Here is a 57,671-nt window from a genome sequence, read left to right on the forward strand (position 1 = left end):
AAACAAGCAAAAATCAACCGCACCACCTACAAAGCCACCATCACCATCGACATCCTTGACACACCACCCTGACCACTAACTAACCGGCCTTGGGGCTAACCCCCGAGCTCGGGGGTTGCCCCCTGAGAATCTGAGCGGGCAACCCCCAGTTGAGGGGTTGACCCTTGAGTTGGGGGGTTGTGCGGCGGTGTCCGTACGGCGAAATTGGGGGAGCCGGGGGAGGGGCCGGGGTTAGGGTTCGGGGTATGCGAGTTGGAGTGTTTGGGGCTACTGGTCAGGTCGGCAGCGTGATGCGTCAGCTGCTGGTTGAGCGCTCGTTCCCGGTGGACGAGGTGCGGTATTTCGCCTCGGCGCGGTCGGCGGGGTCGAAGCTGCCGTTCGGCGACCGTGAGATCACGGTGGAGGATTCGGCGACGGGTGACTTCGGTGGGCTGGAGTTGGCGTTGTTCTCGAACGGGAAGACGGCGTCCAAGGAGTTCGCGCCGCGCGTGGCGGCGGCCGGGGCTGTGGTGGTCGACAACTCGTCGGCGTGGCGGATGGATCCCGACGTACCGCTGGTCGTCTCCGAGGTGAACCCGGAGGACCTGAACGACCTGCCGAAGGGCATTGTCGCCAACCCGAACTGCACCACGATGGCCGCGATGCCGGTCCTGAAGCCGCTGCACGCAGCCGCCACGCTGACCCGGCTGGTGGTCTCGACCTACCAGGCCGTTTCCGGATCAGGCGGTGTCGGGGTCAGCGAGCTCGAGGACCAGACTCGTGCGCTCGCCGAGGTCGGTGGCCGGCTGGCGTTGGGTACCGAAGGCATCGCGCTCCCCGAGCCAAAGGTGTACGCCGGTCCGATCGCGTTCAACGTGCTCCCGCTGGCCGGGTCGATCGTTGCCGACGGCACCGGTGAGACCGACGAAGAGCAGAAGCTGCGCAACGAGAGCCGCAAGATCCTGCACCTGCCGAACCTCCCGGTCGCCGGAACCTGCGTCCGGGTCCCGGTCTTCACCGGCCACTCGCTGAGCATCCACGCCGAGTTCGACCGCCCGATCACCCCGGCCGAGGCGATCGAGATCCTCGGTTCCGCGCCTGGCGTCGTACTGGCCGATCTGCCGACACCGCTGCTCGCGGCCGGTCAGGACCCGTCGTACGTCGGCCGGATCCGTCAGGACCAGTCGGTTCCCGACGGACGCGGCCTGGTGCTGTTCGTCTCCAACGACAACCTCCGCAAGGGCGCCGCGCTGAACGCGGTACAGATCGCGGAGCTACTCGCCAAGCGCTAGGCTCCTGCCTCCCAGGAGGTGAGCGAACTGGACCTGCGATTCCGGCTGTTGGGCACGGTCGAGGTGCGGACTGCTGCCGGCGACATCGTTCCGCTGCCCGCGCATCGGCCAGCGGTACTGCTGGCGGCGCTGCTGCTCCGGCTCAACCGGGTCGTCCTGATCGACGACCTGGTCGACACGCTCTGGGACAGCGACCTGCCCAGCGCGCCGCGCAACACCCTGCAGATCTACGTCTCGCGGCTCCGGACCGCGCTCGGCGACACCGATCGCACGCTGATCCGCACAGTTGACGGCGGCTACTCGCTGCATGTCGATCCGTCGTACGTCGATCTCGAGGTCTTCCGTTCGCTGGTACGGCGGGCTCAGTCGGCCACCGACCGCGTCGAATTGCTCGCCGAGGCGCTCGCACTGTGGCGCGCCGAACCGCTGACCGGCCTGGACACCGGCACCCTGACCCGGGAGGCCGTCCCGCGACTCGTCGAGGAACATCTGCAGGCACTCGAGTCCTCCTTCGAGGCGCGGTTGACGGACGGCGAGTCCGGCGCCCTCGTCCCCGCACTGACCGAGCTGGTCGAACGCCACCCGACCCGGGAACGCTTCTGCGCGCAACTCATGCGCGCCCAGCACGCGTCCGGCCGACCTGCCGACGCGCTGACGACGTACTCCGCGGTGTCGCGCCGCCTCCGGGACCTGCTCGGAGTCGGACCCGGGCCTGAGCTCCAGCGGCTGTACAGCGAATTGCTCACCGCAACCGACGCGGACAGCATGGTGATCCCGCGCCAGCTCCCGAGCGCCGTCCCCGGCTTCGCGGGCCGGACCGACCAACTGCACGCACTCGACAACCTCGTCGCCGCGAATCGTCTGGGTGTCGTGATCGGCCCGCCGGGCGTCGGCAAGACCGCCCTCGCGATCCACTGGGCCCGCCGCGTCGAGGACCGCTTCCCCGACGGCACCCTGTACGCCGATCTGCGTGGCTACGCACCGGATGCGGATCCGGCCGACCCGCGGGCGATCCTGCCGCGGTTCCTGGCCACGCTCGGCATCCCCTCCGATCGGTTGCCGACGACAACCGATGACCAGATCGCCTTGTACCGCAGCCTTTTGGCCGCCCGGTCGGTCCTCGTCGTCCTCGACAACGCCCGGTCGGCGGAGCAGGTCAGGCCGCTCACCGGTGCCCGCAGCTGCACCGTGGTGACGAGTCGCAACGAGCTGGGCGACCTGGTCGCGACCGAGCAGGCGGTGCCGATCCGGCTGGAGGCGCTCGACCCGGCCGAGTCCCGGAAGTTGCTCGCGGCAAGGGTTGGCGACGAACGGCTGCAGGCCGATGCCGAGAGCACCGAAATGCTGCTCGCGGCGTGTGCCGGCCTGCCGTTGGCGCTGTCGTTGCTCGCGGCCCAGATCGCCCTGCGGCCGCGATGGACCCTCAGCATGTTCGCGACCCGGCTGAACGAGGCGCTGCTGGATGCGCTGGCGGTGGCGGACGGGATCGACGTACGGACGATCTTTTCCTGGACGTACCGGCAGTTGCGGCCGGAGGAGGCCCGGTTGTTCCGGCTGCTCGGTCAGCACCCCGGGGCCGAGATCACGCTGCGGGCGGCGGCCGCCCTCGCCGGCACGTCGATCCGCTCCGCGCGCCAGCTGCTCGACGTACTGGTGGGCCAGCATCAGTTGGTCGAGATCGCGCCGGATCGGTACGCGATGCACGACCTGCTCCGGGAGTACGCGCGTGAACTCGCGGATCCGGAGGAGGCCGAGGCTGCGTTCATCCGATTGCTCGGGTATCTCGTGCACACCGGGGTGGCGGCGGCGCTGCAGATCGCGCGCGGGCGGCTTCCGGTCGACGTACCCGATCCCGATCCGTCCCTCGAGCTGGAGCTGCCGACGACGCGGGAAGAAGCGTATGCGTGGTTCGACTCGGAGCAGACGAACAGCCTCGCCGTACTGCGGGCTGCGGCCGGCCGGGCCGACGATCTGCTCTGGGTCTACGTCTGGGCGATCGCGGACTACCTCGACTTCGCGGGTCGCGCGGAGTACCTGGAGGCCGAGCACCTGGGGTTCGCGGCGGCGGTGCGGCTCGGGGATCTCCGCAAGCAGGCCAAGACCCGCCGGGACCTCGCCCGCGGCCACATGTCGTTGCGGCAGTGGGACGAGGCGATCCGGCAACACGAGCTCGCGCTCGACATCGCCGAGGAGCTTGCCGACGAGGAGGCGATCGCACACAGCTCGCTGAGCATCGGCCGCGTGCTGACCAGGATGGGCCGGCAGCGCGAAGCCATCGCCACCACCACTCGCGCGCTGCGGCTCTACGAGCGGCTCGAACTGCACGACTCGCAGGCCAACGCCCTGAACAACCTCGGCTGGTACCACGCGCTGCTCGGCGAGAACGAGCTCGCCGTCCGGTACGCCGAGGACGCGCTCAAACTCTACGAACAGGTGGAGTCCGAGTACGGCCGGGCGGTCGTCAGCGACACCTTGGCCTACGCCTTGGCCGCCGACGGCCGGCTCGATGAGGCGATCGCGGCGTACACGACTGCCATCGAGATCCATCACCGGCTCGGTCGACGGCTTGACTCGGTCGATTGTCTGACCTCGCGGGCCGGGGTTCAGGAACGGGCCGGGGATCGCGACGGTGCGATCGCATCCTGGTCCGCCGCGCTCGAGATCCTCGAGGCGGCGGACCATCCCGATGCCGACCAGGTTCGCCGCTCACTCGAAGCGGCTCAGCAGCGGTAGAAGTCCTTGGTGTAGATGCCGTTGACGGCTTGCAGGGTGTGGTCGTAGCAGCCGTTCGCTCCGAAGGACTGGAAGCGGACGGTCTGCGTTCCAGTGGCGTGCCGCTGGTCGCGCGGCACGTTGTAGATCCAGGACGCGCGGCCGTCGTACGTCTCATTGGTGAAGCCGCGGGTAGTGCGGATCTTGTCGTGGATCTTCAGGTCGGTGACCACGTCGTAGGCGTTCGGGATTGTTGCGTGCGGCAAGAAAGTGAGCAGGCCGGTCTTGCCGTAGTCGAGATCGGTGAGCTCGACCTTGCCGCCGCTGGTCACGATCGAGGTGTCGCGCCAGTTCGCGTCCAGGCTGTCGTGGGTCTCGCCGGCCGTCCAGGTGTGGTCGGACGTATTGCGTAGCGTGCGCTGGACTGTCGTCCGGACCCGGCCCGCCGATGTGTCGACATAACCGCTGATCTTGAGCGTCCTGCTAGCCGTGGTGTTCACCGACGTGGTGGTCACCTCGTCCGACTTGGTCAGCGGGGCGACGGCGTACGAGGTGAGTTTGCCGCTGGTCTGACTGCGGTGCGGGTCGGTCCAGACGTGCAGGTTCGGGACGGTGAACCAGCCGCTCTGACCAGCCGGTACGCCGTTCACGTGGACGCGGAACTCGTGCGGTTTGCCGTCGGTGAGCAGCCCGGCGAACGGCGTCAGGTCGTAGGTCAACGGCTTGATGTCGAACGCACGCGGTGCGGGGGATGGGCGCCAGGAGTACGGGTTCGACCAGCCGCCGGTGTAGATGTACGGGTAGGGGAGCGCGATCCCGGCCGGCTTGCCGTCGATCGACACGTCCACCTCCCGGTACGGCGATCCGTCCGGGCAGGAGTAGCCCGTCTCGGCGGGAGCCGACGTGTCCCAGAATTCTTCGCAGCCGCCACCCGATCCGGTCACGTACACCTCGCCGAGCAAACGGGTCGTGTTCCGCGGGAGCGTCGCCGTACCGATCAGGTCGGATTCTTCGCGGCGCTGATCCTGCAGGGGGAGTACGGCGTTCGCCGTCTTCGCGGCCGGGGTGCCGCGGCCAGTGCTGTAGAAGTCGAGGGTGACCGTGATGTCGAGGACGCCGGTGTAGGTCTCGTTGACGACGTTGCCGAGCTCCATCACGACCGGCTGCGGGGTGGTGAGCAGCGGGGCGTAGGAGGTGATGTCCTTCTCGACATCCCAGGCGATGCCGTCGGCGCTCGGCTCCGGGGTCGAGGTCCGGAAGACGCCGACACCGCCGATCGTGATGTGACCGAGGCGGTCGTACTGGACGCCCTTCACCTCGCCGTGCATCCGCAGCACGACCTTCGACCACGGACCCTGGCAGGCGACCGGGGGTGTGTAGGTCGACATGTACGGGTCGAAGTTGCGGAAGCCGTGCCGGACGATCTCCACCTCGCAGTGCTTGGTGTCCGGTACGGCGACGGCCGGGGCCGGCGTCCGCGGATCGTCGTAGTCGGTGCCGAACTCGGACGGGGGCGGGGCGGCTGCCGCGGGGATGATCTGGGCGAGCAGCAGAGCGGAGAGTGAGACAAAAGCCACAGGCCGTATGCGCATGTTGCGGAAACGTAATCGAGAAGGTGCGGGTGGGCAAGCGAGTGCCATGGCCAGGCGGCGGACCTTGCATTACTGTCCAGTTCACTTGACCCCCGATGGAGGCCAATTATGAAGCCTGTCGCCGAATCGGCCGCGCTCAGTAATCGCAAGTACACGATGGCCCAGATGTTCCTGGACCGGGTCGCGGCGACGCCGCAGCGCGAGGCGTTCCGGTACCCGGTCGCGGACGGCTGGAAGTCCGTCAGCTGGGCCGAGACCGACACCTTGGCGCGCCGTCGCGCGGCCGGTCTGATCGCGCTCGGCGTCGAACCGCAGCAGCGGGTCGCGATCGCCGCGAGCACGCGGATCGAGTGGGTCGAGTGTTTCCTCGCCGGGATCCTCGCCGCCGCCGCGACGACCACGATCTACCCGACCACGATGTCGGCCGATGTCGCCTACATCGTCGCGGATGCCGACGTACAGGTCGTGTTCGCCGAGGACGCCGGCCAGGTCGCCAAGCTGCGTGACCACAAGTCCGAGATGCCGTCGCTGCGCAAGGTCGTGCTGATCGACGGTACGCCGGAGGCCGACGACGGGGACTGGGTCATCACCCTGGCCGACCTCGACGCGCTCGGCGAAGCGAAGCTGGCCGAGGTGGACGACCGGATCGCGCAGGTCGTGCCCGAGGACCTGTGCACGCTGATCTACACGTCCGGCACGACCGGGCGGCCGAAGGGTGTCCGGCTCCCGCACTCCGTGTGGACGTACGAGGGTGCGGCGGTCGAGGCGACCGGCGTACTGAGTCCGGACGACCTGCAGTTCCTGTGGCTGCCGCTGTCGCACGTGTTCGGCCAGGTGCTGCTCGCCGTGCAGTTCCAGCTCGGGTTCGCGACCGCGATCGACGGGCGGATCGACAAGATCGTCGAGAACGCTGCGATCGTCCAGCCGACGTTCATGGCCGCCGCGCCGCGCATCTTCGAGAAGGCCCACGGCCGGATCAAGACGATGATCGCCGACGAGGGCGGGGTGAAGGCCAAGCTCTTCGATTGGGCCTTCGGTGTCGGCGCTAAGGCATCCGCGCTGCGGCAGAAGGGATCCGAGCCGTCGGGTCTGCTCGCCGCCCAGCTCGCGGTCGCCGACAAGCTCGTGCTGTCCAAGATCCGCGCCCGCTTCGGCGGCCGCATCCGCTTCTTCGTCTCCGGTTCCGCGGCTTTGGACAAGCAGCTCGCCGAGTGGTTCCACGCCGCCGGCCTGCTCATCCTCGAGGGCTACGGCCTGTCCGAAACCGCGGCCGGTTCCTCGCTGAACCGCCCCGATGGTTACCGCCTCGGCAGCGTCGGCCCGCCCTTCCCTGGCACCGAGATCAAGATCGCCGAGGACGGCGAGATCCTGATCAAGGGCGACGGCGTGATGAGCGGCTACCACAACCTCCCCGAGCAGACCGCCGAGGTGATGACCGCCGACGGCTGGTTCCACACCGGCGACATCGGTCACTTCGAGGACGGCTATCTGTTCATCACCGACCGCAAGAAGGACCTCTTCAAGACCTCCGGCGGCAAGTACGTCGCCCCCCAGGTCATCGAAGGCCGCTTCAAGACCCTCTGCCCCTACGCCAGCCAGTTCGTTGTCCACGGCAACAAGCGCAACTTCGTCTCGGCGCTGATCACCCTGGACCCCGACGCCATCACCGGCTGGGCCGCCGGCAACGGCCTGGCCGGCAAGTCCTACGCCGAGATCGTCACCTCACCCGCCGCCCAGGCCATGGTCCAGGGCTACGTCGACGAACTCAACGCCGGCCTGAACCGCTGGGAAACCATCAAGAAGTTCGCCATCCTCGACCGCGACCTCACCGTCGAGTCCGGCGAAATGACCCCCAGCCTCAAACTCAAACGCAAGTACGTAGAAACCCAGTACGCCGACGTCCTGGACGGCTTGTACAAGTAGTCCCCCCGCGCCGGCAACGCGCACTCCTTCGTCGCACGCTCCAGCCGGCGCCCCACCCACCCCTTCCACCTTTTGCAGGCTGCCGCCAGCACCCCCACGGCTACCGCCGCGACTTCGCGCTACCGCGCGCCAACGCAACGCCGCGTGCGGCGACACCGCACCGCGGCGGACGGTGGCGTGCGGGGGCGATGCGCTCGTCTAGCGGCGGTCACTCGTCGTAGGTGCGCCGCTCCGTGACGGATGTGCGGCCGGCGCGGGAGCGTTGGCTGGTGATCAAGACGGCCATGATGAGCCCCAACGCACCGGCACCCATCAGGATGTAGCCGACTACGGTCAGGTCGACGCCGCTGATGCGGTCGGAGACGGCGAACGACAGGATGCCGCCGACCGCGATCAGGAACACCGATACGCCGATACCCATGGCGTCCTCCTTGCAGAAAGCTTCGGGATGGACAGCCATGCGGTACCCCGTTGGCGCGCCTCGCTAAACCGGTCAGTCTTCCAGCGGGGGCAGGGCTGCTCGGATGACGACTAGGGCGAAGAGGATCAGGGTCAGGGCGTGGACGACTGTGCACCAGAGGCAGATGGCGTTGATGCGGAAGAGTTCGGCCCACACGAGGTAGAGCACGAAGACCACGCCGACTGCGACGCCGGCCAGCCGGGCTCGGGCCGGCCACGGGGACGCCGTGCGCCATAGGGCTGGTAGGGACAGGACGAGCATGCCTATGAAGAAGAGCAGGCCGAGCAGGGCTACTGGTACGCCGAATAGTTCGGAGTACTTCGACGACGTCACCTTCATGCAGTTGACGACACCGGTCTCGGGGCAGGCGAGCGTCGTACCGGCGGTGAAGTGTTCGTAGGTGAGGTATGCCGAGACGAGGACGCCGAGCGTGGACACGGCTAGCGTCAGCCAGGGGATCGTGCCCAGGGACGATCCCCGGGCGGTTGTCGTGCTCACTCAGCTCTTCCCGAGTTTGGTGGCGGCGGCCTTGACGGGGTCGGTGGTGCAGACGTTTGCCGGCTGGTTGTTGGTGAGCTGGCAGAGGGCTGCGGTGTAGACGTTGGCCGAGCCGTCGACTGCCTTGGCGATCGGGTTCGACGGGTCCTTCAGGGCCTCGGCGATCTCGGCCTGCGTCTTGCCGGCCAGGATCTCGGGGCTGTAGGTCGCGCCGGATCCGACGAACTTCCCGCCCAGGTCGACGAACGGGATCGACCCGCCGCTCTTCACGTACGGCGGGGCGTTGTAGGTCTCGAAGATCTTCTGGTCCTCCGCACTCGGAGTGTCCAGTGGCTTGTACTGCCCGTTCACCTTCTCGTTGGTGGTGGTCTCCAGACCGGTGAACGACAAGTACTGACTCGTGTACTTCGCGCCGTGGTACGACAGCGTGGGGGTATTCGGGAACACGTCGTCCGCGGCGGAGTGCGTCGTACCGAGGTTGGTGAACGTGCCGAACCGGGCCAGTGCGACCGACACCGGCCAGCGCTCGGCCGCGCAGTACGGGCAGAACTCGGCGCCGATGTAGAGCACCTTCGGCTTGCCGTCGGCGGTCAGCGCGGGGGCGGTGATCGCTGACGGAGCAGCCTGTACGTCGTCGCTGCCGACCTTGGCGAAGGTCTCGGCCGGGATCGAGCTGAGCGCGGTCACGATCTGCGCGTCGGCGGTCCCGGACGGTCCGGTCGCGGTCTTGTCGCTGCCACCGCCCGCGACCTTGATGAGCACGAGCCCGCCGATCACCACCACGACCGCGACCACCGCGCCGACTGCTATCAGCAGCCGCTTGCGCCGCTCGGCCCGCTGCTGCTGTGCCCGCAACGCCGCCACTCGCTCACGCGCCTGAGCCTTCTGCTCGACCCGCCTGCTCATCCCGTTTCTCCTGCCTGGTCACCAATTACAGAATCCCCCAAGAGCACAACTGCCGGTGACGCTCCGAAGTTCCGCGCGAGCCCTCAAATCCAGTCCGAAGGGAGGTTTCCACGAGGTTCGAATACTGCTCAAGAGCCCCTCGATGCCACCTACGGTCAGGCGTATGGCGGGTGCTGTGAGCTATCGAGATGTGTTCCGGGTACCGGAATTCCGCGCGATGTGGCTGGCTGAGTTGCAGTCGGTGGCAGGCGATCAACTGGCGCGCGTCGCCCTGTCGGTGCTCGTCTTCGCCGACACGGGATCGGCCGCGCTGACCGGACTGACCTACGCGCTGACGTTCGTCCCGTCCCTGCTCGGCGGCCTCTTCCTCACCGGCCTCGCCGACCGCTTCCCGCGCCGCGATCTGATCCTCTGGATCGACGGTCTACGTGGTTGCCTGATCCTCCTGGTCGCGATCCCGGCGATGCCGTTCTGGTCGCTGTGTGTCCTCGTCGGCATCGTTTCCCTGCTCCAACCGGTCTTCAAATCGGCGCAGCTCGCCCTCCTCCCCGACGTACTCGGCGAAGAACGCTTCAGCACCGGGATGGCGATCCGCAGCATCACCATCCAGTCCGCCCAGATGGCCGGCTTCGCCGGTGGCGGCCTGCTGATCGCCGTCTTCAACCCGTACGTCGTCCTGGTCATCGACGCGCTGACCTTCTTCGGCTCCGCGATCCTGATCCGCCTCCGCCTGCAACACCGCCCAGCCGCCAACCCGGCAGCGGCAGGGGCCGACCGTCGTACCGGCCGCTCATCAGCAAGCGAAACCTGGAGCCTGCTGTTCGCCGACCGCGGCATGCGCGCGCTCGTCCTGATGCTGTGGCTGATGGCCCTCGTCGCCGTCTACGAAGGCATGGCCGCCCCGTACGCCGCCCTGTTCGGCGGAAGCTCGATAACGGTCGGCATCATCCTCGCCGCGGACCCGCTCGGCAGCGTCATCGGCGCCTTCCTGTTCAGCAAGTTCGTCCCCGAAGACCGCCGCCCCGGACTGCTCGGCCCGCTCTCCATCGCCGCCGCAGCCCCGGTCGCGCTCTGCCTGTTCCAACCCAACATCGTCATCTCCGTCCTCCTCTTCGTCATCGCCGGCGCCTTCGGAACCATCGTCGTCATGCAAACCACCACCTCCATGACGCTTCGCCTCCCCGACGCCCGCCGCGGCCAAGCCATCGGCATGTCCAACTCCGGCCTCACCACCGCCACCGGCGTCAGCCCCCTCCTGGCCGGCATCCTCTCCGACAAGACCAACGCCGCCACCGCCATCGGCTGGTTCGGCCTGGCCGGCACCGCGGCCGCCGTACTGCTCGCCGTGTCCTGGCGCCGCGCGAGCCGCACCACCGCCGTCCATACGCCCTGAGTTCGTCGGCTGTTCGGGCGGAAGCCTTCGACGGCGAGCAGACTCGGCCGGGTTGCCGTCGTCGAGGGAGGACTGAGATGAGTCGGATGCGGGCTGCTCTGGTTGCGTTGGCTGTCGCGGGACTTGGGCTGGCGGGAACGTCGCCAGGGTGGGGTGCCCCGGTCGCCTGGCCGGGCGGGTCGGCGGTTGCTACGGCTGATGGCAGCAACGTGTTCGGGACGAATCTCAGCGGACTGTCGTTCCAGTCGGCAGGTGTGGTCTGGGCGGTGAAGAACGGGCCGGGCAAGGCGTATCGACTGGTTCCCGACGGGGCAGGGTGGAAGCCGGATCCGTCGGGCGCGAGGACGTTGCGCTACGCCAACGGCAAGGGCGATCCGGATGCCGAGGGCGTGGTCGCGACACCGGACGGCATCGTGGTCGCAACCGAGCGAGACAACAACGACGACAACACCAGCCTGCTGAAAGTCCTCCGGTACGACGGCTCCTCGTCGGCCTTGACGCTCAACGCAACCCGAGAGTGGAACCTCACGAGCGACCTCCCCGACGTCGACCCGAACAGCGGCCTCGAAGCGATCTCGTGGATCCCCGACACCTTCCTCACCGCCCACGGCTTCCGCGACGAGCGCACCGGTACGACGTACAACCCGGCCGCGTACGCGGATCACGGCGCTGGCCTCTACTTCGTCGGCCTGGAGGACAACGGCACGATCTACGCCTACGCGTTGAACCAGTCGACCAGCACCTACACCCGAGTCGCCACCATCCCAAGCGGCTTCGCCGAGCTGATGGACCTCGAGTTCGACCCCGCCACCGGCCGACTCTGGGCCGCCTGCGACAACGGCTGCCAAGGCCGCACAACAACCCTAGAACTCAACACCACCGGCAAATTCGCCCCCACCGCGACCTACAACCGCCCCGCCGGCATGACCAACCTCAACAACGAAGGCTTCGCCATCTCACCCACCTGCACCACCGGCACCAAAACCGTCCTCTGGTCCGACGACAACAACACCAACAACCACGCCCTCCGCCGAGGCACCCTGCCCTGCTAGTCGGAACTGCGGTTCGGGGTGCGGCGTCGTACGGTGATGAATGTGCTGCGACGGTTTTATCGGTATCTCGGGTCGGACGGCGGGAGCGTTCCGTGGGGTGTGCTGAACGGGACGCTGGCTGTCGTCGGGATTGTGGCTGCGGTGCTGGCGGACGGGCCGGTGAGTGTGCGGGCCGGGCTGGCTGTTGAGTTGGTTTGGGTGTTGGGGTTGTTGGCGGTGGCGCGGCGGGTTCGGCCTCGGCTGTTGGTGACGTCCGGGATCGGGTGGTTGGCGGCGATGCTGGTTTCCAGTACGGCGGTGCCGGTGGAGCGGGGTGTGCCGGTGGGGCTGGCGGTGGGAGCGGGGATCGCTGTGGTGGTGTCGCTGTCCACACGGTCGGGCGTGTCGTTGGAATGGGCGCCGAACAAGGTTTATGACCGGGATGACGGGCCCAAGCCGCGGATGGAGACGGCGGTGCTGGTGGTTACCGCGGTGTTCGGGGTGGTGGGGATTGTGTTGCTGGTGGTTTAGACCGGGGTGAGGGTTGCGGCGTGTTTGCCGGTGGTGAGGGATTGGCCTTGGTCGATCATCTGGGTGGCTATCCGGTCTACGGCGGCGGAGAAGGCTTCGGAGTTTTCGGGGTCCCATTCCGACAGGCGGGTGAGCATCCAGGTGCGGAAGGCGCCGACGAAGCGTTGGAACATTTCCAGGCCCGCGGGGGTGAAGCGGTACTGGCCGAGGGTTTCGGAGAGGTAGCCGGCGGCAACTAGTTGGGTGGCCAGTGGTTCCAGGACGCCGGGGGGCATCTTGAGGTCGGCGGTCATCGCGGCGAGGGTGGCGGCGCCGGTTTCGCGGCCGCCGCGGAAGACGCGCATGATCAGCCAGGCCTGGGCGGTGGTGAGGGGGAGGCCGGATTCGGCGAGGACCTCGGGGGCGGGGTTGCGTTGATGGTGCTGGACGACGAGGGCGGCGAGCTTCTGGAGTTCGTGCTCGGAGTCGAAGGAGGCGGGGGCGGCGAAGTTCTCGCCGACGTCGCGGGCGGACATCCGGGCGGTGTCGCGAAGGGGGACCTGCTTGAGCAGGAGGGCGGTGAGGAAGCCGAGGGCGGCGACCGGGACGGCCCAGAGGAAGACGACGTGCAGGGAGTCGGCGTACGCCGCGGTGATGAACGAGCGGGCGGCCGACGGCAAACCCCGGACGCCTTCGACCGTCTGGGCCAGGCGTGGGTCGATCTGCGCGCTCTGTACGGCGGGAGCGAGCTTCTCCGGAAGTTGGTGGGCGTAGATCGAGCCGAAGACGGCGACGCCGAAGGAACTGCCCATCGTGCGGAGGAAGCTGACGCCGGAGGTGGCGACGCCGAGGTCGGAGTAGTCGACGGTGCTTTGGACGACGACGGTTGGGACCGGCATACACAGACCGACGCCGACACCGAGAACCACCATGAAGCCGGCCGTCTCGACGTACGACGTGGTGTTGGTGAGCAGCGAGAGCAGGAAGAGGCCTACGCCGATCAGGATGGTGCCGATGATCGGGAAGATGCGGTAGCGACCGGTCTTGCTGATCACCTGGCCGACGAGGATCGAGGCGACCAGCAGGCCTCCGACCAGCGGCAGCATCTGTAGCCCGGACTCGGTCGCCGAGGCGCCGTGCACGAACTGCAGGTACGTCGGCAGATACGTGACACCACCGAGCATCGCGAACCCGATGATGAAGCTCATGATCGAGCAGACCGTGAACACGCCGGATCGGAACAATCGCAAGGGAAGCAAGGGTTCGGGAGCTCGGCGTTCGGCCCAGATGAACAAGGCGAGAGCGAGGACGGAGCCGGCGATCATCGCGAGGATGACGGTCGAACCCCAGGCGTACTCGTTGCCGCCCCAGGTGGTCACGAGGGTGAGTCCGGTCGCGGCCGCGCCGATGAACAGGATGCCGAGGTAGTCGATCTTCGGACTCGTTGGTGCCTTGACCGACGGAAGGGTGATCGAGGCAACGATCAGTACTACGATGCCGAGTGGGATGTTCACGTAGAACGCCCAGCGCCAGCTCAGGTGGTCGACGAACAGTCCGCCGAGCAGCGGCCCGGCCACGGTGGAGACGCCGAAGACCGAGCCCATCACGCCCTGGTACTTGCCGCGTTCGCTGAGCGGTACGACGTCCGCGATAACCGCCATCGCGGTCACCATCAGACCGCCGGCGCCGAGTCCCTGGATAGCGCGGGAGCCGACCAGCCACAGCATCGAGTCGGCCATCCCGCACAGTGCCGAACCGGCGAGGAACAGCACGACACTGAGCAGGAACATGCGTTTGCGGCCGTAGAGGTCGCCGAACTTGCCGATCAGCGCGGTCATGATCGTCTCGGCCAGCAGGTACGACGTGACCACCCAGGACAGGTGGTTCGCACCGCCCAGGTCGCTGACGATGGTCGGCAGCGCGGTGGCCACGATCGTCTGATCGAGTGCCGCGAGCAGCATCCCGAGCATGATCGCGACCACCACGGCGTTCCGGGTGCCACGTCCTACCGGCTGAGCCTCGGTCTCCATGAGCCGAATGTAACGGCCTCAGCACACTCCGCTACCACGGAATCCCGGCGATCCGATCAAGAAGCGGTCCGTAGACTGGGCGGGTGCCGTCAACGTTGCCCGAGGGGGAGGTTGCGCCCCAGGACGGGGCGCTGCCGGATGCCGCTGTCCGCGAGGCGGCCGACCGTCCGTTCGGGTTCTATCTGCACGTCCCGTTCTGCGCGTCCCGCTGCGGATACTGCGACTTCAACACCTACACCGCCAAGGAACTCGGCGGCGGTGGCTCCCAGGCGTCGTACGCCGAGACTGCGATCGGTGAGGTCCGGCTCGCGCGCAGGGTGTTGGCAGACCTCGACCGGCCGGTCGAGACGGTGTTCTTCGGTGGCGGTACGCCGACACTCCTGCCGGCCGCTGATCTCGGCGCGATGCTCAAGGCGGTTCGCGACGAGTTCGGTCTGGCGCCGAACGCGGAAGTCAGTACCGAGGCCAACCCCGAGTCGGTCGATCCGGCGTACCTCGAAGCGTTGTTGGAGGCGGGGTTCACGCGAGTCAGCTTTGGCATGCAGAGCGCTTCGTCGCATGTACTGAAGATCCTCGATCGCCACCACACCCCTGGTCGCGCGCTGCAGGCCGTCAAGGAAGCGACCGCGGCGGGCTTCGAGCATGTGAACCTCGACCTGATCTACGGCACGCCGGGGGAGTCGCTCGAGGACTGGCGTACGTCGCTGGAGTCGGCGCTGTCCGCGGACCCGGATCACGTTAGCGCCTACGCGTTGATCGTCGAGGACGGGACCCAGTTGGCCAGGCGGGTTCGGCGCGGCGAATTGCCGATGCCGGACGACGACGACCTGGCCGACAAGTACGTGCTGGCCGACAACCTGCTCAGCCGGGCCGGCCTCAACTGGTACGAGGTCTCGAACTGGGCCCGCACCGAAGACGCCCGCTGCCGCCACAACGAGCTCTACTGGCGCGGCGACACCTGGTGGGGCATCGGACCCGGCGCACACAGCCACGTCGGCGGTGTCCGCTGGTGGAACGTCAAGCACCCCACCGCGTACGCCGAACGCCTCGCCACCGGTCCCAGTCCAGCCCACGCGCGTGAGGTCCTGGACGACGAGACCCGCCGGATTGAGCGAGTCCTGCTCGAGGTTCGCCTGGCCGCAGGTTTGCCGCTCGACGTCCTCGACATCCCCGGCCGAGCCGCCGTCGACACCCTGGTCACCGACGGCCTGATCACCCTCATCGGCGACCGCTTGGTGCTCACCGATCGCGGCCGCCTGCTGGCCGACGCAGTGGTCCGGGATCTCCTGCCCTGACAAGCCGCCTTATCGCGAACCTGGTAACTGGCTGTGAATAACGTAAAGATTCAGCAGACGGTAATCGGCGTGGTTCGCAGTGTGACAACGATGCCTGGTATGTACTGACCTGCATCTTTCGGCACCGGAGAGTAATCGGCAAAGGCTTGACAGAGCCGGTGGGAACGCTCGAAACTCAGCTCACTTTCGCGATCCGAGAGCGCTCTCAACTCCGTCCAGTTCCAGGGAGCCATTTCATGCGGCGCAGATTCCGTGCCGGCCACCGCCCCATCGCCGTACTGCTCGGCTGCGCGCTGACGTTGCTGGCCGCCTCCTGCGGCGGCGACTCGACCAGCTCCGGCGACCAGCCGAAGATCGAACTGACCATCGCGACCTTCAACGAGTTCGGCTACGCCGACCTGTACGACGAGTACATGGCCGAGCACCCGAACATCCGGATCGTGGAGCGGCACGCGGAAACGGTCGACGCACACATCAAGAACCTCGACGCGAACCTGGCCAGCGGCGCCGGGATGGCCGATATCGAGGCGATGGAGCTCAGCTGGATCTACAAGTACCTGGCCCGTGGCGACCAGTTCGCCGACCTGCGCGACTACGGCGCGAACGACCTGAAGGACCGCTGGCTGGACTGGAAGGTCTCCGGCGCGACCACCCAGGACGGCCGGATCATCGGCTACGGCACGGACATCGGGCCCGAGGCGATCTGCTACCGCCGCGACCTGTTCGCGAAGGCAGGGCTGCCGACCGACCGGGTCGAGGTGGCCAAGCTGTTCGCGGACTGGCCGTCGTACTTCGCGACCGGCCGCAAGTTCAAGCAGAAGGTGCCGGGTTCGGCCTGGTACGACTCCGCGGTGCTGACCTGGGAGGCGATGCGGAACCAGCTGATCCAGGCCTACTACTCCAACCAGGACCGCTTCCTCGGCAGTGAGAACACGCAGCTGAAGAACGTCTGGGACCAGGTGGTGCAAGGCAGTGCGGACGGTCTGTCCGCGCGGTTGCCGGCCTGGAGCGAGGCCTGGAACAAGGCCTTCCGCTCCGACGCGTTCGCGACGATGGCCTGCCCGGGCTGGCTGCTCGGCGTCATCCAGGAGAACGCCGGCAGCTATGGCAAGGGCAAATGGGATGTTGCCGATGTCTTCCCCGGCGGTGGCGGCAACTGGGGCGGGTCCTACCTGACCGTGCCGAAGCAGTCGCCGCAGCAGGCCGAGGCGGCCCGGCTGGCGGCGTGGCTCACCGCACCGGAACAGCAGGTCAAGGTCTTCAAGAAGGTCGGTTCGTTCCCGTCGACCCTCGATGCGTACGACGACCCGCAGGTGAAGTCGCAGGTCAATGCCTACTTCAACAATGCACCGGTCGGACAGATCTTCGTCAACCGGGCGCGCGCGGTGATTCTCAAGCAGCACAAGGGTCCGCGCGAGGGTGAGATCAACCAGGTGTTCAGTGCGGCACTCGCTCGGGTCGACGACCGCAAGCAGCCTGCGGACGCGGCCTGGCAGCAGGCACTGAACGACGCCGAGAAGGCAGCGAACACGCGGTCGAGTGGCTGACGCCACTCGGGGTGTAGGACAGAAAATAACCCCGGATAGTAATACGGTGTGAACACACACCAACCGACACGGGGAGGGCCGATGGACGACACGGGTTCTCCCACGCTCGAGCAGGTCGCAGCACTGGCCGGGGTTTCGCGCGCGACTGTGTCCCGGGTGGTGAACGGATCGCCCAAGGTGTTGCCGGAGACGGTGGCGCTGGTCGAGCGCGCGATCGGTCAGCTGGGCTACGTGCCGAACCGCGCCGCCCGCGCCCTGGTGACACGACGGACCGACTCGGTCGCGATCGTCGTACCGGAACCGGACAGCCGGGTGTTCTCCGACCCGGTCATCGCCGGGATGCTGCGCGGCGTGAGCCGGACGCTCGCCCCGACCTCCTTCCAGCTGGTGCTGCTGCTTGAGCCTGCCGAAGGTGATGACCAGCGGTTGCTGCGTTATCTGCGCGGCGGTCACGTCGACGGCGCGATCGTCATCAGCCACCACGGCCGCGACAACGTGCTGCAGGAGCTCGCGCAACTGCCGCTGCCGATCGTGTTCAGTGCTCGTCCGCTGGGCGTCGACATCCCGGTCGCGAGTGTGGACGTGGACAACGTGGCTGGTGCGCGGACCGCGGTCGAGCATCTGCTGGGTCTCGGCCGCCGCAAGCTCGGCACGGTCGCCGGGCCGATCGACATGACGGCGGGTCTGGACCGGCTGACCGGCTACCAGAACGTGGTGACCGAGGCCGGTTTGCCGGAGGCCGTTGCCTTCGGCGACTTCACCGCCGACGGTGGCGAAGCGGCCGCGCAGGAGCTGCTCGACAAGTACCCCGATCTCGACGGGATCTTCGTGGCCAACGACCTGATGGCGACCGCCGTACTGCGGGTGCTGTCCGAGCGCGGTCGCCGGGTTCCGGCCGATGTCGCGGTGGTCGGTTTCGACGACTCGGTGATGGCGACCACGACGACCCCGAAGCTCACCACGGTTCGGCAGCCGATCCAGCAGCTCGGGTCGCGGTTGGCCGAGATCCTGCTGGCCAAGATCGGCGGCGCCGACCTGACCAGCCCCGAGGTCTACGGCACCGAGCTGATCATCCGCGACTCCGCCTGAGTCCTACGGCGGATCGTTCTGGAACAGGAACTGCACCCGGACCGAGTCGTTCAGCGGTACGACGACAGTCGTGTTCGAGGCCGTCCAGTTCTGCGGCACGAGGAACATGCGGTTCTCGCCGACCACGAGCAGCCGCAAACCGCGGTACCGGTAGTGGAACGTCTGCCCGGCACCGGGCCGGAGGGCGGTCTCCTCCAGACCCGGTGACCGCAGTGCGAGCTTCTCCTTGGTGTCCAGGATGACCACTGGGAAGCGATCGAGGTTCCGCGCATCACCCTTGGCCAGCCCACGACCGGAGTACTGCGCTGTTGTCGCAGTCGCCCAGAACGCGCAGGTCACCGTGGCGACCGCGAGCAGGCCGATCAATACGCGTGGTGCACGAGTCGCCGGATCGAGGCGACTGCGTAGAAAGGTGGCGTAGGCGAGCGCGGCAGCGGCCAGTCCGATCACCATCGGCACGATCAGCGCGTAGTACGGCAACTGCCCGATCAGCGGGAACGCGAGCAGCCCCGCCACCCCTAGCAGCAGTACGACGACGATGACGCGGGTGGCTCGCCGTACGGCGGTTGCTGTCGGGTGGATCGCGTTGTGCACAAGGAGCGCTGCCACCGCGATGAGCGTCAGCACGAGGAGTGGGACGAGCAGCGGTTGTGGACTGCGCATCACGTAGTCCTGCGTGCTCAGGCCGATCGTGTCGACGTCGATGCCGAAGTACTCGTACTGCGAGCGCGCGGAGACGTACCCGAAGTAGAAGAGCAACGTGCTGATCAGCGTCACCGGCGTGACGATGCCGGCGGCGAAGCTCACCCAGCGCTCGGCCTGCGATCGCTCGTCCGGCATCGCTCACTCACCGGTCGGAGTCTCGGGTGTCTCGGTGGGCTCAACAGTCTCCGTGGGCTCGAGTGTGGGCAGCTCGCCCGTGATGAACTCCACCTGGGTGCCCCGCTTCTTGGCCTCCTTCTGGACTTTGCGGCAGTCCTCCTCGGTATTGCAGATGACCTCGGCCTCGATGACGACGTTCGGGTCCTCGTTGCCGTTGGCTACCTGCTTCGCGCCGACGTAGCACGGCTCGAACTGCCTGTTCGAGCTGATGACCAGGCCGGGACATTGCCGACGGTCATCCGCACAGGACTCCTGGTCGAGTTTGAAGATGTTGCTCGGCTCGAGGTGGACTTCGCCGAAGGTGACGACCGTGCCGTCCGGGACCTCGCCGGCCAGCCAGGCGACCGACGCGCACTGGCTGATCCCGGCCTCGTCGGGGGCGCCTCCGACCGGCGCGGTCGCCAACGAGATGGCGGGCTTGTTCTGCGTGGTCTGCGTGCTCTCCGGATCGGTCGGTTCCGGCTTCGGTTCCTCGGTCGGCGCCGTCGTTTCCGGCGGAGACGTACCTCCCGGCGGACCATCGCCCGCCGACGTGTCGTCGCACCCCGCGACCAGCATCAGGATCGCTGCCGCCGCCGATAACGCTCTGCGCATATCGATCACCCCCCAAATCCAGGATGCGCCTGTGGGTGAGGGTCGACAAGCTCTCAGTGATTGCTCGTCCGGGCAACCTATTGTTCACGCTCCGCTGTTGCTTTCGTCCCTCTTAGTGACCAAGGTGGTACATGTGAGGCTAGGGGGACGAGACGTATGAGTGAGCATGAGATCCGGATCGCGCTGGTTCTCAACGGTGGTGTCAGTCTGGCCGTGTGGATGGGCGGTGTGACGCACGAGCTGGATCTGATCCGGCGTGCGTCCGGTTCGTCGGCGGCGCCGGGTCCGCAGCCGTACGACGAGGTGCTGGCCGACCGTTGGCGAGAACTGTGCCAGCGCGGTGACGAGCGGCGCCGGGTCGTCGTGGACGTCATCGCCGGTACGAGCGCCGGTGGGCTGAATGGATCGTTGCTGGCAACCGCGATCTCGAACGGATCGACCTTGGACCCGGGTGGTTCGGACGGTCCGTGGTTGCGACAGAAGTGGGTCGGGCTCGGATCGCTCGAGGTCGGCAAGCTCGTGCCGTCGGCCGGCGAGAAGTCGACTTCGGTGTTGGACGGCAACTACTTCTTGCAGGAGCTCGACAGTCTGATCAAGGGCGTCGCCGATGCGGGCGAGACCGCAGCCGAAGAGCCCGTCACGTTGTTCGTGACCGCGTCCGGCCTTGGTGTTCAGCAGTTCGAAGCGCGGGACGCGGCCGGCCAGCGATTCGTCGTACCGGATCATCGGTATCTGTTCCAGTTCACCAGTGAGAACACGGCGAAGTACGACGGGGCGACCCGGACGTTCACGGTCAAGGACACGAACGGGTTGAAGGACACCAAGCTGCTCGCCCGGGCCGCGCGGGCGAGTGCGTCGTTCCCGGCCGCGTTCGGGCCGGTGCTGGAGACGCCGAAGCTGGCCTCGTCGCCGCCACGGATGCAGCCGACGACCGCCGAGTCGGGTGCCTGGTTGGTCGATGGTGGCGTGCTCGACAACGCGCCGTTCGGTCCGGTGCTCGACGTGGTCGCGCGCCGGCCGGTCGCCGGACGGGCGAGCAGATACGTCCTGTACGTCGTACCGTCGGCCGGGATCGGGAGTGCGTCGACCGCGCTTCCCGAGGCCAAGGAACCGAGTTGGCGAGTGGCGGCGTTGTCGGCCGTGCAGTTCCCGCGCGAGGTGGACTTCCGCTCCGATGTCGAGCAGCTCGAGCGGTTGCTGCTGGAGGCGGATGCGTCCTGGTCCGACACCCAGCGACTCTTCGATCGTTGCATGGAGCAATCAGCTGAACGGGAGCGGCTGCATTCCGCCGCGGCCGCGCTGCAACCGGCGTACTCGCGCGGCCGGGCTGCCGGGGGAATCTGGGAGGCCGTCACGATCGCGAGCCACGACCAGTCCACCGTGCTCGACGCGGCCACCGCTTTGTCCGAGCGGGAGATCGACGAGATCCTCGCGACCGACCACCCGTGGGTCCCGGATCCGGATGGCGGGATCCAGCCGTTGCAACAGAACGGCGAGGCGCGTTGGGTGTGGGGGACCGGCGCGGCCGAGCGCGTCATCCGGCTGATCCTGCGCTCACTGCGGAACCGGATCAGTGTCGCGCCCGCCGACGAACGCGCCGAGCTCGAGCGGCGGCTGCAGGCGACCAGCGACTGTCTGCTCAAGGCGCAGGCCGTCCGCGATGCGTTGACCGAGCAGCTCACCACGGCGGACCTTGATCTGCGACCGGCCGGTGGCGCGGAGGCGGTAGCGGTCGGCCTGACCGACATCTTCGAGGACCTGCAGATCCAGCAGGCACTCGGTACGGCGTTCGCGGAACTGGTCGCGGTGATCGGCTGGAACCTGGTCGAGACCGCGCTCGAAGTGGAGATCGTTTCGCGCTGTACGTCGGCGCGGACGCCGCAGCAGCGCAGTGCGCCGTTCCAGTTCCTCCGGCTCGGACCGGACATTCCCTTGACCCTGCTGGATGATCTGCCGGCTGGATCGATCGCCGACGATCTGAAGGACCGCATTCTGTACGGCAGTCAGGTCGGGCACTTCGGTGCGTTCGGCGCCGCGGACTGGCGGCGCTGGGACTGGCTGATGGGCCGCCTGCACTGTGTGGCGCATCTCGGCGCGATGCTCGGCGCCGACAAGGACTGGATCCGGGAGACGCAGCGTCAAGTGCTGGAGGCCGAGGACTGGAAGCCGCAAGCGGTCGCGGACCGGATCCAGCGGCTGGCCGAGGACTTCCCGGCCGAGGCAGGGCTCAGTGCGCTGACGACGATGCGCGACGAGCTGAACCAGTCAGCCGAGGGACGTGCGACGACCAAAGGCCTTGCAGATCGAATGGTTGACGTCTCGGGCGGTCTCGGTCCGCAGGTGGGCAACATGGTCAAGGCGATGGCTGGTCGCAAGCACCAGCCGGAGACGTGGCTGCTGCGCACCGCGCGCTGGTTCACCAAACCGGCGCGGGAGACCGTGTGGGGCCGAGTCGTGCGTGGAGCCAAACTGACAGAGGCCAAGCGCCCACTGCTCTTCGAGCCGTGGATGCCATTGGCCGCGCTCGGTCTCGGCATCGTGCTGCTGATCGTCGCCGGCGTGGTCGACACCGCCGGGGTGCGGATCATCGCCGCCGTACTGGCCGGGATGGTGCTGGCCGCGGGTGCGCTGCTCGGTGCCCTGACCTGGTATGTACGGCGGGCGCGCCGGCTGATCAAGGCCTGGATCGAGAAGCGGTTGCCGGAGATCAGTCCAGCGTCACGAAATCGATGAGCTCCTCGACCCGGCCGAGCAGGCTCGGGTCGAGGTCGGCGAAGCTGTTCACCTTGGACAGGATGTGTTTCCAGGCCGCGGCGACGTCGGCCTGGTCGGTGGCCGGCCAGCCGAACGACTGCAGCACGCCCTTCTTCCAGTCCTGGCCGTGCGGGATCCGCGGCCAGGCCTTGATACCGACCGAGGACGGCTTGACCGCCTCCCAGACGTCGATGAACGGGTGCCCGACGATCCGCACGTACCGGTTGTCGATCTGCGCGGCGATCTTGGACTCCTTGGAGCCCTCGACCAGGTGGTCGACCAGGACGCCGAGCCGGCGGCCGGGGCCGGGCTGGAACCGGTTCACGATCCCGAGCAGGTCGTCGATCCCTTCGAGGTACTCGACGACGACGCCCTCGATCCGCAGGTCGTCGCCCCAGACCTTCTCGACCAGTTCGGCGTCGTGCCGGCCCTCGACGTAGATCCGGCTCGCCCGCGCCACCTTCGCCCGGACATTGTCGACAGCGACCGAACCGGACGCCGTACGGGTCTTCTTGGCCGGACCGGCCTTCTTCGGCGCGGTCAGGCTGACCGGTTTGCCGTCCAGCCAGAACCCCGGACCCATCGGGTACGAACGGATCTTGCCGTGCCGGTCCTCGAGGTCGACGACACCGTGCTCCCAGCGCACGATCGCCCCGACGAACCCGGACGTGGGTTCCTCGACGACCATGCCCTTCTCGATCTCGACCTCGACGGTCCGCCCGTTCTTGGGTTTGCGCCAGTCCCCACTCAGTACGTCGTTCCCATACCGATCAGCCACGCGCCAACCGTACCGGTTTGCTGAGCAGGAAATAGACAGCGAAACCGGCGACTAGGCCGACGACCCACGAGTAGTCGTACAAGGGCTTGAGGAAGGGGATCAGGCCGTCGACGGGGAAGGGGCCTTTGCCTGGTTCGGAGTGGGCGCCGCCGACAGCGAGGAGGGAACCGAAGAGGGTGGCGACGACTGCGCGCCAGTTCCAGCCGGACGAGTACCAGTAGCGGCCGGACGACTTGTAGAGGTCGGGCAGCGCGAGCGCCGTACGGTCGATGAACCAGTAGCCGGCGATCAGCACACCGGCGACCGAGGCGAGCAGGCCGCCGTAGAACGACAGCCAGACGAAGATGTAGATCGACGGGTCCGAGATCAGCCGCCAGGGCTGGATCACGATGCCGATCACGCCGGTGAGCAGACCGGCGGTGCGGAAGTTCAGCCAGCGCGGCAGTGCGTTCGCGAAGTCGTACGACGGGCTGACGACGTTGGCCGCGACATTGCACGACATGGTCGCGAGGATCGCCATGATCAGACCGATCGTGACCACGACCGGGTTCTCGAAGCGGCGGGTGAGCTCGACCGGGTCCCAGATCGCCGAACCGTAGACCAGGACCGTGCCCGAGGTGGTGATGATCGAGACCAGCGCGATGAACGACATCGTCGTCGGCAGGCCGATGATCTGCCCGATCACCTGCTGGCGCTGGCCTTTGCCGAACCGGGTGAAGTCCGGCATGTTCAGGCTGAGCGTCGCCCAGAACGCGATCATGCCCATCAGCGACGGCGCGAAGATCTTCCAGAAGTCGGCGTCCCAGCCGAGTTTCGACGGCTGCGACAGGATCGGGCCGAAGCCGCCGGCCTTGACCAGGATCGCGATCATCAGCGCCAGGAAGGCCACCGTGACCAGCGGCGCCGCCCAGTTCTCGAACCGGCGCAGGCCTTCGATCCCGCGCCAGATCAGCACCATCTGCAGCAGCCAGAAGAAGCCGAAGCTGAGCCACAGCGTCCACGGGTGACCACCGACCGCGGACGCGTCGGTCCAGCCCTTGCCGAACAGCTCGCCGACGATCACGTAGATCGCCTGCCCGCCGATCCAGGTCTGGATCCCGAACCAGCCGCAGGCGATGAACGCCCGCAGCAGGGCCGGGAAGTTCGCCCCGCGGACGCCGTAGAAGGCGCGCGCGAAGACCGGGAACGGGATGCCGTACTTCGTCCCGGCGTGGCTGTTCAGCAACAGCGGGACGAGCACGATCAGGTTCCCCAGGGTGATCGTGACGAACGCCTGCAGCCAGTTCATCCCGAGCGCGACCAGCCCCGCGGCCAGCAGGTAGCTGGGGATGTTGTGCGCCATCCCCATCCACAGGGCGGCGTAGTTGTACGTCGTCCAGTTCCGGTCGCGGAGCCGGGTCGGAGCGAGCTCCGCGTTCCCGTACCGGCTGGTCGCGATCGCGTCCGGATCGGTCAGTTCGACCCGGCCGTCGGGGTGCGTGGTCTGCTCAGTCGTGGCCATGGATCAAGTTGCGCCTTTCACCGAACCTGTGTCAACGAGTAACTGCTACTTCACGAGGCGCAAAGCAAACGGGTACTTGTAGGGCAGGCCCTTGCTGGCGGCAATGGTGGCCAGGATCGCGAAGACCAGCGCGGCGATCCAGAGCGCGAAGAACGTGAAGATGCCGATGATCACGAACATCAGGATCGAGGAGATGACGTACCCGATCGTGACGGTGATCTGGAAGTTCAGCGACTCCACCGAGTGCGCGCGCACCATCGGCGACTTCTCGCCCTGGACTAGTAGCACGACCAGCGGGGCGATGAAGCCCAGCACGATGGTGCCGATGTGGGCGAGCAGTGACCACGTGCGCTCGTCCTGCGGGCTCAGCGGCTGCTGCTGGTACGGCGGCGGCTGGAACCCAGGCTGCTGCTGGAAGCCCGGCTGCTGCTGGAACTGCGGTCCCGGAGGCGGCGGCGGGACGTTGTCCTGCGGCGGCTGGAAGTTGTTGCTGTTCTGCGGTTCGGTCATGGCAGAACGGTAGGGGAGTTAGGTGTACCGATGATCAAGTTGTCGCATCGATCGTGCACTTGTGCACGTTGGGGCAACTGACGGTGTCTGTCAGCTGGGGCCGAGCAGCGGGATCGTCGGCCGCCGCGGCGGCCCGAGCACGCCGTACGCGCGTTTGATCGCGTGCTGCAGGTCGGCGCCGTCCCACGGCCAGCCCTCGGTGTGCTTCAGCGCGTCCTCGAGGGACTTCCCGCCGTGGTGCAGGTCGGAGATCGTGTTCGCGACCTGACCGAGCTCCGCGGACTGCTCGGTCGCGAACGCCGCGTCGACCACTGCACCATGACCCGGTACGACGACCGCGCCCGCCGGCATCGTCCCGATCACCCGCTCCAGGGTGTCCGACCATTCGAGCGGGAAGGAGTCGTCGCCGTACTGCGGGGGCTGTGACTCCTCGACGAGATCGCCCAGGAAGAACACGTTCACATCCGGTACGACGACCACCGCGTCGCCGGCGGTGTGGGCGTTGCCCAGGTACAGCAGTTCGACCCGGCGATCACCCATGTCGATGACCTTCGCCACCGAGAACGTCTCGGCCGTCAACTCCGCCGCGGCCGCCGTGTTCTCGTGTGCGTAGACCGTCGCTTCCGTGAACACGCCGTTCCCGTTCACGTGGTCGAAGTGCGAGTGCGTGTTGACCACCCACCGCACCGGCAGGTCGGTCAGCTCACGAATGTGCCCGAGCAGTTCCTCGGCCTCTTCGGTTGTGGCGCGGGTGTCGATCACCAACGCGCCGCCGGATCCGACGACCAGCCCGACGTTCAGGTCCAACTCGTCGTACCGACGTACCCAGCACCTGTCGCCCAGCTCAGTCCAACTGCTCATGGCAACGACACTACTTGCCGATCACATCGCCCCTGGTCACCTGGTCCTTGGAAACCCCACGCAGCAGCAGCCCGACGTTGTCCCCGGCGTTCGCGACGGTGAGGCCGGACTTCTTGAACATCTCGATCCCGTCGATCTGGCTCTGGACCAGCACCTGCCGGGCCCGGCTGATCACCACCTGGTCGCCGACGGCCGCACTACCGGCCTGCACCCGGCCGGTCACCACCGTGCCGCGGCCGGTGATCGAGAAGACGTCCTCGATGGTCAGCGCGAACGCGCCCGGCGGTACGACGTCCTGCGGGCGTGTGCCCGGGAAGGTGTTCGCCTGCGATTGCTTCCAGAACTTCCAGCCCATGAGCCGACCCTAGACCCCGCCGGGGCCGGGCGCTTAAGGTCGTGAGCGAATCTTCCGATGGTCTCCGCGAAACTTTCGAGGGTGGTCGATGTGACGACAAAGCGTGCGCTGGTGGTGCGGGGTGGCTGGGACGGGCATGTGCCGGTCGAGGCGACCGAGCTGTTCATCCCCTACCTGAAGGAGAACGGGTACGACGTCACCACGTCGGACAGCACCGAGAGCTACCTGGACCTCGACGGTGTCGACCTGGTGCTGCAGTGCGTCTCGATGGGGGAGACCAAGCCGGAGCACATCAGGAGCCTGGCCGACGCGATCCGCGGCGGGACCGGGTTCGCCGGCTGGCACGGCGGGATCGTGGACTCGTTCCGGGACAACCCCGACTACCACTTCGTCACCGGCGGCCAGTTCATCTCGCACCCGCACAACTTCACCGACTACCGCGTCGAGGTGATCGCGGAGCACCCGATCGTCGAGGGCATCACGCACTTCGACGTCCACACCGAGCAGTACTACCTGCACGTGGACCCGACCAACGACGTACTGGCCACCACCACGCTCGCCTCGCACCCGGACTTCCCGTGGATCGAGGGTGCGGTGATGCCGGCGGTTTGGACACGCACGTGGGGTGAGGGTCGCGTGTTCGTCTGCACGGTCGGCCACAAGCTCGACGACTTCGACGTCCCCGAGGTGCGCACGATCATCGAGCGGGGGCTGCTGTGGGCGAGCAAGTGACCCGCGTTGGCATTGTCGGCACCGGAGTCATCTCTGGCACCTACCTAGATCACCTGGCCAAGCTCCCGGGGGTCGAGGTGGTCGCAGTCGCCGACCTGGACCTCGCGCGCGCCCAGGCGGTCGCCACGGACAGCGTCCGCGCGCTCACTCCGGATGAGCTGTACGCCGCCGACGACGTCGACATCGTGGTCAACCTGACGATCCCGGCCGCGCATGCCGCCGTACATCAGGCTGCTCTGAGTGCTGGCAAGCACGTGTACGGCGAGAAGCCGCTGGCCATGGATCGCATCGAGGCCGAGCCGCTGCTCAAGTACGCCGCTGCGAACGACCTGCGGATCGGCTGTGCCCCCGACACCGTCCTCGGCACCGGCACGCAGACTGCGCGCGCGGTGATCGATCGCGGGGACATCGGCGTACCGCATGCTGCGACCGCTTTCATGGTGACGCCCGGCCACGAGCTGTGGCACCCGGCGCCCGAGTTCTACTACCAGCCCGGCGGCGGCCCGGTTCTCGACATGGGTCCCTACTACGTGACCAGCCTGGTCACGCTCCTCGGACCGGTACGGCGGGTCACTGCGCGAGCCGGGCAGTCGAAGCAGGAGCGGATGATCCACACCGGTCCCCGGGCCGGGGCTGTGTTCCCGGTGGAGGTCCCGACGCATGTGACCGGCGTACTGGAGCACGAGTCCGGTGCGCTGACAACGGTGCTGATGTCGTTCGACGTGTGGGCTGGACGGCTGCCACGGATCGAGGTGCACGGTACTGACGGCAGTCTGTCGGTTCCGGACCCCAATGGCTTCGACGGGACGGTTGAGCTCGTCACGCCGGAGCAGCGCGAGTGGACCGAGGCACCGGTCGCCGGTGGGTACGCCGGAGCGGGTCGGGGCGTCGGCGTGGCGGACATGGCCCGGGCTTTGCGCAACGGCGAGCCGCACCGGGCGAACGGCGAGCTGGCGTACCACGTGCTCGACGTACTGGAGTCTTTTATCGACTCTGCCGTCCAGGACCAGCCCTTGGATGTGGCCAGTACAGTGACGCGCCCCGCAGCCGTTCCGTTGGGAGCGACGCCCGACACCGCCTAGACTGGCACTCTGACTTTGTGAGTGCCAAGCGTGGGAGAGGGTGGTGCGCGTGCTGGACGAGCGCAAGCTGGATGTACTCCGCGCCATCGTCGAGGACTACGTGGCGACCCACGAGCCGGTCGGCTCGAAGACACTCGTCGACCGGCACAACCTCGGTGTCTCCCCGGCCACGGTGCGCAACGACATGGCCGCGCTGGAGGAGGAGGGGTACATCACCCAGCCGCACACCAGCGCCGGCCGGATCCCGACCGATGCGGGCTACCGGCTGTTCGTCGACAAGCTGAGCACGGTCAAGACGCTGTCCGCGGCCGAGAAGAAGGCCATCACGTCCTTCCTCGGCGGCGCGGTCGACCTGGACGACGTCGTACGGCGCACCGTCCGGCTGCTTGCCCAGATCACCCGCCAGGTCGCGATCGTGCAGTACCCGTCGCTGAACCGGTCGAGCGTCCGGCACATCGAGGTGGTCACGATGACACCGCGCCGGTTGCTCCTGGTTCTGATCACCAGCAACGGTCGCGTCGAGCAGCGGATCGTCGAGCTGCCGAAGGACGTCGACGAGCAGCTGGTCGCCGACCTCCGGTCGCGGCTGAACACGGCGATGGCCGGTCAGCGACTGACCGAGGCCACCACCTCGCTGGGCCTGGTCGCCGACAACTTCGCTCCGGACGACCGGCCGCTGGTGGCCGCGATCGTCACCACCCTGCTCGAGGCGTTCACCGACGAGATGGGTGAGCAGCGGATCGCAGTCGGCGGCGCGGCCAACCTGACCCGGTACGGCGACGACTTCGAGCGGAACGTGAAGCCGGTGCTGGAGGCGCTGGAGGAGCACGTCATCCTGCTCAAGCTGCTCGGTGAGGCGACTCACCCGCAGACCCTGACGGTCCGCATCGGTCACGAGAACCCGTACGAGGAACTGGCCACCACCTCGGTGGTCGCGACCGGCTACGGGTCCAAGTCGGAGGCGCTGGCCACGCTGGGCATCGTCGGCCCGACCCACATGGACTATCCGAGCACGATGGGCGCCGTACGGGCTGTCGCGCGCTATGTCAGCCAGATTTTGGCTGAATCCTGATGCACTCACTTAACCCCTGGTCTGGAGTATGAGCACCGATTACTACGCCGTCCTGGGCGTCAGCCGTGACGCTTCAGCGGACGAGATCAAGAAGGCGTACCGCAAGCTGGCACGCCAGTACCATCCCGACGTCAACGACTCCGAGGACGCGCACCACAAGTTCCAGGAGATCGGCCGCGCGTTCCAGGTGCTGAGCGACCCGCAGAAGCGGCAGATGCACGATCTCGGCGGCGACCCGTTCGCGTCCGCCGGTGGCGGTCCCGGTGGGTTCGGCGGCGGCCAGGCGTTCACGTTCACCGACATCATGGATGCGTTCTTCGGCCAGACCGGTGGCGCGACTCGTGGTCCGCGGCCGCGGACGCGGCGCGGCCAGGACGCGCTGATCCCGCTGCGGATCGACCTCGCCGAGGCGGCCTTCGGGACGACCCGCGAGCTGAAGGTCGACACCGCCGTACTGTGTCCGACCTGTTCGGGTTCGGGTGCGGCGGCCGGCTCCGAGCCGGTCACCTGCGAGATCTGCCACGGCCGTGGCGAGGTGACCCACACTCAGCGCTCGTTCCTCGGTGAGGTGCGCACGATGCGCCCCTGCCCGAACTGCCGCGGCTTCGGGACCACCATCCCCAACCCGTGCGTCGAGTGTGCGGGCGACGGCCGGGTCCGCTCCCGCCGTACTGTCACCGTGAAGATCCCCGGCGGCGTCGACACCGGCACCCGCGTGCAGCTGTCCGGTCAGGGCGAGGTCGGCCCCGGCGGCGGCCCGGCCGGCGACCTGTACGTCGAGATCGAGGTCGAGCAGCACGAGGTCTTCACCCGCAACGGCGACGACCTGCACTGCACGGTCACGCTCCCGATGACGGCGGCCGCACTCGGTACGACGATCGACCTGCCGACACTGGAGGGCGAGACCACTCCGTTGGAGGTCCGCCCGGGCACGCAGTCCGGTACGGCGATGACACTGACCGCACGCGGTGTGCCGCGGCTGCGGCACGCGGGTCGCGGCGACCTGATCGTGCAGATCATCGTCGAGACCCCGACCAAACTCGACGACAGCCAGGCGGAGCTGCTCCGGCAACTCGCCGTGGCGCGCGACGAGGAGCGGCCGCAGGGTCAGATCCAGGCCACCCACAAGGGTGTCTTCGGCCGCCTCCGCGACGCCTTCGGCCAGCACTAAGCGATGGGTGTCGCGGTCTTCTTCGCCGCCGAGCTGGACGGCGAGGAGCTGACACTGGACGGCGCCGAAGGCCGGCACGCCGCCGTCGTACGGCGGATCGGCCCCGGCGAGCGAATCCGCCTGACCGACGGGCGCGGTTCGTGGGCCGAGGGTCCGGTGGCGACCGCCTCGAAGACCGGGTTGACCATCACCGTCGACCAGCGCGGGACCGACCCAGCCAGTACGCCGCGACTGGTCGTCGTACAGGCCTTGCCGAAGGGCGAGCGGGCCGAACTGGCCGTCGAGATGCTGACCGAGGTCGGCGCCGACGTGATCGTGCCGTGGAACGCGGAACGCAGCCAATTCCGCAGCAACCCGGAGCGATCCGCCAAGACGTTCGCCAAGTGGCAAGCCTGGGCCTTCGAGGCCAGCAAGCAGTCCCGCCGCACCTGGTTCGCCGAGGTAGCCCCGATCGCCACCACCGCCGAAATCGCCAAACTCCTCCAAGACGCGGCGCTCCCCGTCATCCTGCACGAGGAAGCAACCACGCCCCTCGCCGGCCTCGCCGTACCCCCCACCGGCGACATCGTCATCGTCATCGGCCCCGAAGGCGGCATAACCCCCTCCGAACTAACCACCTTCGCCGTCACCCCAGTCCGCCTAGGCGCCACAGTCCTCCGCACCTCAACCGCCGGCGTAGCCGCCGCCTCCGCCCTACTCGCCCACTCCCGCTGGACCTAACAGGGCTGGGGTAGCTCACCCACCCGTGCGCGTCGCGCGTGGATCTGCGGTCTTACCCGCCCGGGCCGACGGTGGTTCAGGCGTGTGCGGCCTGCTGAGGTCGGCAATGGATGGCGGCGGCGTACTCGTCCCTGTGGGGCCTGGGACGAGCCTCTCTGGAAGTGGTGCAGACAGCCATGCCAGGCGTGCGCCGGCCAGCAGGAGTGAGGGATGGCAGATCTGCAGTCACCTCGGCGGCAGATTTGCACTTAAGAAGCGGCAGATTTGCAGGCAGAGGCACGGCAAATTTGCAGTCGGGTGCCATACTCGAGGGGTGAACGACAATCTGGAGCCCCGCGCCGAGCCTGCGTCGCCGTTGGGGCGGGTCCTGCCACGCCATGCGCGTGCGCTGATAGAGGAGGCGATGGCCGATACCCGGGTTGTTCTGGTGAACGGTGCGCGGCAGAGCGGTAAGAGCACGCTGGTCCGGCTTGTCGGGGCCGCCGCGGACGCGGAGTGGTACACCCTTGACGACGCCGACATCCGCGGGGCGGCTGAAGAGGACCCCAGAGGGTTCGTGGCCGGGCCGAAGCCGATGATCATCGACGAGATCCAGCGACTCCCGGAGCTCCTTCTCTCGATCAAGTCCCGGGTCGACGCGCGATCGGTTCCGGGGCAGTTCCTGCTGACCGGGTCGGCGCGGGTCTTGGGTCTGCGGACGTTGCCGGATGCGCTTCCGGGGCGGATGGAGACGATCGAGTTGTGGCCGTTCGCGCAAGGTGAGATCGACGGAAGACCTGATCGATTCATCGACGCGATCTTCACTCATGGCCCTGATCTGCGGCACGTGTCGAGCCTCGAGCGTACGGAATATGCCGATCGGGTCGTGCGGGGTGGTTTCCCGGAGGCGGTCGCTCGTGATCAGCCACGCCGGCGGCAGCGGTTCTTCGATTCGTACGTCAGCAATCTCATCACCCGTGACGTCAGCCAGGTCGGCGAGATCGAGAAGGTCGGTGAGATGGAGAAGCTGGTCCGGTTGATCGCCGCTCGTTCGGGTGGGCAGTTGGTGATCAATGAGCTGGCCGGCAAAGCAGGGCTGGCGAATCACACGGTCGCGCGGTACGTGAGCCTGTTGCAGGAGATCTTCTTGATCAAGCTGATCCCGGCCTGGTCGCGCAACCTCAGCACCAGAGTCACCGGCACCCCGAAGGTCGCCGTGACCGACTCGGGGATCGCGGTGAACCTGGTGGGAGCCGATGCCGCACAGTTCAAGCGACCGGGGAGCCCGTTCGGCCCGCTGCTCGAAGGCTTCGTGCTGATGGAACTCGCCAGGCAGCAGAGCTGGAACGACACCCGTGTCGATCTGTATCACTACCGCACCCGTGACCAGGTTGAGGTCGATGCCGTGCTGGAGAACCGCCGCGGCCAGGTGGTGGGCATCGAAGTCAAAGCATCATCGACGCCACGATCCGACGACTTCCGCGGCCTTCGGCATCTCCAGGACCGACTCGGCGACGACTTCATCGCAGGCGTGGTCCTGCACACGGGGCAGCAGACCCTCCCCTTCGGCCCGAAGCTGCGCGCGATGCCGATCAGCGCTCTGTGGGAGCTCGAGCCATGAACCAAGCCTGAGAACGATCGAGTTCGACGTCGCGCTCCCGGTGGCTGCTAGCGGACCTCGATGGTTTTGGTGTCCATGTCGCTGATTGAGTCGTCGCCGGGGGAGAGCAGGTAGGCCTCGAGTTGCCAGGGGCCTGGCTCGAGTTTGAGTTCGATGGTGAAGGGCGAGAACTTCTGGCCTTCCTTGGCGTTGACGACGCTGCCGTACTGCTGGCCGGTTTTCAGGTTCGTGGCGAGGTAGTTGACCGTTGCCTCGTAGGCGGCGGCTGTGCCTTGGACGGTGACGAGGCTGCCGCTCACCAGGGCCCCTTCGGTCGGTGACTCGATCGAGACGAGCGCCTGTACGTCGAGCGCCTGCGCGCGGCCCAGCGGCTGGCTGGTGTCGACCTGGCCGAACAGGCGGATGCCGGTCCGGCCGCTCTGGGTGATCTGGATCGGGCGGCTGCTGTCGTTGAGGGCACCCTGCACGGTGTAGACGAGTTGCTGGGCGGCCATTTCGGCGAGTTCCGCGTCCATCCGGCCTTGCGGGAGTTGCTTGAAGTCGACGGTGACCACGTCGCTGTCCAGGGTCACCGAGTTCAGTTCGGCGCCCTTCCAGACCGAGTAGTAGTCGGCATCTTCGGGCTGCCTCGTCGTCATGATCTTGACTGCCTGGTACGCCGGCCGCCCGCTCACCTTGGACCAGGTTCGGTAGAGCCGGGCCGACGATCTCGCCTGCGCAGCGGGCTTCTTGACAGACTTGCCGGCCATCGCGTTGCCCAGCCAGTAGACCGGGACGGGCTTGCCGGTCACGGGCTGCTCGGGTACTCCGCGTCGGGGCTGAGTAGAGACCGACTTGTCCTCGGTCGGTGGCACGGTTGGCGCCTTGGTCGGTTCGCTTCGCGGGGTGTCCGGCGGGGTGCTCGGTGCGCCGCTGGCCGACGTGACATTGCCCTGGCCGGCGACCGCGTCACCTTCGTTCGCGGTGTTCAGGTTGCCGTTGAAGACGGTGAACGCACCGACGGCTGCGGCGGTCCCGACCGCGGCGAGGCCAGCCGTCAGGACCCACGGTCGGCGCGCGACCGGGCGCCGTACGGTGTGGGCACGGGTCAGGATCTCGGGCAGGGCGTCGGTCGGCTCGATCCGGTCGGCCTCCTCGGCCAGGGATCGCCGCATCATCTCGTCGAACGGGTCATTCGGCTGGTCGTTCATGCGGTCCGCTCCAGGAGCTGGCGCAGCGACTTGGTCGCTCGCGCGGCGTGGCTCTTCACCGATCCCCGGCTGATGCCCATCGTGTCGGCGATCTCCGCCTCCGACAGGTCACCGTAGTACCGCAGCACCATCACGGTGCGCTGTTTCTCCGGCAGGTTGCGCATCGCCTCGATCACGCGGTCGGTCTCGGCGGTCCGGAGCGCGGCCTGCTCGGCGCTCGGTTCGTCCGGCAGGCTGCGCGGCATGTGCTTGTCGACCACCACCAGGTGGCGCTGGCGGGAGCGGGTGCGGTTGACCACGGCGGTGCGCAGGTAGGCGAGTGCCTTGTGGGGGTCGCGCAGCCGGTTCCAGCGGCCGTGCATCGCGACGAACGCGTCCTGCACGATCTCCTCCGCCGTTCCGGTGTCACGCAGCAGCAAGGCGGCGAGGCGGACCAACGACGTGTAGTGCGCCGTGTAGACAGCCGTCAGCGCCTCGTCGGCATTCCACGAGGACTCATGTGTCACGCACTCTTCGTACACCACCGCAGGTTGTGCCACACAACAGAGACGCGAAGGCCTCGTCCCAGGTTGACAACAGGATCTGGTGAACCAACTCGATGGCACGCTCTGTACATGAAGCAGCACGGAGACGGCCATTGGTGCGGCCATCGGGAGATCACCTACAAGGCTGTCGAGAAGCTGTACCAGGCCCAGCCCCGTGATGGTTTGAGCCAGGCGGACTACTCCAAGCAGCTCGACGAGGCCCAGGCTTACCAGGACCGCCCGCTGGGTGCGGGCGTGATCAAGAACTTCAACGGCACCGGCCTGCCCTTCGTGTACGTCGGCCCTGGGAAGACCGCGCACTCCGCGTATGCGAACCCTGACGCTCAGCGAGAACACTTCATGGCCGACCCGTACCGGCGCGGTGCCGACAACCTGCGGTCGAACACCGAGTACCTCTTCGAGGAACTGGCCGCGGCGCACGCGGCCGAGTCACCGCGCGACGAGATGATGCACCTCGGTGCGGCCGTGCACGCCTTGCAGGACAGCTACTCCGGTGCGCACGCCTGGCGAGAACTCTCGGTGTACGACGGCGATCCGACAGCGCGGGTCCAGTCGTTGCACGTGTTCACGCCGGGCCATGTGATTGGGCTGGACGAGCACCGCAACACGCATGCCGACGAGTTCGACTCACCGCCGGAATCGTCCGGGTCCACGCTGGCCGCGGTTGAGGCGACGTACCGGATGGTGCGTGCCTACGAGCAGACCCGGGAGCTGCCGCCGCAGGAGGCCGAGCTGGCCCGCCGGGCCGCGCTCGACGAGCTGGTCCGGCCGGCCGACAACGTGGTGGTGAACCTGCACCCCACTCCGGAGTGGACCGCCGAGCGGGACACCCGGCTGCAACTGGAGCAGGCCGGGCCGAAGGTGCAACCCGCCGAAGAACAAGCGGAGGTTGCCGAAGAAGTGGCCGTGGTTTCACCGGAAGTGGCCGAGTTGCACAGGCTGCAGGCCGGGGTCGCCGCACCGGGCCGGGTCTCCCCGGGCGGGGTCCAGGCGCCCGCCGAACGACCCTCCCGAGGCGTGTCCCAGGAAAAAGACAGTGGGGGTGTCCACCGGGGCGGCTAGCATGGACGGATCACCACCCAGTTTTCAACAGATACAGTTTCAGGAGGAAGAGCCTGTCCAGGCCACGCAGTATCGAACCGGAGGCGCGTGCAGACGGCGCCACCGCGACCCCGCAGGCGGCGCACAAGATCGTCGTGCCGAACAGCATCGACATGGTGGCCCTGCTCGGAGCCCGGGACGAGTTCCTCCGCATCATCGAGAAGGAGTTCGCCGCCGACATCCTGGTCCGCGGCAACGAGATCACGCTGAAGGGCGAACCCGCCGAACTGGCGCTGGCCGAGCGGCTGCTGGACGAGCTGGTCGTGGTGATCCGGACCGGGCACGGCCTGACCGCCGACTCGGTCGAGCGGAGTATCGCGATGGTCAAGCAGGCCACCGGCGAGAGCCCGGCCGACGTGCTCACCCAGAACATCCTGTCCAGCCGCGGCCGCACCATCCGGCCGAAGACGCTGAACCAGAAGCGCTACGTCGACGCCATCGACAAGAACACGATCGTGTTCGGGATCGGCCCGGCCGGTACCGGCAAGACCTACCTGGCGGTGGCCAAGGCGGTCCAGGCGCTGCAGGCCAAGGAGGTCTCCCGGATCATCCTGACCCGGCCGGCCGTCGAGGCCGGTGAGCGGCTCGGCTTCCTGCCCGGCACGCTGTCGGAGAAGATCGACCCGTACCTGCGCCCGCTGTACGACGCCCTGCACGACATGCTCGACCCGGAGTCGATCCCGCGGCTGCTGACCGCCGGCACGATCGAGATCGCGCCACTGGCCTACATGCGCGGCCGGACCCTGAACGACGCCTACATCATCCTGGACGAGGCGCAGAACACCTCGCCGGAGCAGATGAAGATGTTCCTCACCCGGCTCGGCTTCGGCTCCAAGATGGTCGTCACCGGTGACGTCACCCAGGTCGACCTGCCGACCGGGACGAACTCGGGACTGCGGGTCGTCCAGGGCATCCTCGAGGGTGTCCAGGACCTGGAGTTCTGCCGGCTCACCTCGCACGACGTGGTCCGGCACAAGCTGGTCGGCCGGATCGTGTCGGCGTACGAGAACTACGAAGGACAACGGGGCGCTGAGCACCAAAGATGAACGTTGAAGTGAACAACGAGTCCGGCGTCGAGATCGACGGTGGCGGACTGATGCGGCTGAGCCGGTTCGTGATGTCGTCGCTGCGGCTGCACCCGGAGTGCGAGCTGTCGATCAAGCTGGTCGACGAAGACACCATGGCCAGGTACCACGTCGAGTTCCTGGACCTGCCGGGACCGACCGACGTGATGTCCTGGCCGATGGACGAGCTGCGACCGGGTTCGGACGGCGGTGACGACGCCGAGCTGCCCCTCGGGCATCTCGGCGACATCGCGCTGTGCCCGACCGTCGCGGCCGCTCAGGGCGCCAAGGCCGGCCACGGCACGTGGGCCGAGCTGGAGCTGCTGACCGTCCACGGCATCCTGCACCTGCTCGGGTACGACCACGCCGAACCGGCCGAGAAGGCGGAGATGTGGGACATCCAAGGCCGGCTGCTCGAAGCCTGGCGCGCCCCCGGGAATCGACTCGAAGGACAGTGACGTTGCCGTGAGCTCTCACGACCTAGTACTCCTGGTCGTTGCTGCGGTGCTCGTGCTGCTCGCCGGTTTGTTCGCCGGCGCGGAGGCGGCACTGTCGTCGTACTCGAAGGTGCGGGCCAACGAGCAGGTTGAGCAGGGCAACCTGCGGGCTGTTCGATTGAGCGCGTTGCTGTCCGACGCGCCGCGCTACCTGAATTCGCTGCTGCTGCTCCGGCTGAGCTGCGAGATCACCGCGATCGTGCTCGTCACCCAGGCGCTCTCGGAGGTCTTGGAGGTCACCTGGGAGCACATCCTGATCACCGCCGTGGTGATGGTGCTGATCTCGTACGTGATCATCGGGGTCGCGCCGCGGACACTCGGCCGGCAGCACTCGGACCGGTTCGCGATCATCTCGGCCGGGCCGGTGATGGCGGTGACCCGGATCCTCGGGCCGCTGCCGAAGGTACTGATCATGATCGGCAACGCGCTCACCCCCGGCAAGGGATTCGCCGAGGGCCCGTTCGCGACCGAGGCCGAGCTGCGGGCGCTGGTCGACTATGCGGAGAAGTCCGCGGTGATCGAGTCCGGCGAGCGGCAGATGATCCACTCGGTGTTCGAGCTCGGTGACACCATCTCCCGCGAGGTGATGGTGCCGCGGACCGACATGGTCTACATCGAGAAGCACAAGAAACTGCGCCAGCTCACCTCGCTGGCACTGCGCTCGGGCTACTCGCGGATCCCGGTGATCGGTGAGTCCCTGGACGACATCGTCGGCGTCGTCTACCTCAAGGACGTGATGCGCCGCGTCTACGACAACGCCTCGGCCGAGTCGACCGAGCGGGTCGAGTCGGTGATGCGTCCGTGCATGTACGTGCCGGACTCCAAGCCGGTCGACGAGCTGCTGCGCGAGATGCAGGCCGCCCGGATGCACCTGGCGATCGTCGTCGACGAGTACGGCGGTACCGCGGGCCTGGTCGCGATCGAGGACATCCTCGAGGAGATCGTCGGCGAGATCACCGACGAGTACGACGAGGATCCCGACTCGGTGCAGCAGTTGTCGGACGGGGCCTTCCGGGTCTCCAGCCGGTACCCGATCGACGAGCTCGGCGAACTGTTCGGCGTACCGCTGGACGACGACGACGTCGACACCGTCGGCGGCCTGATGGCCAAGCTGCTCGGCAAGGTGCCGATCCCCGGGGCCCAGGTCGAGATCGCCGGCCTGTCTCTCACCGCGGAGCGGCCGTCCGGCCGCCGCAACCAGGTCGGTACTGTGCTCGTGCGCCGCGAGGAACCCGTCGCCGGCCGCCCGGACCAGAACCACCAGCACGCCTAGGAGCATCCAGTTGTCAGACCTTTCGGCGGAGGACGCCAAACTCGTCACGCTCGCCCGCGCCGCCCGCGCGCGCACCCGTGCCGCCGAGGGAGCCGCGGTCCGCGACTCCGACGGCCGCACCTACTCGGCGTGCACGGTCGCCCTCGACACCGTAGACCTGACGGCGCTGCAGCTGGCCGTAGCCATGGCCCTCGCCTCCGGCGTCAAAGGCCTCGAAGCCGCCGCCGTCGTCACCGAGGCGGATACTGCTGACATCAACGTCGTCCGCCACTTCGCCGGCGCGGCAATCCCGGTCGTAGTGGCCGATCCGACCGGAGAGGTCCGCAATGTCATCAACACCTGAGAAGCCCTTCAAATCAGGGTTTGCGTGTTTCGTGGGGCGTCCCAACGCGGGCAAGTCCACTCTGACCAACGCGCTTGTGGGTCAGAAGATCGTGATCACCTCGTCGAAGCCGCAGACGACTCGGCATGCGGTGCGCGGGATCGTGCACCGGGCCGACGCGCAGCTGATCCTGGTCGACACCCCCGGTCTGCATAAGCCGCGCACGCTGCTCGGGCAGCGGTTGAACGATCTGGTGAAGAGCACCTGGGCCGAGGTCGACGTGATCGGGATCTGCTTGCCGGCCAGCGACAAGATCGGTCCGGGTGACCGCTTCCTGGTTGCCGAGGCCGCGAAGGTCGCCAAGACGCCGAAGGTCGCGCTCGCCACCAAGGCGGACCTGGTCGAACCGGACCGGATGCTCGAGCACCTGAGCGAGATCCAGGCGCTGGGGGAGTCGGCCGGCATTGAGTGGGCCGCGATCATCCCGGTGTCCGCGACGTCCGGCTTCCAGGTCGACCTGGTCGCCGACGAGCTCGTGCAGCTCCTGCCCGACGGCTTCCCGCTCTACCCCGACGGCGACATCACCGATGAGCCCGAGGAGACCCTGGTCGCGGAGCTGATCCGCGAGGCCGCGCTGGAGGGTGTCCGCGACGAGTTGCCGCACTCGATCGCTGTCACGATCGACGAGATGGGCCTGCGCGAGGACCGTCCCGAGGACAAGCCGCTGCTCGACATCTACGCGAACATCTTCCTCGAGCGCGACAGCCAAAAGGGCATCGTGATCGGTCACAAGGGCGCCCGCCTGCGCGAGGTCGGCGCCGAGGCCCGTCGCCAGATCGAGGCTCTGCTCGGCACGCCCGTCTACCTCGACCTGCACGTCAAGATCGCCAAGAACTGGCAGACCGACGCCAAGCACCTGCGCAAACTGGGCTTCTGATGCGCGAGCTCCAGAATCCGACGTACGACGCCCTCACCGGCCCGCACGCACAGTTCGCCGAGTCCCGCGGTAACGCCCATCGCTACCTGCCCGAGGTCGCGCCCTTCGTCGGCCTGCCCGTCGATCCGACCGAGCAGGACTGGGCCGACGCGGCCGCCCTGATCGGCCCCGGTACGACGGTCGCCCTGATGCGCCCGAACTTCGTCGTACCGGAGCCGTTCAAGCTGGATCAGCAGTTCGAGCTCGTCCAGTTCGTCGCACCGGACGGGCTCGGGGCGGTCGACGACGAGGCGGTCGTGCTGACAGCGGACGACGTACCGGAGATGATCGCCCTGGTTGCGCTCACCGACCCGGGCCCGTTCCGCACCCGCACGATCGAGCTCGGCCCGTACCTCGGCATCCGCCGCGACGGCGAGCTGATCGCGATGGCCGGCGTACGGCAGACACTGCCGTCGTACGGCGAGATCAGTGCCGTCTGCACGCACCCCGACCATCGTGGTCAGGGTCTCGCGCGCCGGCTGATCCGGGCGGTCGCGGCAGAGATCACCGCAACCGGCCGGACTCCGTTCCTGCACACGGGCGGGACGAATGTCACCGCCCAGCGGCTCTACACCGCGATGGGCTTCACGATCAGCAACCGCATGCACGTCACCATCGTCGAAGTCGCGTAGCCCCCGGCGCCGACCTTCGCCTCCCACCCCCAACAACAAGAGCGGCCGTCACGGTGGTTCGGGGCTGCTGGGGTGCTGTACCTGGCTGTCTGGTGAGGCCTGGGGACTCCTACCACCCGAAACGACCGTCAACACTGCCTCATCCACCCCCGGCCGAGCAGGCAACCGGGGGCTTGAACAAGAAACAGTGGGCTCGAACAGGGCATTACCTGTCCAAACCCACCCTGCAGTGTCCACACCCCCCACCAACTGCCCGCGGCACACCCCACCCACCCGCGCGCCGGCCAACAGACCGCCGTACCCACAACGTCCGAAGGATCCGCACACCCGCTCTCCGGATCATCGGACGTTGTGACGAGCATGACGGCGTCTCGCCCACATAGCGGACAGGAGAACCGGATAACCGCTCGTGTGATCGCCCTGGTTGGGCCGACGGGTGAGGTGCTACAGCTTCTTCTGGTAGTCGAGGAAGCGGCTGACGATCGTGTAGTTGAGCTGCTCGTTGATGCCGATCATGTGGTTGTTCGACTCGGCGTTCCAGGTGTCGACCCGGGTCAGCTGGGGCTCTTCCTCGCGCAGCCACAGCAGCATTCCGGCCTTGAGTAGTGCGCCGAGGCGGTGACCACGGTGGTCCCGGGAGACCGCGGTGTCGTGCTGCCAGCCCATCTCCGGCCGCTCACGCTCGACCGCGATCACCGTGTGACCGGCCAAGGCACCGGTCTCCTTCTGCCGCGCGACGAGCCGGTATGTCGTCATCTCGCACTTCGCCTGCGCTTCTTCGTAGGCACGCATCCGCTCGACGCTGTAGACGTCGTCCTCGATCTCCAGGTCATCGGTCGGTGCGTCGTTGATCGACTCGGTGACGGCGATCATCTCCTCGACCATGTCGTCGGGCAACGCGCCCTTGAGCCGCAGCAGCTCGTACTCGGTCGACTTGGCGACAGCGCCGTCGTACAGGTTCTGGACGAGCTCCCAGTCCAGACCCGCGATGTCCTGCTTGCGGTTCACCTCGACGGCCTTCTGCACGTAGCCCTGCTCGGTGGCCTGCGCGATGTCGTGCTCGGTGTCGAAGGCGTTCAGACCCATCATCGTCCGGCCGGCGTCCCGGGCCTCCTGCTCGGCGAACGCCACCAGTTCGGCGAACACCGTCCCGTCGCGATGGTCGGGATGGACCCAGACGTCGAACCACACCTGGTCGGTGTTCTCGTACTTCGGGAAGTGCAGGCCGACCGTGCCCACCAGGGTGCCGTCGGCATCGCGTGCCAGGTACTTCTTGCCGGGGTTGAGGTCCCACCCGTAGCGCAGTGCGTTCGCCAAGCCCTTGGGGGTCGACATCACCAGGTCCGGGCAGTCGACCTTCGCGGCCGCGGTCTCCAGTGCTGACGCGGCGGCTACGCCGGCTTCGTCGTCAGGCGACAATCTCGTGATTTCCACACCCCCCAGACTGCCGCCCGCGACTCCGTCGCGCGACCTATTTATCGTCACGGTCAGTTGGGTGACGGCACTCCATAGGAGTGCTCGACGGTCATCGAGAACAGCAGGCGCTTGTCCTGGACCATCACCGTGCGGTACTCGTCCCAGTCCGGGTGCTCGCCGGAACCCTTCCGGTAGTAGTCGACCAGAGCCTCGACGGTCGCGTCGTTCGGGTCGGCGGCGACCGGGGTGAGCTCGGCCTTGCCTTCCAGGACGATGTACCCGCGGCCGCCGTTCTCGTTGATGTAGACGCTCGCGCGCGGGTCGCGGCGGAGGTTCTTGGTCTTCGCGCGGTCGTCGGTCAGCGAGATGCGGATGCGCTCGCCGTCGTACACATAGGTGATGTTCGACAGCTGCGGCCGGCCATCACGCTTGAGCGTGACGAGCACGCCGAGGCCGCTGGTACCGATCCGTTCCAGGAGGGAAGTCATACCGGAGAGCCTATGAATTCAAGTGCCCTTTAGGGCAACCGGTGACGCTCTGTGTCTCGGCCGGTGAGACCCCCGGTTCGACGGCTGGGCGGGGTTGTGCATAGACTCACAGTCACTATGCGGCACCAGCTTCTCCTCCTTCGCTGCCGCGGCGAGGCCTGACAAGGCCGGTTCCTCGCCGCGGGGTTTCGTCGTTGCCGGTCGTCCAGCGACCCTGAGCAGTAGACATCTCCCGAGGAGAACCCGTGGCACCCCAGAACCAGCCTCAGCCTGTACAGCAGCCGTCCGGTATGCCGATCCACCGCTACAGCGCGTTCCCGCCGATCGAGCTGCCGGACCGCACCTGGCCGGCCAAGGCCGTCGACAAGACCCCGCGCTGGCTGTCCACCGACCTCCGGGACGGCAACCAGGCGCTGGTCGAGCCGATGTCGCCGGCCCGCAAGCGGCGGATGTTCGACCTGCTGGTGAAGATGGGCTACAAGGAGATCGAGGTCGGTTTCCCGAGCGCGAGCCAGTACGACTTCGACTTCGTCCGGAGCCTGATCGAGGGTGACGCGATCCCGGACGACGTGACGATCTCGGTGCTGACCCAGGCCCGCGACGAGCTGATCGAGCGGACCGTGCAGTCGCTGCAGGGCTCGCCGAAGGCGACGATCCACCTGTACAACGCGACCGCGCCGCTGTTCCGCCGGGTCGTCTTCAACGTCGACAAGGCCGAATGCCTGAACATCGCCGTCCGCGGGACCGAGACGGTGATGAAGTACGCCGACGACATGCTGGGCGACTGCGAGTTCGGCTACCAGTACAGCCCGGAGATCTTCACCGGGACCGAGCTGGAGTTCGCCCTGGAGGTCTGCGAGGCGGTCAGCGACCAGTGGCAGCCGGCCGCCGGGCGCGAGATCATCCTGAACCTGCCGGCCACCGTCGAGATGTGCACCCCGAACGTGTACGCCGACCAGATCGAGTGGTTCGGCCGCAACCTGACCCGGCGCGAGCACAGCACGATCAGCCTGCACCCGCACAACGACCGCGGTACGGCGGTCGCCGCCACCGAACTGGCGCTGATGGCCGGGGCCGATCGCGTCGAGGGTTGTCTGTTCGGCCACGGTGAGCGGACCGGCAACGTCGACCTGGTGACGCTGGGGATGAACCTGTTCAGCCAGGGCATCGACCCGCAGATCGACTTCTCCGACATCGACGAGATCCGCCGTACGGTCGAGTACTGCACCCAGATGCGCGTCCCCGAGCGTCAGCCGTACGCCGGTGACCTGGTCTACACCGCCTTCTCCGGATCGCACCAGGACGCGATCAAGAAGGGCCTGGAGGCGCTGGACAAGCAGGCGGCCGCCGAGGGTCGTCCGGTCGGCGAGATCCACTGGGAGGCGCCGTACCTGCCGATCGACCCGAAGGACGTCGGCCGCTCGTACGAGGCCGTGATCCGGGTGAACTCGCAGTCCGGCAAGGGCGGAATCGCCTACATGATGAAGGCCGAGCACCGGCTCGACCTGCCGCGCCGGCTGCAGATCGAGTTCAGCCGGGTGGTCCAGCAGCACACCGACACCGAGGGTGGCGAGGTCGGCCCGCAGCAGCTGTGGGACATCTTCGCGGCCGAGTACCTGGCGCCGGGCAAGCTGTCGCTGCTGACGGTCAACTCGTCGTCCGGCGAGGGCCAGAGCGACCTGCTCCGCGTACAGGTCTATTCCAATGGCGTACCGCACGAGCTGACCGGTGAGGGCAACGGCCCGGTCTCAGCGTTCGTCGATGCGATCAAGCCGCTGAAGTACGACGTACGGGTGCTGGACTACCACGAGCACGCGCTCTCGGCCGGTGGTGACGCCCTGGCCGCGGCGTACGTCGAGTGCGAGGTCGGCGACGACGTTTACTGGGGCGTCGGCCGCGACGCCAACATTCTCACCGCCTCACTGAAGGCCGTCGTCTCCGCGATCAACCGCGCCACTCGCTGACTAGGCCGCTGCGCAGTGATCCGGCACACACCGTGGCAGGATCACTGCGCAGAGCAGTCGTCTGTTCACAATTCGGTGTCTCTGACTTCCGAACCTCCGAAACCGTTGACTTGGTGCCTGAGCCTGCGCAAACTAACCCCACTGTGCGCAGATCAATGCAAGAGATCGTGCATTAGGTGGCAGCTCTTCGGCAGTCCTCGATGGAGGTGAGCAGTGAGCGGTGCGGTCGACACACCTGCCCAGCAGCTGATCGAAGGGCCGGTGGACGAACCGACGCCCTCACCGGTGCGCAGGTTCCTGAGCGCCTGGCTGGTCCGGCGGCTCGCGAAGGCGATCCTGACGATCTTCCTGGTGTCGACCCTGACGTTCTTCCTGGTCCGGCTGCTGCCGGGTAACCCGGTCGACACCTACATCCAGACCCAGATCGCGCAGACCGGCATCTCGTACGACGATGCGGCCGCGCAGGCGAAGAACCTGTTCTCGCTGGACCCGGACGAGCCGCTGATCCTGCAGTACGTCACCTACATGGGCAATCTGGTCCAGGGTGACTTCGGCACCTCGCTGCTGTCGCCCGGCACCACGGTCGCCCAGGTGATCCAGACCTACCTGCCGTGGACGCTGTTCTCGGTCGGGATCGCGCAGATCCTCAGCTTCCTGCTCGGCATCATCGCCGGCATGATCATGGCCTACCGCCGGGAGAGCTGGATCGACCATCTGCTCACGTCGATCGGCTCGCTGCTGCATGCGATCCCGAACTACATCGTCGCGATCCTGATTGTGGTCTTCCTCGGGGTGAAACTGCAGGTCTTCAACCTGACCGAGGCGCGCGGCTCCTACACACCAGGGGTCACACCGTCGTTCAGTCTCAGCTTCCTGAACGACATCCTGTACCACGCGACGCTGCCGATCCTGGCTTATCTACTGACCACCGTCGGCTCCTGGGCGCTGGTGATGAAGTCGTCGACAGTCGAGACACTCGGCGAGGACTACGTGACAGTGGCCCGGGCCCGCGGTCTGACCGACGGCCGGATCCGCACCGGGTACGTCGGACGCAACGCCGTACTGCCGTTGTTCAGCCAGCTCGCGGTGTCGCTCGGCTTCGTCGTCGGCGGCTCGATCTTCGTCGAGAAGATCTTCGGCTACCAGGGCATCGGGTTCAGTCTCTACAACGCCGTCTCGGGTCGCGACTATCCCGTCCTGCAAGGCATCTTCCTGGTCGTCACGATCTCCGTCGTGGTGGCCAACCTGCTCGCCGATGTCCTCTACAGCCGGCTGGATCCGCGGATCCGCGTCGGCGGGAAGGCCAAGGGGTAAGCGCGTGGCCACCGAAACTGTGACCAGCGGTGCCGTCGCCGCGATCGGAACCACCGGGGTCTCCCGGTTCGCCGGGATCCTGCGCTCGTTGCGCCGCAGCCCGGCCGGGTTCATCGGCTTCATCATCGTGGCGCTGCTGGTGCTGATCACCTCGATCGGGCCGATCTTCACCCCGGCGGTCGAGCCGAACATCAAGGAGATCCTGCTGCCCTTCGGGTCGCCCGGGCATCTGCTCGGTACCGACAACGAGGGGAAGGACGTACTGATTCAGATGATCGACGGCGGCCGGTCCGTCATCTTCATCGGATTCTTCGCGGCCGCGATCTCGACGATCCTGGCGATCGCGCTCGGATCGCTGGCCGCCTACCTCGGCGGCTGGGTCGACTCCGCGGTCGTGACGGCAGCCGACGTCGTACTGACCGTGCCGCAGATCGTGCTGCTCGCCGTCCTCGGTGCGCTGTTCAAACTCGACTCACCCATCCTGCTGGCCTTGCTGGTTGGTGGACTGTCCTGGCCGGTGCTCACGCGGGCTGTGCGGTCCCAGGTGCTGTCCTTGAAAGAACGGGAGTTCGTCGAAGCGGCCCGGCTGCTCGACCTCGGCACGCCGCGGGTGGTGTTCGTCGAGATCCTGCCGAACATGGCCAGCTTCATCCTGATGAACTTCATGATCGGCGTCACGAACGCGATCTACTCGCTCGTCGGCCTGTACCTGCTCGGCCTCGCGCCGCTGACCGGATCCAACTGGGGGATCATGCTGAACCGCGCCTGGATCGCCGGCGCGATCTTCAACGACGCCAGTCTGGGATTCATTCTCAGTCCGGTCGTCGCCATCACGTTGCTCCTGCTCGGTCTGGTGATGATGACCAGGTCGCTCGAGGAGATCCTCAACCCCCGCCTCCGGGACCGGTGACCGCGATGACAGTTCCTGTGACGAGTGCTCGCGCGGTGCGCGGCGGTACCGGCAAACCCCTGCTCTCGATCCGCGACTTCAAGGTCGAGTACCGGACTGGCTCCGGTACGACGGTGCAGGCGGTCCGCGGTGTCGATCTCGACCTCTATCCGGGCGAGAGTCTCGCGCTGGTCGGCGAGAGCGGTTGCGGTAAGACGACGTTCGGACTCGGCCTGCTGCGGTTGCTGCCGCGGCTCGGGCACGCATCCGGCCAAGTGACGTTCAACCGCGGTGACGGGACCGAGATCGACGTACTGGGGTTGGACGGGCGCGATCTGCGGCAGTTCCGGTGGCGGGACGCCGCGATGGTGTTCCAGGGCGCGATGAACGCCTTCAACCCGGTGCTGAAGATCCGCGGGCACATGCACGACACGATGCGTGCGCACACCAAGGCGACCAAGCAGGAGATCGAGGAGCGTTCGGCCGAGTTGCTCCGGCTGGTCCGGCTGGAGCCTGAGCGGGTGATGGACTCGTATCCGCACGAGCTGTCCGGCGGCATGCGGCAGCGGGTGCTGATCGCGATGAGCCTGCTGCTGGAGCCCGAGGTGCTGATCCTCGACGAGCCGACGACGGCGCTCGACATCCTCACCCAGCGCTCGGTGGTCGACGTACTGCACGAGGTGCGCGAGCGGCTCGGCTTCTCGATGATCTTCATCTCGCACGACCTCTCGCTGGCCGCCGAGCTCGCCGACCGCGTCGCCACCATGTACGCCGGTCGCATCATCGAGACCGGTGGTGTCCGCGACATGTTCTACAAGCCGCGGCACCCGTACACGCTCGGTCTGATCAAGGCCGTGCCGCCGATCGTCGGCGACCTGCCGGATCTCGAGTCGATCCCCGGTGGGCCGCCGAGCCTGGCCGCGTTGCCGAAGGGCTGCTCGTTCCACCCGCGGTGCAAGTTCGCGACCGACGAATGCCAGGAGGTGGATCCGCCGTTGATCCCGATCACCGACGAGCCGGGTGACGGCCACGAGGTCGCCTGCATCCACTCCGCCGACGTCCACCTGGAGCGGAGGACCGCCTCATGAGCGCGGCACCCGTCGTACAGGATGTGACCGCCCGGCCGTTGATGACGCTGGACGGGGTCAGCCAGGTGTTCGACACCAAGGCGGGGCCCATCCGCGCCGTCGACCACGCCGATCTGTCGATCAACCCCGGCGAGGTGCTGTGCCTGGTGGGGGAGAGCGGTTCGGGGAAGACGACGGCGGCGCGGATGGCGGCCGGTCTGACGCAGCCGAGCAGCGGCCGGGTGATGTTCGACGGTAACGACATCTGGTCGCTGAAGAAGAACGACTTCCGGACCTTCCGGCGCAGCGTGCAGTACGTCCACCAGGACCCGTACGCGTCGCTGAACCCGACGCGCACGATCCAGCAAACGCTCACGGCGCCGCTGCTCAAGCACGGTGTGGTGAAGGGAAACAGGGCCGCTGTCGAGCGCGCGACCGAGCTGCTCACCAAGGTCGATCTGACGCCGCCGGAGAACTACCTGTCGAAGTACCCGCACCAGCTGTCTGGTGGCCAAAGGCAACGAGTTGCGGTGGCGCGGGCACTCACGCTGGATCCGAAGATCATCATCGCCGACGAGTCGACGTCGATGCTCGACGTGTCGATCCGGATCAGCGTGCTGGCGATGCTCGGCCGGCTGCGCGATGAGCTCGGTGTCGGGTTCCTGTTCATCACCCACGACCTGGCGATCGCCAAGTACTTCGGCTGGCGCGGCCGGACCGCGGTGATGTACCTCGGCCGGATCGTCGAGTTCGGCCCGACGCCGCGGATCATCAACGCGCCGACGCACCCGTACACCCGGGCGCTGATCGATGCGATCCCCGAGCCGGATCCCGATCTGACCCGGACCAAGAACGCGGAATCCCTGCGTAGCCTGGAGATTCCGAGCCTGGCGCATCTGCCACCGGGCTGTGCGTTCCACCCACGGTGCGGCCGGTTCGAGGACGGGCTGTGCGACGGCAACGTACCGCAGCTGATTCAGGTCCGGCCCGGACAGTCGGCCGCGTGCCACGTGGTCGCCCGGGACGGCGCCGATGAGCCGGCGGCCTGATGCCTCCGGAGCTGGGCCGGATGGCCCTGGGGTGGGCAGCCTTCCTGGTGCTGGCCGCAGGCGTCCTGCTGCTCACGCTCACCCCCGGTACGCCGGAGTTCGTGGTCACGTTGTTCACCTTGTTCTTGGGCCTGCTCCTGGGCCTGATCGTCGTCGCCGCAGTCGTGTGGACCCGGCGCCGTACGAAGCGAGAAGACGGTCAGTAGCACTTTTACTTGAGAAAGGTTAGGACCGAGGATGAGTCCCACCGGCAACAACGAGTCCGCGGCACGGGCCCGGACCAACGAGGTCTCCCGCCGCAACGTGCTTCAGCTGTTCGGCTTCGCCGGTCTCGGCGCCGCCGGTCTCGGCTCGGCCGTGGCGTGCTCGCCCAGCAAGCCCAACGCCCAGGGCGGTGGCGGCACCGACAAGCCGTTCCACGGCGCCTACCCGTACCAGCTGCCCCCGAAGGGCCACTTCAACCTGGGGCCTGGTGTCACCGACGGCATCCAAGCGGCCAACAGCCCGTACAACGACCTCGTGTACCCCAGCGCCGGCCTGTACTACTGGGCCGACAAGAAGTGGGAATACATGATGGCCGAGTCCGGGACCCTGGACGAGAAGGCCAGCACCTACACGCTCAAGCTGCGGTCCGGCCTGACCTGGAGCGACGGCACCCCAGTCACCAGCAAGGACGTCGTCGCGACGTTCAACCTGCACTGGCTGATGCGCCAGCAGTCGTGGACGTTCCTGTCCGACGTCAAGGCGAACGACGACACCACTGTCGTCTTCACGATCGGGACGCCGTCCAGCGTGCTCGAGCGCTACATCATGCGCGCCCCGATCCTGCCCTCGGCCGTGTACGGCGAGTGGGCGACCAAGGCCGAGACACTGCGCAAGGCCAAGGGCAGCCTGGACGAGGGTGAGGGCAAGACCCTCAACGGCGACTTCCAGAAGTTCCGCCCGGAGAACCCGATCGTGTCCGGTCCGTTCAACTACGACGTCAAGAGCATGACGAATGCCCAGATGACGCTGGTCAAGAACGACAAGGGCCTGTTCGCCGACAAGGTCGGCTTCACCAAGGTCGTGCTCTACAACGGTGAGACCTCGGACATCACCCCGACGGTGATGAACAAGGACGTCGACTACGCGACCCACGGCTTCGCGGTGGCCAGCGAGAAGACCCTGGAGAGCAACGGGTTCCGGATCCTCCGGCCGCCGGTGTACTCCGGTCCCGCGCTGGTCTTCAACTTCACCAGCCGCCCGGAGTTCTCCGACGTACGGGTCCGGCAGGCGATCGCCTACATCCTGGACCGCAACGAGAACGGCACGGTCGCCCTCGGCGAGTCCGGCAAGGCCTGCAAGTTCATGGCCGGCTTCTCCGACCAGACCGTCCCGGACTGGGTATCCGACGCCGACCAGAAGAAGCTGCAGCCGTACGAGAAGAACTTCGACAAGGCCACCCAGCTGCTCACCGAGGCCGGCTGGAAGAAGGCCGGCGACAAGTGGCAGACGCCGGCCGGCAAGCCGGCGGCGTACGACCTGAAGTTCCCTACCGAGTTCGCCGACTGGAACCCGGCCGCCACCAACGCGGCCGACCAGCTGACGAAGTTCGGCTTCAACATCACCAAGCGGGGCATCACCTTCACCCAGCTGAGCCCCGACGTACTGGCCGGCAAGTTCGACCTGGCGATCCAGAGCTGGGGCGCGTCGTCGCACCCGCACCCGTACTTCTCGTTCGTCCAGGACCTCTACACGTTCAACTACGTGACGGCCGCGAACTCCGGCGGCAAGGGGATGAACTTCCCGCTCAAGCAGAAGACCTCGGCCGGTGACATCGACCTCAAGGCCGTCGTCGACAAGTCCGCCCAGGGCCTGAACGTCGACGAGCAGAAGAAGAACGTGACCGCCGCGGCACTCGCGTTCAACGAACTGCTGCCGATCATCCCGCTGTGGGAGCGGTACGGGAACAACCCGGCCCTCGAGGGCAAGCGAGTGGCCAAGTTCCCGGCCGACGACGACCCGATCCTGAAGAACGCGCCGTACGCCGACAACTTCGTCATCATGGGCATGTACTCGGGCAAGGTCGCGCCGGTTTAATCGGTAGCTTTTGACCCTTCGATTTGGTTGGGTCGGCCGGGTGATCACCGTTCGCGAGATCGACCCGGCCGACCCTGTTCTGTTCGACCAGTGGTACGACGCCCTGCGCGCCGGCGCGGTCGCGGGCCGCTCGGCGGCGCTCCTGGGAACGCGAGAGACGTTCCGCGTCTCGCTGCGCGACCCGTCACCGCTGAAGACCCGGCTCGCGATCGTTGCCCTGGACGACGATCAGGTCGTCGGCGCGATGCTCTTCGAGTACCGCCTGCAGGACAACCTGGACAGTGTCGACGTCGAGATCGACGTACCGCCTTCATTTCGACGCCGTGGCATCGGTACGGCGTTGTGGCAGTGGGCCGCGACTCGCGCCGCCCAGCTCGGCCGGACGATCTTCCAGACCGAGCTCGGAGTTCCGTCAACGCCGTGGCCGGGGTCCGTGTTTGCGGAGCGGCTGGGTTTCACGGTCGAGCACGTCGAGGACCACCTCGTCGTACCGCTGCCTTATGACTCGGCGCGGCTTGCCTCCCTGCGCGAATCCGCAGGGAAGCTCGAGGGCTACACGCTGACGTCGTGGGCGGGGGCCTGCCCGCCGGAATACCAGCAGGCGTACGCGGATCTGCACACGGCGATGGACAACGACGTACCGACCGGCGGGATGACGCGCGAAACGGTTCCGTGGACGGTCGAGCGGCTGATGGCCAGTGAGGAGCGCGTGGACCGCAGCTACCTGGCCCTGGTCACGATGGCGCACACGGATGCCGGTGAGCCGGCCGGGTACACGCTCATCTACGTTCCCCGGGACGATCCCGACAACGTCCAGCAAGACGACACCCTCGTGCTGCTTGACCACCGCGGGCACAACCTAGGCACCCACCTGAAGCTGGCAAACCTCGACCTCCTCGCCGAACACCGCGTCGCGCAGTCCTACCTACACACGTGGACCGCCCTCTCCAACACCGCGATGCAAAAAGTCAATGCCCGCTTCGGCTTCACAACCGTCGAGCAGAACCAGGAACTCGAACTAACCCGCCCGCGCTTCCGCCCAGCCGCCCGCGGCCTGGTTGTCGATCCCGACGACCGCATCCTCCTGGTCCGCTTCGAGTTCGCCGACGGACCCCTCTGGGCCACCCCCGGCGGCGGCCTGGAACCCACCGAGTCATTGTTGGAGGGCCTGCGCCGCGAGCTCACCGAAGAGGTCGGACTGTCGCTGACCGAGGACCCACCCCACGTCTGGCACCAGGAAGTAGTTGCCGAAGGCCACGCCGCCGGCTACGACGGCGTCATCAACGACTACTTCCTCATCCGCACCCCCGCCTTCGACCCCGCCGGCACCCTGTCGGTTGCCGAACTGGCCGCCGAACACGTCCACGGCCACCGCTGGTGGACCCTGGCCGAACTCCAATCGCACGAAGGCCGCTTCGCTCCCCGCAACCTCCCGCACCTGGTAGCCGACCTACTCCACACCGGCCCACCCACCACCCCTCTCTCCCTGGACCTGTGAGAACCCCGCACAAACCCTGTGAGAAACCCGCCGCTGCGGTCCTTCCCGTCCTACCGTTTTCACTGTGAAGCCTCGACATAGCGATGACTGGTACGTCCCCGTCCACCCCGCCGGCGGCGTCGGCTGCACCCTCCAAACCGGCCACCTCCCCACCGGCCAGCGCGTAGGCATCGCCTTCACCACCCTCACCCACCTGCAAACCGCCTGCGGCCCCCACCAGGAATACCTCCGCACCACCGAACCCGCCCTCCGAGAAGCCCTCCATCAGTTGAACGTCACCCGCATCCAGCTGAACCCGCTCCAGGTGGTCGCGGAGGCCACCGCCGTTGCGAGCTGAGGTCGAAGCGGACCTGAGCCACTCACCAACCCTCGATTCGCCCCCACCAGCACCCCTCGTTGAGCGTGAACCACGGGGCCACCGCGAGGTTGGTGAGTGGGGGCGGTCCGCCCACAGCTACCCACCCCGGCCACCCCAGCCACCGCTGGACGGGCTTTTGCGTCACCTCCTGCTTTTGTCGGCCGCAGCGGCGGGGACGTGGAGGCGAGAGGGTCGGCCGCATGGTCGCGGGGGAGCGCGCGCCGTACGGAGTGAATTTACAAGCGGCGGACCCAGCTGATTCGGCCTTCGTCCATCACGGCGTGGCCGTCGGCGGAGTCGGCGACGGTGGGGTCGTGGGTGGCGATTACTACGGCGGCGCCTTGGTTGGCTTGGGTTCTGAGGAGGTCCAGGACGCGTTCGCGGTTGGTGCTGTCGAGTTCGCTGGTGGACTCGTCGGCAAGGATGACGCGACCACGTTGGGCGATTCCACGCGCGACGGCGACGCGTTGCTGCTCACCGCCGGACAACTCCTCGACGAGATGGTCGCCGCTCTCGGCCAGGCCGACCGCCTCGAGTGCGCTCTCCACAACGCGATCGGTCTCGTCCAGATCCTGCCGATTGGCAAGTAGCGGGATCGTCAGGTTCTCCCGAGCCGTGAGCACGCGCGCCAACCCATTCCCCTGCGGGATCAGCACGACACCATGCGCAGCCGCAGCGGGCCGGTCGGCGATCAGTAGGCCGTCGACCTCCACCTTCCCCGTCAGCACCTCCACAGCACCAGCGATTGCCCACAGCAACGAACTCTTGCCCGCCCCGGACGGCCCGCTCACCGCGAGTACGAACCCCGGCGGCACACTGAACGACACATCGTCGACCGCGACCAGATCGCCGTACGCGACAGTGATATTCGATACCTGGATCATCGCGGCCCCTCCTGATCCACCGGGCTGAGCCGGACCTGACCGTCCTCGATCGTCACCTGCACGAGCGTCCCCGCCGGCAACAACTCCGCGACATGCGGCGGCAGCGGCAACGACCCGTCGGTCGCCACCACGGCGTACTCCTCACCCGACCGCCCCTCGGCCGCGATCCGCCCGTCCCGAATCGTGATCGTCCGGGGAAGCGCGGCAGCAACCTCAGGATCATGCGTGATCAGCAGAACCGTCATACCGGTCCGATGATTGATCGTCCGGATCGCCGCCAGCACCTCGTCGCGCGCGTGGTGATCCAACTGACTAGTCGGCTCATCCGCCAGCAGCAACCCCGGCATCGTCGCGATCCCCACCGCGACCGCGCACAACTGCACCTGCCCCGGCGTGAGCGCACTCAACGCACGCCCAGCCTGCTCCCGCAGCCCCACCAACTCCAGTACGTCGATCGCCTCCGGAACCTCGCGATCCCGTGGCGCCGCCTGCTGCGCGTACCGCACATTGTCCAACGGCGACAGGTAAGGAATGAGGTTCCGCCCAGCCCCCTGCAACACGATCCCGACATCCCCGGACCGCATCCGATCCAGCTCAGCCTCGGTCATCGTCGCCAGGTTGTGCTCACCAATCTGCAGCCGCCCCGCGCTAGGCGTCAGTAACCCACCACACAGCTGCAGCAACGTCGATTTCCCAGCACCAGAAGGCCCGAGCAACCCGACCAGCTCACCCGGCCGCACAGTAATCCCGATCCCCGACAGCGCGGCCACGTCATGACCGTGCGCGCGATAAATATGCACCAGCCCGGTAGTGCTGATCGCCAATCCACTCATCAGGTCAACTCCTCCCGGATCCGGCTGTACGACGCGCGCCGGTTCACCCCGCTGCCCAGCAGCAACGTCGCGACCGCGAGCACGGCGGTCCCGCCGCCCCACAACGCGAACGCCACCGGCCAGTTCGTCGCCAGCTCCAACGGATAAGGCCCACCCGTATCGGCGAACAACGGAATCAACGGCAGCGCAATCTGCGCCCCAACCACTCCACACGCAGACCCCAGCAACACAGCCAACGCGACCGGACCGGTCTGCTCCCAGCGCGCAGCCCGTCCCGTCACCGGAGCCGGTACGCCGGTGATCCGCAGGCTCGCGTAGTCCTGAGCCCGCGACCGCCATGACGTCACCACGGTCAGCAGCAGTACGACGATCGCCAGCGCCCACGACGCGATCCCGACCACCGGCGTCAACTGCAGTGTCAACGCACTGGCCGACCGCCCGTACGACGCGATCCGCTCCGACCGCACATCGGCCAGATCCGCCGTATACCCGGCCTTGCCGAGCGCAGCCGTGATCTCGTCGACATGAGCGAGCCCGGCATCGTTCAGCCACAACTCGAAGTCCGTGGCGAACTCGTCCAGCCCTCCGCCCAATCGCCGTACCGTCTCGAGATCGACCACCGCGGTCCGATCCGGGTACCGGTTGACCGGCCCGGTGACATTACCCAGCTTGCCGACAAATATCGGCGTACCGTCGCTGGCCGGGCTGGTCGTCGACCCATCGGCGTACCGGAACTCCGGCGTCACCACAGCCGGCACCGTCGTCGGCACGGTCGCGTACTGCAGCAACTGGTCATCGCTGAAGCTCCGCACCGACAACGTCAGCAGACCGCCGGACTTCGCCGCGATCGTGCCCTGGTCGCCGCCGAGATGCTCGACACCCTTCCAGTCCGCCGACGTCCCGAGCGTGATCGACGGGTGATCCTCAGTGGAGACCTTGCTGATGGCAACATCCGCCGCGACCCCACCCTGGTCCAGCACCTCACGGCCGAACCCGAGCTGCAGCAGCTGGCACCCACCGAGGCAGTCCACCGAAGCGGTCAGCGGCACCGGCTGCTTAGTTGTCAAAGGCAACGGTGGGAACGAGACCAGCATGCGGCTGCCTGTCCGTTGACTGACCACGAGCGCCCGCAGCACGACGGACCGTGCCGGTGCATACTCCGGACCACCCGGGTTCGGATTGTCCAGCAACTTCACCGAACCGACGGCCGCGGTCATCGTCAGCTTCGAACTGCGGAACTCGATCGGCTGATGCTTCGGTGCGGCCAGTGCCTGCCAGCCGGCCGCGTCGGTCAACTGATCGCCCCGGAACGCGACCCGGCGGAAACTCTCCGGTTCGATCATCATCGTCTTCAGCGAATCCGGCGCCGGCGGCCGCGCCATCACGACCGGCGTGAACCACGAGCGCTCCGGGTCGATCTCGTTGATCGTCTTGGTGAAGTCGCCGAGCGAGAGCGCGTTCATCTTCAGCACGGCCTGCGCGCCCACCTCGTACCCGGCGCGGGTCTCGCGGTTGTGATCACCAACCGATGCGGCCTGACCGGCGAACGCGAGCAGACCGCCCGCCACCGCGACCGCAGCGACGATCCGGGTCACGGCCGGCCGACGGGAGATCTGCAGCGCCCCGAGTGCCAGCCCGAGCCGACCGCGGCGCGCGGCCCGCCGGCTGATCAACCCTGCGGTCGGCAACAGCAAGTGCGCGAACGTCAGCCCGACCGCCAAAGAGAGCAGCGCAGGCGTGAGCACCGGGAGCGGTCCGCGACCGTCGCCAGTCATCGCGGCGGCGAGTCCGGCGACCGCGAACACGATGATGCAGAGGTCGACAACGCCGACCGTCCAACCCCGGCCGCGTGCGGCGACCCGGCGCAACAGGCTGGAGATCGTCTGCCGAACCGCGCCGCGCACTTGGAACACCACGACCAGCAGCGCGACCACGACTGCCAGGACCAGCGCCGCCGGTACGGTCCACGGCAGTTCGAGCGGAGCGCCGTACCGGAGCCAGCTTGCGCGCGCGATCAGCAGCAGACCGAATCCGGACGCCAGACCGGACAGCGTCCCGATCAGCACCGGGATTCCCAACTCGATGATCAGACTGCGCGCCGTACGGCGGATTGATGCGCCGCGGAGTCGGGAGAGAGCGATCTCCGGACGCCGCTGGTCGACCACTGCACCGAGTGCGAGCGCCAGTACGACGACGCCGAACAGCGCGACCTGGACCATCACCAGCGGGATGATCGTGCGACCCTGCGACCGCTGGTTCTGGATCTGGTCGATGACCGTGGCCAGGGACGACGTGTTCTCGGCGTTGATCCCGAGCTCGACGGCGTTCCCGTTCACCTTGTTCGTCGCGTCCTGGAGCCGGACGAGGTCGTTGATCCGGGCGACGCCGGGGATGACGCGGGTGTCCGAACTGAGGCGAGGCGCCCAGACCTTGCCGGTGAACGTGCTGCGGTCGGCGAAGAAGTGATCCGTGCCGCCGGGGTCCAGGTCGGACGGTGCGCGGGAATGCCCGGTGGGGTACTGGCCGAACCAGTACTCGCCGCGTGGCTGCTGCGGCCGGTAGAAGCCGACCACGGTCAGCGGGCCGCCGCCGTTGACGTTCTCACCGGGCTTGGCCTGCACGGCCGAGCCGAGCTTGAACTTCCAGGTCGTCTTGTCTGCAAGCGAGGCGATCACCTCGTTCGGCCGCTGCGGGCAGCGGCCGTCGACCACCGTGAGTTGCGCACAGTAGCCGTCCCGCCACACCAGCGCGCCTCCGATCGACTGTTCGTCGCGGAGCATCGACGGCACTCGCCAGGTGAGGTCGCTCTTCATTCCGTGCAGCGGGGGAGTGAAGAGCGGTCTGAGGTCGGCCGGCACGAGCTGGTCGAGCGTCGCCGGATCGCCGGCCTCCAGCAGCCCGGTCCTGGACGACAGCTTCCAGGCACCCGGCAGCGCCTGACCGGTGAGCGTTTCGGTCATCACCGTTTGCTCGACCGCGCGGGCGAACCACGGCGCGAACACGGCACACGTCCCGATCAGCAAGCTGATCCCGGCCAGCACCATGGCCTGGGCCCAGCGGTAGCGCAGCGCTTTGCGCAGGAACATCAGCCACCCCCTCACTCGCTGTGAAGATACGGAAACCGGCGTCCGCGGCGGCCGATCACGGCAAAATGTCACGGAGTTGTTGCCTGCGCAGGAATCTGGTCACCGGGTGGCTAGGACCTCCGCGCCGCGCGATAGGTTCGGGGGCATGAGTGAATCCCAGCTCGGTGACCTGACCGTCTCCCGCCTCGGCCTCGGCTGCATGGGGATGTCCCAGTCGTACGGCGTGACGTCGGACGAGACCGAGTCGATCGCGACCGTGCACGCGGCGATCGACGCC

General features: G+C 67.3%; 52 protein-coding genes (1 of these 52 running past the window's edge). 33 read left to right on the forward strand and 19 right to left on the reverse strand.

All coding sequences use genetic code 11. From position 1 onward, the window contains the following. Positions 1-245 precede the first annotated feature (245 nt). Together ACFTSF_RS30995 and ACFTSF_RS31000 are read left to right on the forward strand one after the other, a co-directional pair. A complete protein-coding gene (locus ACFTSF_RS30995) occupies positions 246-1,271 on the forward strand; it encodes an aspartate-semialdehyde dehydrogenase (RefSeq protein WP_380157856.1) in 1,026 nt (341 codons plus the stop codon). A gap of 18 nt (positions 1,272-1,289) precedes the next feature. Continuing rightward, complete coding sequence (locus ACFTSF_RS31000; protein WP_380157858.1) at positions 1,290-4,004, forward strand: BTAD domain-containing putative transcriptional regulator; 2,715 nt, start codon at positions 1,290-1,292, stop codon at positions 4,002-4,004. Here ACFTSF_RS31000 and ACFTSF_RS31005 read toward each other — a convergent pair. Continuing rightward, positions 3,992-5,575 (reverse strand): peptide-N4-asparagine amidase, encoded by a 1,584-nt coding sequence (locus tag ACFTSF_RS31005; protein ID WP_380157860.1) that lies wholly within the window; start codon positions 5,573-5,575, stop codon positions 3,992-3,994. The genes ACFTSF_RS31000 and ACFTSF_RS31005 overlap by 13 nt on opposite strands. Before the next feature lie 108 nt (positions 5,576-5,683). On the opposite strand from ACFTSF_RS31005, the gene ACFTSF_RS31010 reads away from it, so the two are divergent. Beyond that, complete coding sequence (locus ACFTSF_RS31010) at positions 5,684-7,498, forward strand: AMP-dependent synthetase/ligase (RefSeq protein WP_380157862.1); 1,815 nt, start codon at positions 5,684-5,686, stop codon at positions 7,496-7,498. 208 nt (positions 7,499-7,706) lie between these two features. Here ACFTSF_RS31010 and ACFTSF_RS31015 read toward each other — a convergent pair whose 3' ends face one another. The 3 genes from ACFTSF_RS31015 to ACFTSF_RS31025 all read right to left on the reverse strand — a co-directional run bounded on the left by ACFTSF_RS31015 (position 7,707) and on the right by ACFTSF_RS31025 (position 9,362). Next, positions 7,707-7,919, reverse strand: a complete 213-nt coding sequence (locus ACFTSF_RS31015) for a DUF6458 family protein (protein WP_380157864.1) — start codon at positions 7,917-7,919, stop codon at positions 7,707-7,709. Positions 7,920-7,991: 72 nt separating this feature from the next. Further along, complete coding sequence (locus tag ACFTSF_RS31020) at positions 7,992-8,456, reverse strand: vitamin K epoxide reductase family protein (protein ID WP_380157866.1); 465 nt, start codon at positions 8,454-8,456, stop codon at positions 7,992-7,994. Beyond that, positions 8,457-9,362, reverse strand: coding sequence for a DUF929 family protein (locus tag ACFTSF_RS31025; protein ID WP_380157868.1), 906 nt, complete (start codon positions 9,360-9,362; stop codon positions 8,457-8,459). Between the two features lie 163 nt (positions 9,363-9,525). On the opposite strand from ACFTSF_RS31025, the gene ACFTSF_RS31030 reads away from it, so the two are divergent. From ACFTSF_RS31030 to ACFTSF_RS31040, 3 genes are all read left to right on the forward strand, one after another. Next, the gene (locus ACFTSF_RS31030) at positions 9,526-10,755 is read left to right on the forward strand and encodes an MFS transporter (protein ID WP_380157870.1); all 1,230 of its coding nucleotides are present in this window, start codon (positions 9,526-9,528) and stop codon (positions 10,753-10,755) included. A gap of 77 nt (positions 10,756-10,832) precedes the next feature. Next, on the forward strand, positions 10,833-11,807 hold the full coding sequence (locus tag ACFTSF_RS31035; protein WP_380157872.1) for a hypothetical protein: 975 nt from the start codon (positions 10,833-10,835) through the stop codon (positions 11,805-11,807). A gap of 42 nt (positions 11,808-11,849) precedes the next feature. Beyond that, complete coding sequence (locus ACFTSF_RS31040) at positions 11,850-12,317, forward strand: hypothetical protein (RefSeq protein WP_380157873.1); 468 nt, start codon at positions 11,850-11,852, stop codon at positions 12,315-12,317. Here the strand turns inward: ACFTSF_RS31040 and ACFTSF_RS31045 are convergent. Further along, positions 12,314-14,326: a DHA2 family efflux MFS transporter permease subunit gene (locus tag ACFTSF_RS31045; RefSeq protein ID WP_380157875.1), complete on the reverse strand. Its 2,013-nt coding sequence runs from the start codon at positions 14,324-14,326 to the stop codon at positions 12,314-12,316. The genes ACFTSF_RS31040 and ACFTSF_RS31045 overlap by 4 nt on opposite strands. 83 nt (positions 14,327-14,409) lie before the next feature. Here ACFTSF_RS31045 and hemW point away from each other — a divergent pair, with 83 nt between their 5' ends. The 3 genes from hemW (at position 14,410) to ACFTSF_RS31060 (ending at position 18,257) form a co-directional block, all read left to right on the forward strand. Next, a complete protein-coding gene (hemW, locus tag ACFTSF_RS31050; protein WP_380157877.1) occupies positions 14,410-15,621 on the forward strand; it encodes a radical SAM family heme chaperone HemW in 1,212 nt (403 codons plus the stop codon). A gap of 236 nt (positions 15,622-15,857) precedes the next feature. Beyond that, positions 15,858-17,168, forward strand: a complete 1,311-nt coding sequence (locus tag ACFTSF_RS31055; RefSeq protein WP_380157879.1) for an extracellular solute-binding protein — start codon at positions 15,858-15,860, stop codon at positions 17,166-17,168. 81 nt (positions 17,169-17,249) lie between these two features. Then, positions 17,250-18,257, forward strand: a complete 1,008-nt coding sequence (locus tag ACFTSF_RS31060) for a LacI family DNA-binding transcriptional regulator (protein ID WP_344154271.1) — start codon at positions 17,250-17,252, stop codon at positions 18,255-18,257. A gap of 3 nt (positions 18,258-18,260) precedes the next feature. Here the strand turns inward: ACFTSF_RS31060 and ACFTSF_RS31065 are convergent, their stop codons facing one another. Further along, on the reverse strand, positions 18,261-19,097 hold the full coding sequence (locus ACFTSF_RS31065; protein WP_344154268.1) for a hypothetical protein: 837 nt from the start codon (positions 19,095-19,097) through the stop codon (positions 18,261-18,263). A gap of 3 nt (positions 19,098-19,100) precedes the next feature. Next, positions 19,101-19,733: a hypothetical protein gene (locus ACFTSF_RS31070; protein ID WP_380157881.1), complete on the reverse strand. Its 633-nt coding sequence runs from the start codon at positions 19,731-19,733 to the stop codon at positions 19,101-19,103. A 156-nt stretch (positions 19,734-19,889) separates the two neighbouring features. Between ACFTSF_RS31070 and ACFTSF_RS31075 the strand changes: the two genes are divergently transcribed. Further along, on the forward strand, positions 19,890-22,466 hold the full coding sequence (locus tag ACFTSF_RS31075; protein ID WP_380157883.1) for a DUF3376 domain-containing protein: 2,577 nt from the start codon (positions 19,890-19,892) through the stop codon (positions 22,464-22,466). On the opposite strand, the gene ACFTSF_RS31080 is transcribed toward ACFTSF_RS31075, so the two are convergent. The 5 genes from ACFTSF_RS31080 to ACFTSF_RS31100 all read right to left on the reverse strand — a co-directional run bounded on the left by ACFTSF_RS31080 (position 22,441) and on the right by ACFTSF_RS31100 (position 26,492). Next, a complete protein-coding gene (locus ACFTSF_RS31080) occupies positions 22,441-23,265 on the reverse strand; it encodes a DUF3097 domain-containing protein (RefSeq protein WP_344154262.1) in 825 nt (274 codons plus the stop codon). The genes ACFTSF_RS31075 and ACFTSF_RS31080 overlap by 26 nt on opposite strands. Beyond that, a complete protein-coding gene (locus ACFTSF_RS31085) occupies positions 23,258-24,766 on the reverse strand; it encodes an NCS1 family nucleobase:cation symporter-1 (RefSeq protein WP_380157885.1) in 1,509 nt (502 codons plus the stop codon). The genes ACFTSF_RS31080 and ACFTSF_RS31085 overlap by 8 nt, the downstream gene beginning before the upstream one ends. Before the next feature lie 45 nt (positions 24,767-24,811). Next, a complete protein-coding gene (locus ACFTSF_RS31090) occupies positions 24,812-25,276 on the reverse strand; it encodes a DUF4870 domain-containing protein (RefSeq protein WP_380157887.1) in 465 nt (154 codons plus the stop codon). 90 nt (positions 25,277-25,366) lie between these two features. Then, entirely contained in the window at positions 25,367-26,137 is a 771-nt protein-coding gene (locus ACFTSF_RS31095; RefSeq protein ID WP_380157889.1) for an MBL fold metallo-hydrolase, read from the reverse strand. Between the two features lie 10 nt (positions 26,138-26,147). Then, positions 26,148-26,492, reverse strand: coding sequence for an EF-Tu/IF-2/RF-3 family GTPase (locus ACFTSF_RS31100; protein ID WP_380157891.1), 345 nt, complete (start codon positions 26,490-26,492; stop codon positions 26,148-26,150). 90 nt (positions 26,493-26,582) lie between these two features. On the opposite strand from ACFTSF_RS31100, the gene ACFTSF_RS31105 reads away from it, so the two are divergent. From ACFTSF_RS31105 to ACFTSF_RS31130, 6 genes are all read left to right on the forward strand, one after another. Further along, positions 26,583-27,224 (forward strand): ThuA domain-containing protein, encoded by a 642-nt coding sequence (locus ACFTSF_RS31105; protein WP_380157893.1) that lies wholly within the window; start codon positions 26,583-26,585, stop codon positions 27,222-27,224. Further along, complete coding sequence (locus ACFTSF_RS31110) at positions 27,221-28,306, forward strand: Gfo/Idh/MocA family protein (protein WP_380157895.1); 1,086 nt, start codon at positions 27,221-27,223, stop codon at positions 28,304-28,306. Before ACFTSF_RS31105 ends, ACFTSF_RS31110 begins: the two co-directional genes overlap by 4 nt. Before the next feature lie 49 nt (positions 28,307-28,355). After that, a complete protein-coding gene (gene hrcA / locus ACFTSF_RS31115) occupies positions 28,356-29,378 on the forward strand; it encodes a heat-inducible transcriptional repressor HrcA (protein WP_344154241.1) in 1,023 nt (340 codons plus the stop codon). 28 nt (positions 29,379-29,406) lie between these two features. After that, positions 29,407-30,549 (forward strand): molecular chaperone DnaJ, encoded by a 1,143-nt coding sequence (dnaJ, locus tag ACFTSF_RS31120; protein WP_380157897.1) that lies wholly within the window; start codon positions 29,407-29,409, stop codon positions 30,547-30,549. A 3-nt stretch (positions 30,550-30,552) separates the two neighbouring features. Then, the gene (locus ACFTSF_RS31125; protein ID WP_380157898.1) at positions 30,553-31,269 is read left to right on the forward strand and encodes a 16S rRNA (uracil(1498)-N(3))-methyltransferase; all 717 of its coding nucleotides are present in this window, start codon (positions 30,553-30,555) and stop codon (positions 31,267-31,269) included. Positions 31,270-31,582: 313 nt separating this feature from the next. Then, positions 31,583-32,869, forward strand: a complete 1,287-nt coding sequence (locus ACFTSF_RS31130) for an ATP-binding protein (RefSeq protein WP_380157899.1) — start codon at positions 31,583-31,585, stop codon at positions 32,867-32,869. Positions 32,870-32,916: 47 nt separating this feature from the next. Here the strand turns inward: ACFTSF_RS31130 and ACFTSF_RS31135 are convergent, their stop codons facing one another. After that, on the reverse strand, positions 32,917-34,059 hold the full coding sequence (locus ACFTSF_RS31135; protein ID WP_380157901.1) for a Gmad2 immunoglobulin-like domain-containing protein: 1,143 nt from the start codon (positions 34,057-34,059) through the stop codon (positions 32,917-32,919). Then, positions 34,056-34,565, reverse strand: coding sequence for a SigE family RNA polymerase sigma factor (locus ACFTSF_RS31140; RefSeq protein ID WP_344154229.1), 510 nt, complete (start codon positions 34,563-34,565; stop codon positions 34,056-34,058). The genes ACFTSF_RS31135 and ACFTSF_RS31140 overlap by 4 nt, the downstream gene beginning before the upstream one ends. A 108-nt stretch (positions 34,566-34,673) precedes the next feature. On the opposite strand from ACFTSF_RS31140, the gene ACFTSF_RS31145 reads away from it, so the two are divergent. From ACFTSF_RS31145 to ACFTSF_RS31175, 7 genes are all read left to right on the forward strand, one after another. Further along, complete coding sequence (locus tag ACFTSF_RS31145) at positions 34,674-35,666, forward strand: hypothetical protein (RefSeq protein WP_380157903.1); 993 nt, start codon at positions 34,674-34,676, stop codon at positions 35,664-35,666. A 152-nt stretch (positions 35,667-35,818) separates the two neighbouring features. Next, complete coding sequence (locus tag ACFTSF_RS31150) at positions 35,819-36,751, forward strand: PhoH family protein (RefSeq protein ID WP_344154379.1); 933 nt, start codon at positions 35,819-35,821, stop codon at positions 36,749-36,751. Beyond that, entirely contained in the window at positions 36,748-37,227 is a 480-nt protein-coding gene (ybeY, locus tag ACFTSF_RS31155) for an rRNA maturation RNase YbeY (RefSeq protein ID WP_132406537.1), read from the forward strand. The genes ACFTSF_RS31150 and ybeY overlap by 4 nt, the downstream gene beginning before the upstream one ends. 7 nt (positions 37,228-37,234) lie before the next feature. After that, on the forward strand, positions 37,235-38,539 hold the full coding sequence (locus ACFTSF_RS31160) for a hemolysin family protein (RefSeq protein WP_380157905.1): 1,305 nt from the start codon (positions 37,235-37,237) through the stop codon (positions 38,537-38,539). 10 nt (positions 38,540-38,549) lie between these two features. Beyond that, positions 38,550-38,882, forward strand: coding sequence for a cytidine deaminase (locus ACFTSF_RS31165; protein WP_132169738.1), 333 nt, complete (start codon positions 38,550-38,552; stop codon positions 38,880-38,882). After that, the gene (gene era, locus ACFTSF_RS31170) at positions 38,866-39,798 is read left to right on the forward strand and encodes a GTPase Era (protein WP_380157906.1); all 933 of its coding nucleotides are present in this window, start codon (positions 38,866-38,868) and stop codon (positions 39,796-39,798) included. Before ACFTSF_RS31165 ends, era begins: the two co-directional genes overlap by 17 nt. Then, positions 39,798-40,469, forward strand: a complete 672-nt coding sequence (locus tag ACFTSF_RS31175; protein WP_380157908.1) for a GNAT family N-acetyltransferase — start codon at positions 39,798-39,800, stop codon at positions 40,467-40,469. Before era ends, ACFTSF_RS31175 begins: the two co-directional genes overlap by 1 nt. A gap of 444 nt (positions 40,470-40,913) precedes the next feature. Here ACFTSF_RS31175 and ACFTSF_RS31180 read toward each other — a convergent pair whose 3' ends face one another. Next, the gene (locus ACFTSF_RS31180) at positions 40,914-41,903 is read right to left on the reverse strand and encodes a GNAT family N-acetyltransferase (RefSeq protein ID WP_380157910.1); all 990 of its coding nucleotides are present in this window, start codon (positions 41,901-41,903) and stop codon (positions 40,914-40,916) included. Positions 41,904-41,956: 53 nt separating this feature from the next. Further along, positions 41,957-42,373, reverse strand: coding sequence for a PPOX class F420-dependent oxidoreductase (locus tag ACFTSF_RS31185; RefSeq protein WP_380157912.1), 417 nt, complete (start codon positions 42,371-42,373; stop codon positions 41,957-41,959). 290 nt (positions 42,374-42,663) lie between these two features. Between ACFTSF_RS31185 and leuA the strand changes: the two genes are divergently transcribed. The 9 genes from leuA to ACFTSF_RS31230 all read left to right on the forward strand — a co-directional run bounded on the left by leuA (position 42,664) and on the right by ACFTSF_RS31230 (position 52,570). After that, positions 42,664-44,337, forward strand: a complete 1,674-nt coding sequence (leuA, locus tag ACFTSF_RS31190) for a 2-isopropylmalate synthase (RefSeq protein ID WP_380158205.1) — start codon at positions 42,664-42,666, stop codon at positions 44,335-44,337. Positions 44,338-44,550: 213 nt separating this feature from the next. Then, positions 44,551-45,651 carry an ABC transporter permease gene (locus ACFTSF_RS31195; RefSeq protein WP_380157913.1) on the forward strand — a complete coding sequence of 367 codons (1,101 nt, stop codon included), beginning with the start codon at positions 44,551-44,553 and terminating at the stop codon, positions 45,649-45,651. A gap of 4 nt (positions 45,652-45,655) precedes the next feature. Then, positions 45,656-46,561, forward strand: a complete 906-nt coding sequence (locus tag ACFTSF_RS31200) for an ABC transporter permease (protein ID WP_380157915.1) — start codon at positions 45,656-45,658, stop codon at positions 46,559-46,561. 5 nt (positions 46,562-46,566) lie between these two features. Beyond that, positions 46,567-47,628 (forward strand): ABC transporter ATP-binding protein, encoded by a 1,062-nt coding sequence (locus tag ACFTSF_RS31205; RefSeq protein WP_380157917.1) that lies wholly within the window; start codon positions 46,567-46,569, stop codon positions 47,626-47,628. Next, a complete protein-coding gene (locus ACFTSF_RS31210) occupies positions 47,625-48,656 on the forward strand; it encodes an ABC transporter ATP-binding protein (RefSeq protein ID WP_380157918.1) in 1,032 nt (343 codons plus the stop codon). Before ACFTSF_RS31205 ends, ACFTSF_RS31210 begins: the two co-directional genes overlap by 4 nt. Continuing rightward, a complete protein-coding gene (locus ACFTSF_RS31215) occupies positions 48,656-48,862 on the forward strand; it encodes a hypothetical protein (RefSeq protein WP_380157919.1) in 207 nt (68 codons plus the stop codon). Before ACFTSF_RS31210 ends, ACFTSF_RS31215 begins: the two co-directional genes overlap by 1 nt. A 31-nt stretch (positions 48,863-48,893) precedes the next feature. Further along, the gene (locus tag ACFTSF_RS31220) at positions 48,894-50,735 is read left to right on the forward strand and encodes an ABC transporter substrate-binding protein (RefSeq protein ID WP_380157921.1); all 1,842 of its coding nucleotides are present in this window, start codon (positions 48,894-48,896) and stop codon (positions 50,733-50,735) included. A 40-nt stretch (positions 50,736-50,775) separates the two neighbouring features. Then, a complete protein-coding gene (locus tag ACFTSF_RS31225; RefSeq protein ID WP_380157922.1) occupies positions 50,776-52,233 on the forward strand; it encodes a GNAT family N-acetyltransferase in 1,458 nt (485 codons plus the stop codon). A gap of 64 nt (positions 52,234-52,297) precedes the next feature. Beyond that, positions 52,298-52,570, forward strand: a complete 273-nt coding sequence (locus ACFTSF_RS31230) for an SAV_915 family protein (RefSeq protein ID WP_380157924.1) — start codon at positions 52,298-52,300, stop codon at positions 52,568-52,570. A 257-nt stretch (positions 52,571-52,827) separates the two neighbouring features. On the opposite strand, the gene ACFTSF_RS31235 is transcribed toward ACFTSF_RS31230, so the two are convergent. The 3 genes from ACFTSF_RS31235 to ACFTSF_RS31245 are packed head-to-tail and all read right to left on the reverse strand — an operon-like array spanning position 52,828 to position 57,394. Continuing rightward, entirely contained in the window at positions 52,828-53,475 is a 648-nt protein-coding gene (locus ACFTSF_RS31235) for an ABC transporter ATP-binding protein (RefSeq protein ID WP_380157926.1), read from the reverse strand. After that, positions 53,472-54,308, reverse strand: coding sequence for an ABC transporter ATP-binding protein (locus tag ACFTSF_RS31240; RefSeq protein ID WP_380157928.1), 837 nt, complete (start codon positions 54,306-54,308; stop codon positions 53,472-53,474). The genes ACFTSF_RS31235 and ACFTSF_RS31240 overlap by 4 nt, the downstream gene beginning before the upstream one ends. Continuing rightward, positions 54,308-57,394, reverse strand: a complete 3,087-nt coding sequence (locus tag ACFTSF_RS31245) for an FtsX-like permease family protein (RefSeq protein ID WP_380157930.1) — start codon at positions 57,392-57,394, stop codon at positions 54,308-54,310. The genes ACFTSF_RS31240 and ACFTSF_RS31245 overlap by 1 nt, the downstream gene beginning before the upstream one ends. Positions 57,395-57,539: 145 nt before the next feature. On the opposite strand from ACFTSF_RS31245, the gene ACFTSF_RS31250 reads away from it, so the two are divergent. Beyond that, positions 57,540-57,671 carry the 5' portion of an aldo/keto reductase gene (locus ACFTSF_RS31250; RefSeq protein ID WP_380157932.1) on the forward strand. Its footprint extends 858 nt past the window's final position, so the window shows 132 of its 990 coding nt (coding positions 1-132); the start codon lies at positions 57,540-57,542; its stop codon lies beyond the right edge, outside the window.

This window comes from Kribbella sp. NPDC056951, assembly GCF_042674205.1.
In the GTDB taxonomy this organism is placed as follows: domain Bacteria; phylum Actinomycetota; class Actinomycetes; order Propionibacteriales; family Kribbellaceae; genus Kribbella; species Kribbella yunnanensis.

Coding starts and splice junctions, on each gene's coding strand:
- ACFTSF_RS30995 (WP_380157856.1), top strand. CDS start 246: ATGCGAGTTGGAGTGTTTGGGGCTACTGGTCAGGTCGGCAGCGTGATG.
- ACFTSF_RS31005 (WP_380157860.1), bottom strand. CDS start 5,575: ATGCGCATACGGCCTGTGGCTTTTGTCTCACTCTCCGCTCTGCTGCTC.
- ACFTSF_RS31010 (WP_380157862.1), top strand. CDS start 5,684: ATGAAGCCTGTCGCCGAATCGGCCGCGCTCAGTAATCGCAAGTACACG.
- ACFTSF_RS31015 (WP_380157864.1), bottom strand. CDS start 7,919: ATGGGTATCGGCGTATCGGTGTTCCTGATCGCGGTCGGCGGCATCCTG.
- ACFTSF_RS31025 (WP_380157868.1), bottom strand. CDS start 9,362: ATGAGCAGGCGGGTCGAGCAGAAGGCTCAGGCGCGTGAGCGAGTGGCG.
- ACFTSF_RS31030 (WP_380157870.1), top strand. CDS start 9,526: ATGGCGGGTGCTGTGAGCTATCGAGATGTGTTCCGGGTACCGGAATTC.
- ACFTSF_RS31035 (WP_380157872.1), top strand. CDS start 10,833: ATGAGTCGGATGCGGGCTGCTCTGGTTGCGTTGGCTGTCGCGGGACTT.
- ACFTSF_RS31045 (WP_380157875.1), bottom strand. CDS start 14,326: ATGGAGACCGAGGCTCAGCCGGTAGGACGTGGCACCCGGAACGCCGTG.
- ACFTSF_RS31055 (WP_380157879.1), top strand. CDS start 15,858: ATGCGGCGCAGATTCCGTGCCGGCCACCGCCCCATCGCCGTACTGCTC.
- ACFTSF_RS31060 (WP_344154271.1), top strand. CDS start 17,250: ATGGACGACACGGGTTCTCCCACGCTCGAGCAGGTCGCAGCACTGGCC.
- ACFTSF_RS31065 (WP_344154268.1), bottom strand. CDS start 19,097: ATGCCGGACGAGCGATCGCAGGCCGAGCGCTGGGTGAGCTTCGCCGCC.
- ACFTSF_RS31070 (WP_380157881.1), bottom strand. CDS start 19,733: ATGCGCAGAGCGTTATCGGCGGCGGCAGCGATCCTGATGCTGGTCGCG.
- ACFTSF_RS31075 (WP_380157883.1), top strand. CDS start 19,890: ATGAGTGAGCATGAGATCCGGATCGCGCTGGTTCTCAACGGTGGTGTC.
- ACFTSF_RS31085 (WP_380157885.1), bottom strand. CDS start 24,766: ATGGCCACGACTGAGCAGACCACGCACCCCGACGGCCGGGTCGAACTG.
- ACFTSF_RS31090 (WP_380157887.1), bottom strand. CDS start 25,276: ATGACCGAACCGCAGAACAGCAACAACTTCCAGCCGCCGCAGGACAAC.
- ACFTSF_RS31095 (WP_380157889.1), bottom strand. CDS start 26,137: ATGAGCAGTTGGACTGAGCTGGGCGACAGGTGCTGGGTACGTCGGTAC.
- ACFTSF_RS31100 (WP_380157891.1), bottom strand. CDS start 26,492: ATGGGCTGGAAGTTCTGGAAGCAATCGCAGGCGAACACCTTCCCGGGC.
- dnaJ (WP_380157897.1), top strand. CDS start 29,407: ATGAGCACCGATTACTACGCCGTCCTGGGCGTCAGCCGTGACGCTTCA.
- ACFTSF_RS31125 (WP_380157898.1), top strand. CDS start 30,553: ATGGGTGTCGCGGTCTTCTTCGCCGCCGAGCTGGACGGCGAGGAGCTG.
- ACFTSF_RS31135 (WP_380157901.1), bottom strand. CDS start 34,059: ATGAACGACCAGCCGAATGACCCGTTCGACGAGATGATGCGGCGATCC.
- ACFTSF_RS31145 (WP_380157903.1), top strand. CDS start 34,674: ATGAAGCAGCACGGAGACGGCCATTGGTGCGGCCATCGGGAGATCACC.
- ACFTSF_RS31150 (WP_344154379.1), top strand. CDS start 35,819: ATGGTGGCCCTGCTCGGAGCCCGGGACGAGTTCCTCCGCATCATCGAG.
- ybeY (WP_132406537.1), top strand. CDS start 36,748: ATGAACGTTGAAGTGAACAACGAGTCCGGCGTCGAGATCGACGGTGGC.
- era (WP_380157906.1), top strand. CDS start 38,866: ATGTCATCAACACCTGAGAAGCCCTTCAAATCAGGGTTTGCGTGTTTC.
- ACFTSF_RS31175 (WP_380157908.1), top strand. CDS start 39,798: ATGCGCGAGCTCCAGAATCCGACGTACGACGCCCTCACCGGCCCGCAC.
- ACFTSF_RS31185 (WP_380157912.1), bottom strand. CDS start 42,373: ATGACTTCCCTCCTGGAACGGATCGGTACCAGCGGCCTCGGCGTGCTC.
- leuA (WP_380158205.1), top strand. CDS start 42,664: ATGCCGATCCACCGCTACAGCGCGTTCCCGCCGATCGAGCTGCCGGAC.
- ACFTSF_RS31205 (WP_380157917.1), top strand. CDS start 46,567: ATGACAGTTCCTGTGACGAGTGCTCGCGCGGTGCGCGGCGGTACCGGC.
- ACFTSF_RS31210 (WP_380157918.1), top strand. CDS start 47,625: ATGAGCGCGGCACCCGTCGTACAGGATGTGACCGCCCGGCCGTTGATG.
- ACFTSF_RS31215 (WP_380157919.1), top strand. CDS start 48,656: ATGCCTCCGGAGCTGGGCCGGATGGCCCTGGGGTGGGCAGCCTTCCTG.
- ACFTSF_RS31220 (WP_380157921.1), top strand. CDS start 48,894: ATGAGTCCCACCGGCAACAACGAGTCCGCGGCACGGGCCCGGACCAAC.
- ACFTSF_RS31235 (WP_380157926.1), bottom strand. CDS start 53,475: ATGATCCAGGTATCGAATATCACTGTCGCGTACGGCGATCTGGTCGCG.
- ACFTSF_RS31240 (WP_380157928.1), bottom strand. CDS start 54,308: ATGAGTGGATTGGCGATCAGCACTACCGGGCTGGTGCATATTTATCGC.
- ACFTSF_RS31245 (WP_380157930.1), bottom strand. CDS start 57,394: ATGTTCCTGCGCAAAGCGCTGCGCTACCGCTGGGCCCAGGCCATGGTG.